Here is a 54,264-nt window from a genome sequence, read left to right as displayed (position 1 = left end):
GGCAGGATGGCCTGCGTCTCCTTGTCGCGGCCCATCTTGGCGCTGCCGCCGGCCGAGTCGCCTTCGACGAGGAAGATCTCGTTGAGCGCGAGGTCGCGGCTCTCGCAATCGGTCAGCTTGCCCGGCAGCACCGCGACGCCGGAGCCCTTGCGCTTCTCGACCTTCTGGCCGGCGCGCTGGCGCGCCTGCGCCTGGCGGATCACCAGCTCGGCGAGCTTGCGGCCGTGCTCCACGTGCTGGCTAAGCCACAGCTCGAAGGCCGGGCGCACGTAGGCCGAGACAAGCCGCAGCGCGTCGCGCGAATTGAGCCGCTCCTTGATCTGCCCCTGGAACTGTGGGTCGAGCACCTTCGCGCTCAGCACGAAGCTCGCGCGCGAGAACACGTCGTCGGGCATCAGCTTCACGCCCTTCGGCATGAGCGCGTGCAGCTCGATGAAGCCCTTGACCGCCTGGAACAGGCCGTCCTTCAGGCCCGACTCGTGGGTGCCGCCGGCCACCGTCGGGATCAGGTTCACGTAGCTCTCGCGCACGGCGTGGCCGTCTTCGGTGAAGGCGACGCACCAGGCGGCGCCCTCGCCTTCGGCGAAGTTTTCGGTCTCGGCGGCTTCGGCGTAGTGCGCACCCTCGAACAGCGGGATCACCGGATCGGCGGCGAGCGTCTGCAGCAGGTAGTCGCGCAGGCCGCCCTGGTACTGCCAGGTCTGGGTCTCCTGCGTCTTCTCGACCGCCAGCGTGACCGTCACGCCGGGCATCAGCACCGCCTTGCTGCGCAGCAGGTGGACGAGTTCGGCACGCGGCAGCTCGGCGCTTTCGAAGTACTTCGCATCGGGCCACACGCGCACCGTCGTGCCCTGCCGGCGATCCGCGCCCGCGGCCTTGCGCACGGCCAGCGGCTCGACCACCTCGCCGCCGTGGCCGAACGCGAGCGTCGCGACCTTGCCGTCGCGATGCACCGTGACCGCGAGCCGCGTCGCGAGCGCGTTCGTCACGCTGACGCCGACGCCGTGCAGCCCGCCGCTGAAGCTGTAGGCCCCGCCCGCGCCCTTGTCGAACTTGCCGCCGGCGTGCAACCGCGTGAACACGATCTCGACGACCGGCACCTGTTCCTCGGGATGCAGGCCGAACGGGATGCCGCGGCCGTCGTCCTCGACGCTCACCGAGCCGTCGGCGTGCAGCGTCACCGCGATGCGCCGGCCCTGGCCGGCGAGTGCCTCGTCGGCGGCGTTGTCGATCACCTCCTGCACGATGTGCAGCGGGTTGTCGGTGCGGGTGTACATGCCCGGGCGTTGCTTGACGGGCTCCAGGCCCTTCAGCACCCGGATCGAGGCCTCGCCGTAGCGGGCGGCTGCAGCGCGCTTGGCTGCGGCGGAAGGAATGTCCATGGATGCGATCCTCAGCGGCGGCGGATTCTAGGGAGCCGTTGAGGGGTCTCCCGGGGGCCGCGCGCGGCGCGGGGCGGCCCACGGCCCGCCTCAAGCGGACGAGGCCGCCTCCTGCGCGCCGGCCGCGACGACGGCGCGGCGCCATGCCACGGACTGCAGCTGCCACCTCTGCAGCGAGCGCGCCTCGTACGCCTCGCGAGAGACGGGATCGCTCGCTGCGTTGGCCTTGACCGCCGCACGCTCGCCGAGATGCCACTGGCTGTCGGTCGCGAGCGGCGGAAGCTCGTGCAGCAGCAGGCGCAGCGCCAGCGCCGGCGGCGGCTTCACCGCCCGGTCGAAAGGCGCCAGGACACGCTCGGCGGCCTCGGCGATGGAGGCGAGCCAGCTCATGGGAAGGTCGAGGCCGAGGGCGGCGCGCGCCCGTTCGGGCTCCGCGCGGAGCATGCGCAGCGCGACCGTGGCATAGGCCACCTCGGCGGCCATGCCCGCGAGCCGCGACTCCAGCTTCGCCGGCTCGCTCAAGATCTGCAGCGGCACGTGCAGCTGCCAGCTGGCGGCTTCGAAGACCGCCTTGCGCCTTTGTCCCGGCGCGACGTTCAGCCCCGGCACATGCCACAGCTGCATCGAAGGCGCGCGGTACAGGTTGACCTCGGGCGCGAGGATTTCGGGCACGGTCTCGAGAGGCACGCCGAGCAAGGACGCCGACAGGCGCATCACCGCGTCGCCCACCTCGGCGGGCGTCGGCACGACGCCCTGCGCGTGCTTCGACACGATCTGCCGGACGGCGGTCGTGAAGCCGCTGTCCCTCTTGGAGGCGGCCAGCGCGTCCGGGAGGGTTTCGATCCCCCGGAGCTCGCGCCGCAGCACGCGCCGCGCCTCGGCGCCGACGAGCGAGACCAGGGTCGCCCCCGGCGCGCGCGACGCCTCGGCGAAACGCTGCGGCGCGGCGTCGACGCCGGCGGGCGAGTGGATCGCGTCGCCCGCCGCGTAGGCGACGCGGTCCGCGAAGTCCACCAGCTGCGATGCGATGGCCGCGAGCCGGACCGTGCCGCTTGCCGCGGGGTCGTTCGCCTGCGCCCGTGCAAGCCCGTCCATCACGCGGAACAAGTCGGTGTCGTGCCCGGCCGACCATGCCTTCGACGCGCGCGCGTCGTGCAGCCTCGCCGTGGCATGCAGGATGCGTTCGGCATGGCCGGCGGCTTCCGGATGCACGCTGGCGTCGAACAGGAACGCACCGTCGGCGACGGGCGCCTGCAGCGTCGAGGCGGCCTCGGTGAGCAATGCCGCGAGCCGGCTCCAGGCAGGCAATGGAAAGAGCGAGGGCGGGAAAGCGCCGGCGGCGTCGCGATCACCGAGCCGGTGGACCGCCGCGCCCTCCATGAAAGCCTGGATCTCGCGCGGATTGTTCACGTAGCTCAGCGCCGCGACGAACTCCTGGACATCGCTGCTCGCACCTGTCGGCGTTGGCGGGGCGGCGTCTCCCGGGCGCAGCGAAACGCTGGTTTCCAAATGGCCGACGCGGCTCGGTGGCAGCGGGTCGTCCGGGCGGCGGGGGCCGACCGAGCCGCCCCACTGCGGCATGCGCCTCGCGTTGTTCTGTGCCATGTGCACCGACTCGTGAGCCATCACCGCCATGTTCGGAACGTGAAGCGCCGCGCCTCCGACGCGCAGATGAGAACTACCACCCATCGCGCCCATGAACACCGTAGCGAAGCTGCTGGTTTCCTGCTCGTCGTACACGATCGGAAGCAGCTGCGCCGCAGGCTTGCCGAGATGGGCGGTCCACCGCTGGTGCGCGTGCGCGGCCATCAGGAGCGACATCAGCAGATGCCGGCCGCGGGAGTCAGTCGCAGCCACCGACACGAACCGCGGATCGGCATGCTCCAGCAGGAGCGCGGAAGCCCGCAGCAGGCGGCTCGACGCCAGGTTCGCCGGCGCAGGCGGCAGCAAGTCCCGATGCGCGATGGCGGACATCGTGCGCGCGATCTCCAGGCGAGCGCCCTCCAGTGCAAGCCTCCAAGCAGCCACGTCGTCCCGCGTCGTGGCGTTCGCCGGCGGGTTGAAGCGCAGCGTGTTCAGCGCGTCGGCCGCCGCGCGCAGCCGGCCGACCTCTTGCGCCGTGAGGGACCTGGGATGCGTCGCGGCGGCGAGCAGTTGCCGCGCATGAACGCTGTTGAGCTTGTCGCGCACAGGCTCGAGCAGGCTCGCGATGTGCGCCATCTGTGTCGATCCTGTAAGGGCGGAGGCGGCACGCTCGCGCAGGCGTACGTTGGCGGCACCGACCCACTCGGCGGCCCGCGCGCTCGTCGGCGCGTCGGGCGCCTGCCCTGCGTCGACCGACGCCTTGAGCAGCTGCGCCGCGTTCTCCAGCTCGCGGGCCGCCGATCGCGAAATCGGCCGCACGGCGCGCATCAGGCGTGCGAGGTCGTCAACCACCTCCCGGGCTTGGCGAACGCTCTCCGAGAACGCCGGCCCGAGCTGGAAATAGGTGCCGCTGCGCCGCAACTGGAGGCGCTCGACCAGATCCGCGAATGGCTTGGCGGCCTGAAAGGCTTCGGCCCGGGCGACGAAGGGCTGCAAGGCAGCAAGCGCGGCGGCGGCCGGCTGCTGCGAGGCACCGGTCGCATCGTGTTGCATCAACCGGTCGATCGCCGTGCGCGCACCGCCCACGAGCGACACCGCGAGCTGCGCAGCGTGCTCGGGCGTGGCCTGCGCGAGTGGCTGTAGCCGCAGCACGTCGTAGGACTGCAGCGCCAGTTCGAGATGCATGCGTGCCCGCCTCGATACCGGACCGACCGTATCGAGCACGGCCCGGAGCTCGTCGGCCTGGGCGTCGAAGACGGCGGCGACATCCGCAGCGATGCGCCCGATGTCGTCGGATCGATCGAGCGGCGGCTGGCCCGCGACCGGCGTCGACACGCCGGGAAAAGGGTGGGACGGCCGCGCGTGATCTGCGCCTGCATTTGCTGGGCGTCGAGGCGGCAGGCCACCGGGGTCGAGCCCCGGGCGGGTTTGCGCGCGCCGCTGCGACGGTACGGACGCCTCCGTGGCCGCAGATGCGCGTGCCGGCGGCCGCAGATGGCGTGAAAGTCCAGGAAGGCGCATGGCCGGAGCACGGGTGACGCGAGGGCGACGGACGCATCCTGCGGCGTTGTCGACGGGCGTCCCGTCCCGGATGCGAACCGAGGTGCGCGTGCGCGAAGCGCCGCACGCCGGCGCATCGATGCATCGCGACGGCCCTCGAGGCACGGCGCTGCGCCGCGAAAAGCGGCCGAGGCCGTGCCCTGCTCGATATAGTGGTTCGATGACTCCAGCGGCAACTCGAGCCCACGCGCTTTCGATGACGCAGGTGCTGATCTGCAGTGCCGCGATCGTCACGCTGTCGATGGGCATCCGGCACGGCTTCGGCCTGTTCCTGCAGCCGGTGACGATGGAGCGCGGATGGACGCGCGAGACCTTCGCCTTCGCGCTCGCGGTGCAGAACCTGATGTGGGGCCTGGCGGGCCCGTTCGCCGGCATGCTGGCCGATCGCTACGGCGCGTTCCGCGTGCTGCTCGCGGGCGCGGCGCTGTACGCGGTCGGCCTCGTCGGCATGGCGCTCGCGACCTCTGGCCTCGCGTTCACCGGTACCGGCGGCCTGCTGCTCGGCATGGCGCAGGCGGGCACCACCTACGCGATCGTCTACGGCGTGATCGGGCGCAACGTGGCGCCGGAGAAACGCAGCTGGGCGATGGGCATCACCGCGGCGGCCGGCTCCTTCGGCCAGTTCCTGATGGTGCCGGTGGAAAGCAGCCTGATCGGCTTCTTCGGCTGGCAGCAGGCGCTGATCCTGCTCGGATGCGCATCGCTCGCGATCGTGCCGCTGGCCTTCGGGCTGCGCGAGCCGAAGCTCGCCGCGACGCCGGGCGTCGTGCACCAGAGCATCGGCGAGGCGGTGCGCGAGGCCTTCGGCTACCGCAGCTTCCAGCTGCTCATGGCCGGCTACTTCGTCTGCGGCTTCCAGGTGGTGTTCATCGGCGTGCACATGCCCAGCTACCTGAAGGACCACGGCATGTCGCCGCAGGTCGCGACGGTGGCGCTCGCGCTGATCGGCCTCTTCAACGTGTTCGGCACCTACCTGGCCGGCGTGCTGGGCCAGCGGCTCGCGAAGCGGCACATCCTCGCCGCGATCTACCTCCTGCGCTCTGTGGTGATCGTGGCCTTCCTCGCCTTGCCGCTGTCGCCGGCGAGCGTTTACGTCTTCGCGTCGGCGATGGGCTTCCTCTGGCTGTCGACGGTGCCGCCGACCAACGCGCTGGTCGCGCAGATCTTCGGCGTGCGGCACTTCTCGATGCTGGGCGGCTTCGTGTTCCTCTCGCACCAGGTCGGCAGCTTCCTCGGCGCCTGGCTCGGCGGACGGCTCTACGACCTGAGCGGCAACTACGACGTGGTCTGGGGCATCTGCATCGCGCTCGGCGTGTTCGCGGCCTTGATCAACCTGCCGGTGCGGGAAACCGCGATCGTGCGCGCCCGGCCGGTGGCCGCATGATCGTCGCGCGATGAACCGCCCTGCCCTGCGACGTTCGCTGCTGTGGTCCGCCGCCGCGCTGGTGCTGGCGCTGGTGTTCGCGAGCTACCTGCGGCCCGACGTGATCGTCGATCTGGCCAACCGCGTGTGGGCCTGCTTCTGATCGCGCGATGACCTCGAAGGTCGTGGTCGTGACCGGCGCGTCCGACGGCATCGGCGCCGAGCTGGCGCGCCAGCTCGCGGCGCGCGATGGCGCTGCGCTCGCGCTGGTGCTGGCGGCGCGCGGCGAAGACAAGCTCGCGCAGGTCGGCGCGCAGTGCGAGGCGCACGGCACGCCGGTGCTGGTGCAGCGCTGCGACGTGGCGCAGCAGGCGGATTGCACCGGGCTGATCGCCGCGGCCGTCGCGCGCTTCGGCCGCATCGACGCCGCGGCGCGCGCGGCGCTGCAGCGCGAGACGCCTCGATGAGCGCGCATGCCGGCCTCGCGCCTTCGCCATGGGTGCTGCGCTGGGCGCGCGGCTTCGGCGCCCCGCACACCGCGCTCGATCTGGCATGCGGGCACGGCCGGCACCTGCGCTGGCTCGCCGCGCGCGGCGTGCGAGTCACCGGCATCGACCGCGATGCCGACGCGATGGCCGCGTTGCGCGGCAGCGGCGCCGAGCTGCTGGTGGCCGATCTCGAAGCCGGCCCGTGGCCGCTGGCCGGCCGCCGCTTCGACCTGGTGGTGGTTACCAACTACCTGTGGCGGCCGCTGCTGCCGGCGATCGTCGAAGCGCTCGCCGACGGTGGCCTGCTCGTCTACGAGACTTTCGCGCTCGGCAACGCCAGCGTCGGCAAGCCTTCGAACCCCGACTTCCTGCTGCGCCCCGGCGAGCTGCTAGACGCGCTGCGGCCGGCGCTGCGCGTCATCGGCTACGAAGACGGCTTCCTCGGCGCGCCCGAGCGCTTCGTGCAGCGCATCGCGGCGGCACGCGAGCCCGGGTCATCCCCAGCGTCCGGGGCTGTGCCACCGCGTTATCCCCTGTAGCGCAGCGTCGAGTCGGCCAGGGTGGCTGGCTAGAATTCCGCGCTTCCCGAGGAATCCGTCATGAAGCCCATCACTGGCAGCATCGTCGCGCTCGTCACGCCGATGCACGACGACGGCAGCGTCGATGTCGAGGCGCTGCGCCGCCTGGTCGACTGGCACGTCGCCGAGGGCACCGCGTGCATCGTGTCGGTCGGCACCACCGGCGAGTCGGCGACGCTCGCGCCGGCCGAGCACATCGAGGTGATCCGCGCGACCGTCGAGCAGGCCGCCGGCCGCATCCCCGTGATGGCCGGCACGGGCGGCAATTCGACCGCCGAGGCGATCGAACTCACGCGCCACGCCAAGGCCGCCGGCGCCGACTGCACGCTGCAGGTGGTGCCCTACTACAACAAGCCGACGCCCGAAGGCCAGTACCGGCACTTCCGCGCCATCGCCGAGGCCGTGGACCTGCCGGTGATCCTCTACAACGTGCCGGGCCGCACCGTTGCCGATCTGCAGCACGACACGGTGCTGCGGCTCGCGCAGGTGCCGGGCATCGTCGGCATCAAGGAAGCCACGGCGAACATCGAGCGCGCGCTGTGGCTCGCGAAGGAAAAGCCACCCGGCTTCGCGCTGTATTCGGGCGACGACGGCACGGCGGTCGCGCTGATGCTGCTCGGCGGCCAGGGCAACATCAGCGTGACCGCGAACGTCGCGCCGCGCGCGATGGCCGAGCTGTGCCGGGCCGCGCTGGCCGGTGACGCGAAGCGCGCCACCGAGCTCCAGCTCGAGCTGCTGCCGCTGCACCGCGCGCTGTTCGCCGAATCGAACCCGATTCCCGTCAAGTGGGTGTTGAACGAGCTGGGCCGCTGCGGCCCGGCGTTGCGGCTGCCGATGACGCCGATGTCCGAAGCCCTGCAGCCCGCGCTGCGTGCCGCGATGCAAGCGGCCGGGCTGATCTGAGAGTCCTCCATCCGATGAAGCTTTCTCCCGTCTCGCGCGCCGCCGGCGCGTTCTTTGCGTGCGCGCTCGGCCTGGCCGGCTGCTCGTCGATCAACGAAAAGCTGCAGGGCGACAAGGTCGACTACAAGACCAGCGCGGCGAAATCCGTTTCGCTCGAGGTCCCGCCCGATCTCACGCAGCTCAACCGCGACAGCCGCTACCAGCCCACCGGCGGCAGCATCAGCGCCGCGGCGCTGCAGACGCCGGCCGCGCCGGGCGTCACGACGCCGGGGGCACCGGGTGCCGCCGCCAGTGCGCCGAACGCCGTCGCGCCGGCGGCCTACGGCGACGTGCAGCTCGAGCGCGCCGGCGCGCAGCGCTGGATCGCGACCAAGCAGACGCCGGAGCAGCTCTGGCCGCAACTGCAGGCCTTCTGGGCCGAGCGCGGCTTCGCGCTCGACGTTGAGCAGAAGGACGTCGGCGTGATGGAGACCAACTGGAACGAGAACCGCGCGAAGCTGCCGCAGGACTTCATCCGCAGCACCATCGGCCGCGTCTTCGACGGCCTCTACGACACCGGCGAGCGCGACCGCTTCCGCACCCGCATCGAACGCGGCGCCGACGGCGGCAGCGAGATCTACATCAGCCATCGCGGCATGGTCGAGGTCTACACCGACGAGCGCAAAGGCAGCACGATGTGGCAGCCGCGGCCTTCGGATCCCGAGCTCGAGGCGATCATGCTGTCGCGCCTGATGCTCAAGCTGGGCGCGAAGGAAGAGCAGGCCAGGGCCGCCGAGGCTGCGGCCACGGTGGCGGCCGCAGCGCCTGCGGCCGTCGCTCCGCCCGCAGCGCGTGCGCGAATGGTCGGCGGCGAGCAAGGCAGCAGCCTGCAGGTGGACGACGGCTTTGATCGCGCCTGGCGCCGCGTCGGCCTCGCGCTCGACCGCGGCGGCTTCACCGTCGAGGACCGCGACCGCGCTCAGGGTCTGTACTTCGTGCGCTACGTGGAGCCGGGCTCGGAAGACGCGAAGGAGCCGGGCTTCTTCAGCCGGATCTTCGGCGGCGGCAACGACAAGGACAAGGCCAACGCGCTCGCGCGCTACCGCATCGCGGTGAAGGGCCAGACCGACACGAGCACGGTCACGGTGCTGAACAACCAGGGCGCGACCGAGACCGGCCCCGCCGCCAAGCGCATCCTCGAGCGCCTCGTCACCGACCTGCGCTAAGGCTGCGTCGGAAGTAGCCGCCGATGCGCTTTTGCAGCCTCGGCAGCGGAAGCACCGGCAACGCGGCGGTCGTCGAGGCCGGCGGCGGCGACGGCACGCGCGTGCTGATCGACTGCGGCTTCACGCTGAAGGAACTGGCGCTGCGGCTCGCGCGCGCGGACGTCGCGCCGGAGGCGATCGACGCGATCTTCGTCACGCACGAGCACGGCGATCACATCGGCTGCGCCTTCGCGCTCGCGCGCCGGCATCGCATCGCGCTGTGGACCAGCCGCGGCACCTGGCGGGCCGCCGGCGAGCCGGCGCTCGACGCCGGGCTGCTGCACTTCGCGCGCGACGGCGAGCCGATCGCCGTCGGCGCGCTCGAGCTGCGGCCCTACACCGTGCCACACGACGCGGCCGAGCCGCTGCAGCTGGTCTGCGGCGACGGCGCGCGGCGTCTCGGCGTGCTGACCGACGCCGGCTCGGTCACGCCGCATGCGACGGCGGCGCTCGCCGGCTGCGAGGCGCTCCTGCTCGAATGCAACCACGATCGCGCGATGCTGGCGGCGTCGGCCTACCCGGCGTCCTTGAAGGCACGCGTCAGCGGGCGCTTCGGCCATCTGGCGAACGACGCGGCGGCCGAGGTGCTCGCGGCGTGCCGCCACGAGCGGCTGCGGCACGTCGTCGCTGCGCACCTGAGCCTGCAGAACAACCGGCGCGAGCTGGCCAGCGGCGCGCTCGCCGCGGTGCTGGGTACGCGGCCGGACGACATCGTCGTCGCCACGCACGACGAGGGCTTCGGCTGGCTCGACCTGCGCTGAAAAGCGGTGAACGAGCCCGGCACGCCCCCTCACCCCGAGGCACGCCTTCGGCGTTGCCGGTGCTTCGCGCTAGCCCGAGCTGCGGCTGTGCTTCGCGCCTTGATGGCGCGCCTCGGGCGCGGTCTGCCCAGACGCGCTGGACTCCTTCGAAGCATCTGAGCCGCCCAACAAAAAGCCGCCCCGTGGGGCGGCTTGCTCGATGCGCGCGGCCGGTGGCCGCGAGGCATCACTTCTTGGCGGCGTCGACGGCAGCCGAAGCAGCGTCGGCAGCGGCACCGGCGGCCGAAGCGGCACCGGCGGCAGCGCCTGCGGCGGCCGAGGCGGCGGTGTCGGTCGCGCTGCCGACGGCGGCCGAGGCGGCGGCGCCCGCGGCGGCTGCCGCATCGCCGGCGGCCGAGGCCGCGGCACCCGTTGCCGAAGCGGCGGGAGCGGCCGGCGCAGCGGCAGCGGCGTCTTCCGGCTTCTTGCCGCAGGCGGCAAGGGCAACGGCGGCGACCAGGGAAGCCAACAGGAGCGAATTCTTCATGTGGGGGTCCTCAATTCAAGGAAGGGCTGAACACACCGGTGGTTGTCGGAACGCGAAAGCTCGATGAAGCAGCACCGCATTCTCCAAGACCCAGGCCGCTCGGGCAGCCTTTGCCTAGCCAGCGATTGTGCCATCGGGGCATGCCGCGACCCCCGGGGCCGGCACGGCCGCGGGCTCAAAGCCCGAGGGTCGTCACCGGGAAGCTGTCCTCGCTGCGCTGCGACAGCGCCTCGATCAGCTTGCGGCAGCGTGCTAGCTCCGCCGCCTCGTGCACCAACTGCCCGCGCAGGCGCAGCGGATCGGTGGCGCGCACCGCGAGATCGGCGCTCAACAGCAGCGTCGGCACCTGAGTCGCCAGTTCCTCGTGCACTGCGAGGCATTGCACGCTGTGCGACCAGACGCGCCGCCAGGCGACCCAGCGCGGGTGGCGGGCGGCGAAATCCCGGTAGCCGGCGGCGAGCAAGGTCAGCCGGCGGCCGGTCCTCACCCAGGCGCCGAGCGCGTCGAGCAGTTCGGCGCGGCCGAGCGGCCAGTGCGCGAAATCGGCGTCGGCCCACCAGATCTGTGCGGCGCCGCGCTCGGCGCTGTGCTGCATCGCGTGGATCAGCGCGCGGGCGAAAGCTTCACGGCCTTCGAAGGCGGCCGGTGCGGCGTCGATGGTCATGCCGGGTCTCCTGCGGCGCGCTCCTGCAGCCAGCCGGCCGCAAGCCAATCGTCAAGCAGCGCGCGGGCTTCGCGGCTCGCGCCGGCGACCCCCGCGGCGTCGAGTGCGAAACGGTCGGCCAGCCGGCGCAGCAGCTTCGCGTCACGCCCGCCTGCCCGCCAGGACTCGCCGTTGATGAACACGTGCGTGTCGTCGTAGAGCATGCGCGTGCCCCGTGCGAGTTCGACCCCTCCGCAGGCGCTGCGCCCCTCGGCCGCGTCGAAGCCGACGCGCGCGCCGGGTTCGCTCAGCGCTTCGCCGAGCACGAGTTCGATCGCACCGGGGCGCCGCAGCGCCCGCTCGACCGCATCGCGCGCGAAGGCTTGCAGCGCCGGCGGCATGCGGCCCGGCTCGGCGCTCGCGGCTTGCGCCGGGTCGCGGTACAGCGCGCCGTCGCCTGCGGCCGGCGCCGCATCGGCCAGCCGCCCGAGCAGCTCGGCGGCGAGCCCGGCGCGCGTCGGCGCACGGAAACCGATCGAGGCGGTCATGCATTCGCCCGCGGCGACGCCTTCGTGCGCCCAGCCGGGCGGCAGGTAGAGCAGGTCGCCCGGCTCGAGCAGTGCCTCCTCGGTGGGCTCGAAGTGCTCGAGGATCTTCAGCGGCAGCCCGGGCTTGAAGCGGGTGTCGCGCGCACGCCCCCAGCGCCAGCGCCTGCGCCCCTGGACTTGCAGCAGGAAGACGTCGTAAGAATCGAGATGAGGCCCGACGCCGCCGCCATCGCTGGCCCAGGACAGCATCAGGTCGTCGAGCCGCGCCGCCGGCACGAAACGGAACGGCCTCAGCAAGGCCTGCGCGGCCGGTTCGTGCAGATCGAGTCCCTGCACCAGCAAGGTCCAGCCGGGCCGGCGCGCCGCCGGCAGCGCGCGCCGCGCGAACGGCCCGCGTCGCAGGCGCCAGCCGCGTTCGTCCTGCATCACGAGCCGCGACTCGACGTCGTCGTTCGCCGCGAGTTCGAACAGCGCCGCGCGCGTCGTCGGCGGCTGCACGCCAGGCATCGCGCCGCGCACCAGCAGCGGCTTCTTCTGCCAATGGCGCTGCATGAATCGACGCGCGCTCGCGCCGCCCAGCAGCGCGAGCGGCGCGTCGAGGTCCGCTCCGTTTCCCATGAAATTCATTGTGCGATCATGACCCGGCCATGCAGATCACTCCCCCGTGCGTCGTCAGCCTGACCTGGCGGCTCGAAGACACCCAGGGCCAGCTCATCGACGAATTGACCGAGCCGGTCGAGTTCTTCGTCGGCGGCGACGATCTGCTGAGCAAGGTCGAGGAGTCCCTGGTCGGCCAGGAGGAAGGCTTCGCCGCGACGCTGCATCTCGAGCCCGAGCACGCGTTCGGCGACTACGACGCCGACCTCGTTTTCTTCGAGGAGCGCAGCGTCTTCCCCGAGCACATCGAAGCCGGCATGCAGTTCGACGGCCTGCCCGAAGGCGCGACCACCCGCGACATGCCGGCCGAGGCGATCTACACGATCACCGAGGTCTACGACAGCCACGTGGTCCTCGACGGCAACCACCCGCTGGCCGGCATGGCGCTGGTGCTGGCTCTGACGGTGCGCGACGTGCGGGAAGCGACGGCCGAGGAAGTCGAAGCCGGCTCGGTCAGCACCTCCGCGCTCAGCGTGCTGAGCGCGATGCCGCCGTCGCCGCACCTGCACTGAGCCCGCCGCCGCTCGAGGCGGCCCAACCCTCCGGCGCGGTGCGCGCCGCCCGAACTTGCGAGAGCAGCGCTCAGTTGCTGCCGGTCGACCCGAAGCCGCCAGCGCCGCGCTCGGAAACCTCGAAGCTCTCGACCACGCGGAAGTCCGCCTGCACCACCGGCACGATCACCAGCTGCGCGATCCGCTCGAAGGGATCGATCGTGAACGGCGCGTGGCTTCGATTCCAGCAACTGACCATCAACGGGCCCTGGTAGTCGCTGTCGATCAGGCCGACCAGGTTGCCGAGCACGATGCCGTGCTTGTGGCCGAGCCCCGAGCGCGGAAGGATCAGCGCGGCAAGGCCCGGGTCGGCGATGTGCATCGCAAGGCCGGTCGGGATCAATGCGGTGCGGCCGGGCTCGAGCACCAGCGGCGCGTCGAGGCAGGCGCGCAGGTCGAGGCCGGCACTGCCCTCCGTCGCGTAGCCCGGCATGCGCTCGGCAAGGCGCGGGTCGAGCACGCGAACGTCGATCCGGGGCCTGCTCGTCACCATTGCGCGCTCGCTGCGGCTCAGGTGCGGATCGAAGCGCGGCGCCGCGCGATCTCGGCGACCAGCAGCCGCGCGAGCATCAGCTTGTCCGCACTCCCGCCATCGGCCGGCAGGGGCTGCTCGCCGTTCGCGTCGACGAGCAGCAGCGCGTTCTCGTCGCGCCCGAAGGTCTGCGGACCGAGGTTGCCCACGACCAGCGGCAGCCGTTTCGCTTCGAGCTTCCTGCGTGCATGCGCGGCGAGGTTCTCGCTCTCGGCGGCGAAGCCGACGCAGAACGGCGCACGGGGCAGCGCGGCGACGGCCGCGAGGATGTCGGTGTTCTCGGTCAGCTCGAAGCTGGGGGCTTCCTTCTTCCCGCTGTTGCCCGCTTCCTTCTTGATCTTGTGCGGAGCCAGCGTTTTCGGCCGCCAGTCGGCGACCGCCGCGGTCGCGATGAAGATGCCGTGATCGGCCGCGAGCGGCAGCACGGTCTTCAGCATCTGCTCGGCGCTCTGCACGTCGAGCCGCGTCACGCCGCGCGGCGTCGGCAGATGCACCGGACCGGCCACCAGCGTGACCTGAGCGCCGGCCTCGCGCGCGGCGCGGGCGAGCGCGAAGCCCATCTTGCCGCTCGACCGGTTCGTCAAGCCGCGCACCGGATCGATGGCCTCGAAGGTCGGCCCGGCGGTGATCAGCACCCGATCGCCGGCGAGCGGCTTCGGCGACAGGAAGGCAGTGACGTCGTCGAGCAGCTCGGCGGCTTCGAGCATCCGGCCGTCGCCGTACTCGCCGCAGGCCTGCGCACCGGAGCCAACGCCGAGCAGCACCGCGCCGTCGGCCGTGATCTGCGCCAGGTTGCGCTGCGTCGCCGGATGGCTCCACATCTCGCGATTCATCGCGGGCGCGACGAGCAGCGCGCAACGCTCGATCGGCCGGGCAAGGCACATGAGGCCGAGCAGTTCGTCGGCCCGGCCCTGCGCGAGCCGGGCGATGAAGTCGGCGCTCGCCGGCGCCACGACGATCGCGTCGGCCGCGCGGGTCGCGTGGATGTGCGGCATGCGGTCGGGCGTCGAGCTTTCGTCCCAGGTGTCGGTCAACACCGGCCGGCCCGACAGCGCCTGCATCGTCGCCACCGTGATGAACTGCTGCGCCGCAGCCGTCATCACCACCTGCACCTCGGCGCCAGCCTTGACGAAGAGCCGCAGCAGCTCGGCCGCCTTGTAGCAGGCGATGCCGCCCGACAAGCCCAGCACCAGCCGCTTGCCGGCGAGATCCTTGAGCGAGGCGGCGGCCGGGTCTTGCATCGCCGGATTATCGACACGCGCCGCCTTCGCTAGAGTCTTGCGGTCGCGCCGGCATCCCCTGGCGCGACGCGACGACACGGAGCTTCGATCCCATGGACGCTCTCACGCTGGCGCGTGCGCAGTTCGGCGCCAACATCAGCTTCCACATCCTCTTTCCCACGATCACGATCGCGCTCGGCTGGCTGCTGCTGTTCTTCCGCTGGCGCTGGCTGCGCACGCGCGACACCGCCTGGCTCGGCGCCTTCCGCTTCTGGACCAAGGTGTTCGCGCTGTCCTTCGCGCTCGGCGTGGTCAGCGGCATCACGATGAGCTTCCAGTTCGGCACCAACTGGCCGGGCTTCATGGAGAAGGTCGGCAACGTCGCCGGGCCGCTGCTGGGCTACGAGGTGCTGACCGCCTTCTTCCTCGAGGCAGGCTTCCTCGGGATCATGTTGTTCGGCCACGGTCGCGTCAGCGAGCGGGTGCACATGATGGCGGCGTTCTTCGTCGCCTTCGGCACGACGCTCAGCGCGTTCTGGATCCTCGCGCTGAACTCCTGGATGCAGACGCCCGCCGGCCACGAGGTGATCGACGGCGTCTTCCACGTGAAGAGCTGGTTCGAGGTGATCTTCAACCCCTCGTTCCCCTACCGCTTCACTCACATGCTGCTCGCCTCGGCGCTGACCTGTGCCTTCCTGCTCACCGGCCTTTCGGCGTGGCAGCTGCTGCGCGGCAAGTCGGCGAATTCGGCGCCGCGCGTGATGCGCGTCGGCCTCACGCTCGCCGCGATCGCGATCCCGGTGCAGATGTTCGTCGGCGACCTGCATGGCCTGAACACGCTCGAGCACCAGCCGCAGAAGATCGCCGCGATGGAAGGCGTGTGGAAGACGGAGAAGGGCGTGCCGCTGCTGCTGTTCGCCTGGCCCGACGGCGAGGCGCGCGAGAACGTCGTGAGCTTCCCGGTGCCGATCCCCGGGCTCGCCAGCCTGATCCTCACGCACGACGTCGAAGGCGAGATCCGCGGGCTCAACGAGTTTCCCGACGCGCATCCGCCGGTCGCGCCGGTGTTCTGGGCCTTTCGCGTGATGGTCGGCATGGGCGTGCTGATGCTGCTGGTGAGCTGGGTCGGCTGGTTCGTCGCGCGCCGCGCGAAGTGGCAGGCCGATCGCTTCCCGCGCCCGCTGCTTTGGGTGCTGGCCGGCATGACGTTTTCCGGCTGGGTCGCGACGCTCGCCGGCTGGTACGTCACCGAGATCGGCCGCCAGCCCTTCATCGTCCACGGCCTCGTGCGCACCGCCGACGTGGTGGCGCCGAGCGTCACCGCCGGCATGGTGAGCACGAGCCTGGGGCTCTACCTCACGCTGTACGCGGTGCTGATCCTGGCCTACGTGCGCGTGCTGGCCTACATGGCTTCGAAGCCGGAGGAAGTGCTGCAACCCAGCGTCGCCGAGGTGTCCGAAGGGCGCAAGGCCGAGGCGCTGGCCGGCGGCAGCGCCTCGTGAACCCGATGAGCTTCGACCAGGCCCTGCCGGTGATCTTCATGGCGTTGATGGGCCTCGCGATGCTGATCTACGTCGCGAGCGACGGCTACGACCTCGGCGTCGGCCTGCTGATGCACCGCGCCACGCCGGACGAGAAGGACATGCTGATCGCCTCGATCGGCCCGTTCTGGGACGCCAACGAGACCTGGCTGGTGCTGGGCATCGGCATCCTGCTGATCGCCTTCCCGCGCGCGCATGGCCTGGTGCTGCAGGAGCTCTACCTGCCGGTCACCTTGATGCTGGTGGGCCTGACGCTGCGCGGCGTCGCCTTCGACTTCCGCGTCAAAGCGCGCACCGCGCGCAAGCCACTGTGGGATCGCGCGTTCTTCGCCGGCTCGCTGCTCGCCTCCACCGCGCAGGGCTGGATGCTCGGGCGCTACGTCAGCGGCTTTCGCAACGACGGCTGGAACTACTCGGTGTTCGCCGCGGCGATCGCGCTCGCGCTGCCCGCGGCCTATGCGCTGCTCGGCGCGGCCTGGCTCATCATGAAGACCGAAGGCGAGCTGCAGGCCAAGGCCGTGCACTGGGCCCGGCTCGCGTGGCTGCCGGTGGTGGTCGGCATGCTGCTCATCTCGCTGGCGACGCCGTGGATCAGCGAGACGGTCCGCGAGCGCTGGTTCTCGCTGCCGGAAGTCATCGCGCTGATGGTGATCCCGCTCGCTACCGCGACGCTGCTGCTGACGGTGCGCGTGGTGCTCGGCAAGCCCATCGTGCGGGGCGAGCTGTGCTGGCTGCCGTTCGCCGCGCTGATCGCGGTGTTCGTGCTGGGCTTCCTCGGTCTGGCCTACAGCATCTATCCCTTCGTCGTGATCGACCGGCTCACCATCTGGCAGGCCGCCAGCAGCCCGGCCGCGCTGAAGGTCATCCTGGTCGGCGTGTGCATCTCGGTGCCGGCGATCGCGGCCTACACGGTGTTCTCGTACAAGGTGTTCTGGGGCAAGGCGACGGCGCTGAAGTACGGGCTGTAGTCACCCGCCCCCGCGCTGCATCTGCAGATCGAAGCGGCGCATGAAGCGCTCGCGGCCGGCTGCGTCGACGCCATCGAAGCGGAAGGCCACCGCCATGCGCGGCATGCTCAGCAAGGCGATGCGCCGCGGCGGCAGCACGCGCCAGTGAAGCCGCAGCCAACCGGCATCGACCCCGACCCGCGCCGACGACGGCCCGAGCTCGAGCGCATGACCATGGCAGGCGCCCGGCAGCCGGGCGAGCCATTCGGCTTCGGTGCCGGCCGTGTCGCGCTCGAACTCGGCGGGAACCGGCTGCATCAGCCGCCGGCGATCGGCGGCCAGATCGCCAGCACGTCGCCCTCCTGCAGCGTGCGAGTGGCCCGCTGCGCCGGCTCGACGTAGACGCCGTTGACCAGCACCAGGTGCACCAGCTTCATCGGCAGGCCGAACGGCGCGATCACGTCGGCGATCGTCGCCTGGGGCGGCACCTCGAGCTCGACGCGGTTGCTCGTGCGCGCCTCGGGCGGCAGGTGGTCGGTGAGGGTCGCGTAGAGCTTGAAGGTGATCTTCATCGTGCGCGGCCCGTCGCGCGCGGCGTTCGCTTCAGCGCGCGCGCGGCGCCGTCTGGGCCCAGTGGGATTGCGCCTGTCCCTGGGCGATGTAGGCCTCGGTCAGGCGCGTCGGGTCGGCCTTCAGCCGATCGCGCCATTCGCCCAGGCGCACCCGGCCTTCGACCAGACCGCGCATCACGCCGACGTGCTCGGTCCAGCCGATGCTGTTGCAGCCGACCAGCCGGTCGGCATCGAACTGCAGGCTGAGGTGCCGGAACGCCGTGTCGTCGGTCAGCTCCACCTGCTCGCCGCCGGGCACGCCCTGCCAGTCGCCGAAGCTGGTGCTGATGAGGCCGAGCGTGTCGAGCACGTTGATCTGCGGCACGCGCTTGAGCACCACGCCGCGGCCGAGCATGTTGAGCGCCGCGATGCCGGCCTGGTCCGCCGCGTTCGGCTGGATCGCGCTGATCACGCGCTGCTTCGTCGCGAGGTCGAAGGCCTCGGCGCAATCGCCGGCGGCGAAGACGCCGGGCACGTTGGTCTCGAGCCGCTCGCTGGCGAGCACGCCGCGTTCACAGGCGATGCCGCTGTTGTCGAGGAAGGCGATGTTCGGCCGCACGCCGGTGGCGCTGATCACCAGGTCCGCATCGAGCGCCTGGCCGTTCGACAGCACGACGCTCATCGGCCGGCCCGCGGCGCGCTCGATCGCCTCGACCCTGGTGCCGGTGAAGACGCGCACGCCCTTGCGCTCGCACCACCGCTTGATCATCTGCCCCGCGGTCGCGCCCATCATCCGCGGCACCATCCGGTCGCCCATCTCGACGACGGTGAGCTCGACGCCGCGCGCCGCGAGCGCCTCCATGATGATGCAGCCGATGAAGCCGGCACCCATCTGCAGCACCTTGGCGCCGGGCTTGGCGAGCTGCTCGATGTGGCGCGCGTCCTCCAGCGTCCAGCAGGGGTGCACGCCGGGGCCGTCGATGCCGGGGATCGGCGGGCGCATCGGCTGCGAGCCGGTAGCGATCAGCAGCCGGTCGTAGCCGAGCGCGCGGCCGTCGGCGAGCGTGACGACACGCGCGCCGGCATCGACCGACTTCGCGCGCCCGTGAACCAAGGCGATGCGCAGCTGCGCGAAATGCGCCGCGCTCTTGCGCAGGTAGGTGCCCGGCTCCTTCACCTGCCCGACCAGTAGGTAGGGGATCGCCATGCGCGAGTACGGGGGCTCCGGCTCGTCGCCGACGACGGTGATCTCGTCGCTCGGCGCATGCTTGCGCAGCGTCTCGGCCGCGATCACGCCGGCCGGGCCGGCGCCGAGGATCAGATGCCGCATCACAAGCCCAGCCGTGCGCGCGTCTCCGGCTTCACCGTGCCGTCGGCATTCCAGCCGCGCACCTCGTAGTACTTCGGCAGCATCTCCGGCAGCTTGTTGACCAGGCCCTTCGCCGGGCCGGTCTTCGCCGGCTCGGTCAGCAGGCGCTTGGGCAGCGTGTCGTCCTTCGCCGTGAAGCCGGCGGCGTTGTTGAAGTCGCGCTCCATGTTCCAGATGCGCTCGCCGATCTCGTTGAGCCGCTCGACGCTGAACTCCTCGCCGCAGGCCGCCTGGATCTGCGGAGCCACGTCGGCCAGCGTCCAGGCGAAGCTGGTGAAGATGCAGATGCCGGCGGAGTCGAAGGCCGCGGTCGCGTCCTGGAAGGCCTTGACCAATTCCGGCTTGCCTTCGGCCGCGAGCGGATCGGTCTTCACCGGGATGCCGAGCACTTCGGAGGCCACCGTGTAGCCGCGCAGGTGGCAAGCGCCGCGGTTGCTCGTCGCGTACGCGAGGCCCATGCCCTGGATGCCGCGCGAATCGTAGGCCGGGAACTCCTGGCCCTTGACGCTCATCGACAGATCCGGGTGGCCGTACTTCGCGGTGAGGCGTTTCGAGCCGAGGCCGATCTCCTTGCCAAAGCCTTCGCCGTTGGCCGTCATTTCCGCGAACTGCACCAGCGCCCGTGCGGAGCCGAAGGGCGCCTCGATGCCGAGCTGCTCCTTCGTGAGCACGCCCATCTCGTAGAGCTCCATCACCGCGCCGATGGTCGCGCCGAACGAGATCGGGTCCATGCCCTGCTCGTTGCACATCAGGTTCGCGTACTGCAGCGCGTCGAGGTCGTTGACGCCGTTCGCGTTGCCCAGCGCCCAGGCCGCTTCGTATTCGAGCCCGCCCGAGGCACCCCAGTACTGCGGTTTGTTCTGCACCGAGAAGTGCGCCGGGTCGATCTTCTGGATGCGCCCGCAGGCGATCGTGCAGCCGAAGCAGGCCTGGTTGGTCACCAGCGGCTTCTTGCCGTCGCTGCCCGGCGCGCTGCGCGGCGTGGCCATGGCTTCGGCGGAGATGTCCTTGGCGCCTTCGAACTGGACGTCGCGGTGGTTGCGCGTCGGCGAGGCCCCGATCTCGTTGATGACGTTCATCAGCACCTGCGTGCCGAAGGTCGGCAGGCCCTGGCCGGTGACGGCGTTGTCGGCCAGCACCTTCTTCGCGGCGAAGCTGGCCTTCATGAAAGCCTTCGGGTCGCGCACGTTGCCCACGCCCTTGGTGCCGCGCACCGCGATCGCCTTCAGGTTCTTCGAGCCCATCACCGCGCCGACGCCCGAACGCCCGGCCGCGCGGTGCAGGTCGTTGACGACCGCGGCGTAGAGCACGCCGTTCTCGCCGGCCTTGCCGATCGACGACACCCGCGTCAGCGGATCCTGGTGCTGCTTCTTGATGATCTCCTCGGTCGCCCACACGCTCTGGCCCCACAGGTGGGCGGCGTCGCGCAGCTCGGCCTTGTCGTTCTCGATCGCCAGGTACACCGGCTTCGGCGACCGGCCTTCGAAGATGACCATGTCCCAGCCGGCGAACTTGAGCTCGGCGCCCCAGTAGCCACCGGAGTTGGAGCAGGCGATCGCGCCGGTCAGCGGGCCCTTGGTCACGACGGTGTAGCGCCCGCCGGTGGAGGCCATCGTGCCGGTCAGCGGGCCGGTCGCCCAGATGATCTTGTTCTCCGGCGCGAGCGGGTCGACCTTCGGGTCGATCTCCTCGATCAAGTACTTCGACGCGAGCCCGCGCGAGCCGATGTAGGCACGCGCCCAATCCATGTTGAGCGGCTCGGACGCGACCGTGCCGGTGGTGAGGTTGACGCGAAGCAGCTTGCCAGCCCAGGACATCTCGTTCTCCTCGCAGCTCAGGACGCGGACGGCTGGTTGCCCAGCTTGTCGGCCCACGCGGCCATCTTGCCGAGGCCGGTCCAGTTGGCGTCGATGAAGGTGATCGCGCCGGTGGGGCAGGCTTCGGCGCAGGCCGGCTCGCCGCCGCAGAGGTCGCACTTCTGCACCTTGCCGGTTTCCTGCACGTAGTTCACCGTGCCGAAGGGGCAGGCGATCGTGCAGACCTTGCAGCCGACGCAGGTGGATTCGCTCACCACCTTCGCGCCGGTGAGCGCGTCGATCGTGATCGCCTCGACCGGGCAGGCGTGCAGGCACCAGGCCTCGTCGCACTGCGTGCAGGTGTAGGGCACCTTGCGGCCGGTGTGGTGGAAGTCGAAGACCTTGATGCGCGACAGGCTCGGCGTGTAGGTCCCGTAGTTCTCGAAGGAGCAGGCCATCTCGCACTGGAGGCAGCCGGTGCATTTCTCAGGGTTCAGGTGCAGGGTCTTCTGCATGGAAGTCATTCCTTCTCGCCGGCAACACGGCGCAGCCTCAGGTGTACCGGACTCGGCACGGGCGTTCATATCCCTGGCTAACCCCGAGTTGCTCCGCCCCGCGGGAGCAGCCGGGAGCAACGGCAGCCGGCGAAACGGCGCGCTACGGGTTTGTCACAACCCGCCCGAGGCTGCGTCGAAATCGAACAAGCCCCCGCGCTTGGCCTAGCATCCGGCCCGCCCTAGGCTGCGTAGTGATGCTCCATCGGTGAGCGCCCGCCGCGCCCGCATCCCTGGAGTCCACGATGCCGCCTTCTTCCAGCCTGCCCGGCGCCACCGCGCCCGCCGCTCCCGTCCACATCGGCCGCCGCCGCCGCGACGACGTGCACGAGCGCGCCGCCGAACGCCCGATCGCCAGCGCGCTGCCGCTCGACCGCGAGCACGTGCTGTCGATCAACGAATCGCACGAGCGCTGCGCGGCGCTGGGGCTCTCGCGCATCGGCACGCCCGACTATTCGCCGGTCGGCCGCGCCGACTTCACCATCACCCGCGAGCGCAACCGCCGCCTGTTCACCCACGCGGCGCCGGTGATGGAGCTGCTGTTCGAGCAGGTCGCCAAGACCGACAGCATGGTGGTGCTGACCGATTCGCAGGGAACCATCCTGCATTCGATCGGCGACGAGGAGTTCGCCGAGCGCGCCGGCAAGGTGGCGCTGGCGCCCGGCGTGAACTGGGCCGAATGCACGCGCGGGACCAACGGCATCGGCACCGCGCTCGTCAACGAGCGCTCGATGCTCGTGCATGCCGACGAGCACTTCATGCACGCCAACCACTTCCTCACCTGCCAGGCGAGCCCGATCCTCGACCCGCGCGGCAACATCCTCGGCGTGCTCGACATCACCGGCGACCGCCGCGGCTACCACCAGCACACGATGGGGCTGGTGAAGATGTCGGCGCGCATGATCGAGAACCATTGGCTGAACGACGACTTCAGCGACGCGCTGCGCCTGCACTTCCATGCGCGGCTCGAGTTCATCGGCACGCTGATGGAAGGCATCCTGGCGATCGACGCCGACGGGCGCATCCTCGGCGCGAACCGCAGCGCGCTCGACGTGCTCGGGCTCTCCGGCGCCGCGCTGCGCATGCACACGGTCGACAGCCTGCTCGGCACGCCGATGGGCGCGATCGCCGGGCGCGGCCGCGCGCTCGCCACCGCTCCGATGCGCATGAGCCTGCCCAACGGCAACCCGGTCTACGTGCAGGTGCGCTGCAACTGGCCGCTTTGGCAGGGACAGTGGGTCAAGAGCGGCGTGCTGGAGGCCGACGCCGAGCCGGCCGCCGAGACGCCCGCGGCCGAGGGCATCGACGAGCCGGAGACCGAGGCACCGGCGGCAGCGGCCGCATCGGCGCTGGCCGCCGCGGCCGGCGACGAGCCGACGCCGCACCAGCCGGGCTTCGCGCGGCTGATGACCGGCGACGCGCAGATCGCCGCGGTTGTCGCCAAGCTCAAGCGGGTGCTCAACCGCGACATCGCGGTGCTGGTGCTCGGCGAAGCCGGCAGCGGCAAGGAGATGCTCGCCCGCGCGATCCATGCCGAGTCGCGCCGCGCGAGCGAGCCCTTCGTCGCGGTGCAGTGCGCGTCCACCTCCGAGGCGGTGCTCGAAGCCGAGCTGTTCGGCTACGCCGAGGGCATGTTCTCCGGCACGCGGCGCAAGGGCGCGCCGGGCAAGCTGGTGCAGGCCACGGGCGGCACGCTCTTCCTTGACGAGGTCGGCGGCCTGCCGGCCGGCCTGCAGGCGCGGCTGCTGCGTGCGCTGCAGGAGCGCCGCGTGACGCCGCTGGGCGCGCAGCAGTCGTTGCCGATCGACGTCGCGCTGGTCAGCGCGACCGACCGCAACCCCCGCGAGCTGATCGACACCCACGCGATCCGCGAGGACCTGTACTACCGGCTCAACGGCCTTGCGGTGCGCTTGCCGCCGCTGCGCGAACGCACCGACCTGATGGCGCTGGTGCGCCGCATGCTGGGCGACGAAAGCCCGAGCCGTGCACCGGTGCTGGCGCCCGACGTCGAGCAGCTGCTGCTGCAGTACGACTGGCCCGGCAACCTGCGCCAGCTCGCCAGCGTCCTCCACACCGCGGCGGTCATGGCGCATGGCGAGCCGCGCATCACCCGCGAGCACCTGGCCGACGACTTCCTTGAGGAGGCACGCCAGCGCCACGCCGCGCTCGCCGCGGCCGCACCCGTGGCGGCGCCTGAGCCCAGCCTCGAGGGCCGCACGCTCGACGAACTCGGCCGCGACGCCATCCGCCGCGCGGTCGATGCGGCGGGCGGGAACATCTCGGTCGCGTCGAAGCGGCTGGGGATCAGCCGCAACACGATCTACCGCAAGCTGCGCTGGTAGGGGCAGCGCATCGGCGCCGCGAGGCGATCCATCGCGAGCTGCGCCTGTTCGAGGAGCGCAAGCTTGCAGTAGCGATTCGCAAAGCCGACTTGCACTTCGGATAAGGAGAAAGGCTTCCCGGCTGGGCGAGCATGCTTGAGCTTGATCAGCATCCTTGCGCCGACATGTCGCCGATCCGTCCCACGCTCGGACATCCACCCCGTTCGGAAGGCCCGCCCTCGCTGCCCGCCTCCTCGGCGTCGACGAGGGGCAAGCCACAGCATCAATCCGACTTGCCGAAAGGCAGGCCGGCATCGCCCCAAGCGGCCTCACCCCGACGCAGCGTCACGCTGTCAAGCGGCCTGCCGTCGCCCTCGCATTCCGACGTCGAACCGCACTCCACGCCTCGTGAAACGCATCCCGTGCCGTTTGATCTGCTCGAGGCGTCCGCAAGCTCACCCACTTTTGCGCTCGTATCGTCAGCCGATCAAGAAGTCGGCTTTGCGTCCGACTCGTCATCCGATAGCGAAACCTACTCTCCGCCTCGCCCGCCCCCGCGAATCAGTCAGTACCCCGGCGCGGTTTGGAAGAGGCCGCCCGCTGTCGATGTGACCGAGGCCTCGGCACGTTCGCCCAGCGTTTCCCCCATACCGTCACCTGACAACGAAGGCGGCTTTGCATCCAACTCGTCCTCAGACAGCGAAATCCATTCCCCGCTTCGAGAGCCGCCGCGAATCAGCAATTACCCTGGGGCGCCCGCTCGGAACAGACCGCCCGCGCTCGATGTGGCCGAGGCCTCCCCGGCACGCTCACCCAGCGTTTCCCCCATATCGTCACCGGATAACAAGGGCGGCTTTGCATCCAACTCGTCTTCCGATAGCGAACTCTATCGTCCGCCGCGAATCAGCAATTACCCCGGGGCGCCCGCTCGGAACAGACTGCCCGCGCTCGATGTGGCCGAGGCCTTAGCACGTTCACCTAGCGGTTCATCCGTATCGGCTCCCGGTCACGAAGGCTTGCTTCCATCTGGGTCAAGACCACCAACTCTTTCACCTGCATCTTCACTGGATCACGAAGGCCTCGTTGTATTCAAAGCGTCACCTGATAGCGAAACCTACTTTCCACTTCGACCGCGAATCAGCGACTACCCTCGGACGGCCTCTCGAAAAGGGCCGGCGGCGCTCGAGCTGCCCAAGGTCGCGGCAAGTTCGCCGCCTTTTTCGTCCATATTGTTATCCGATGATGAAGACCTCGCGCCGGCCCGGAAACCGTCGCCGAAGGGAGTGACAGGGCGCGACGTGCCGCTCGATGTAGAACTTGCCGAGCAGCATTATCCCGCGCTAACCCGGTACCTCGGCCGACTGGAGGCCGCCTATCAAGCCAACTCAGCGTGTACGAATCTGGACGCGAATTTTTTGCCTACGCTGGTCGAAGGCTTGAACGCCGCCGATCCCGCGCTGAAACTTGAAATCCTCACGTTTCCGTTGTGGATACCCTCTAAGCCAAGCCGGTTAGCGCAGCGTTTGGAGGAGAGCTTGCGGCAGCCGAGCAATTGGCACGCCGTACTGGATGACGGCGGCCATCGCACCGCGCTCAGCGTACGATATGCTCCACAGACCCACGACGTATCGGTGCTTTTGGTTGAAAGCATGCGAAGTCAATTCCGTCACGGGCGACTTATGTCGAAAGCCCTGAAGCGAATTGCCTCCGATCTTCAAGACAAACTAGACCCCAAAGCCCCGCCTTTGCGTCTGCACCTGAAATTTTTGCCCAGCCGCGCCCAGATCGGGGACGGATGTACTATTTTTGCTTTGTCGGCGGTCAAGAAGATGGCTTCTGACCCAGCGATCGCTGCGCTACACCAGCAAGCTTTCACCGAGCTGCAAACTGCGACCTCGACGACCACATCGAAACCTCTGAAAGCGCGCGAAACTCCTCTCTCCTTGCTCAAGCACGCCACCTCTCTAAGGGTAGTGAAGAAAGTGCTCAACGCGATGGACGACCCGAGCGTCGCGGAGCGAGCAGTGAACAAGCGGGGGGAGACGCTGGTCCAGCGCGTGAAATCACATATCGTCAAACGCGTTACCGACAAGAAAATCTCTTTCAGCAATTCCCACGAAGCCAAGCGCATTCAAATAATTCGATCTGCGCTGGCCCAATTGACGGCGGACAAAAGCCGAGCGGGTTCAGACGCCCCGACGCAAGGCCTCTAACGCCGCCAGCCGCCGGGCCCAGCGCTGCGCCTGCTCGCGCAAGACGGGGGCCAGGTGCGGGTCGCTCATGCGATGCCCTGCCCCCGCAGCAGGGCAAGCCACGGCAGTCGGCCACCGCGTAGCGAGGGCACGCGCGACTTGCGGATCGCAGGTGGCATCGGCCTCGCCCCAGACCAGCGCAAGCGGACCGAGATCCGCCAAGCTCCGTGGGGCCACGCTTTCGATCGACCAAGGCTGCGCGGCCGCCTGCGTCCCGCGCCACCGCGTCGCTGCGTAGTGCGCATGCACCTCCCAGCTCGCGAGCAGTGCGCCGGTGAGCGTCGGCAGCCGCTCCGGCGAGAACCGCGCGCCCGATCCCTTCACACCGCCGGCCACGCCCTGGGCATCGTCGTAGGCGCTCCAGGCGCGGCACAAGGCAGCGTCCGCACCGATCGGCACGTCCTGCCTTGCTCCAGCGTGAAACAGGGCTTGGAACGCGGACACACGCGCCGCCCCGAGCCAGTGGCGACCAGGATCGCCCAACCAGTCGTCCCAATCCGCCACATAGCGCGCTGCTTCGGCCGGGCTGCCAAGGAAGGGACTGCGCAGGAACAGGCCGGCCGTGTGCGCGGTGTGGGCCGAGGCGTAGGCCAAGGCGACCCGCGCGCCCCAAGAGCCGCCCACCAGCGCCCAGCGCTCGATGCCGAGCTGCTCGCGCAGCCGCTCGGCGTCGGCCACAAGGGCTGCGAGATCGTTGGCGACGGTCGAGCCGAGCGGTGTGCTGCGACCGCAGCCGCGCTGGTCGAAGACGATCCAGCGCACCGGCAGCCCGTCGAACCAGCGCGTGGTCTCGGTTCGGCTTGCGCCGCCCGGGCCGCCGTGCACGATGAGCACCGGCCAGCCCGCTGCGTCACCGCCCTCGCACCACCAGATGCGATGGCCGTCGCCGGCCTCGAGCCAGGCTCCGGCAGGCCAGCTTGGCGATGGCGTCGAGGCGAGGTTCATGGATTTCTCGACAGGGCTTATGCGGGGTTGCGGCACTCGGGGCTGTGGGCGACGCTCATAGCTGACCGATCGTGCGAGCGGCCCCTGCGGCCCGACCGATTCTCGGCACGCACGGATCGCCTGCCACCCTAAAGCCCGCGATGCGCTCCTTTTCGTCCTGTCTTGCGACACCGCTCGATCGTCCTGGCCTCGCGGGAAGAGTCCGGCCATGAAGGCCCTGGTGCTCGGCTCGGGCGCCGGTGGCGGCTGCCCGCAATGGAACTGCCACTGCGCGATGTGCGCCGCAGCGCGGCAGGGGACGAAGCTGATCCGCCCACGCACGCAAAGCTCGATCGCCGTCTCGGCCGACGGCATCGATTGGGTGCTGCTCAACGCCTCGCCCGACATCGGCCAGCAGCTGCGCGTGCAGCCCGCGCTGCATCCGCGCGCCGGCCGCGGTCTGCGCGACACCCCCATCCGCGCGGTGGTGCTGATGGACGCGCAGATCGACCACGCCACCGGCCTGCTGAGCCTGCGCGAAGGCCCGCCGTTGGAGCTGTACTGCACGCCCTGCGTGTTCGAGGACCTGACCACCGGCTTGCCGATCCTCACGGTGCTCGAGCACTACTGCGGCGTGCGCTGGCACATGCTGCCGGTCGCGGGCGAGCAGCGTGCGGCCGAGTTTTCGATCGACGGCTTCGAGCACCTGGGTTTTCGCGCGATCGCGATCCCCGGCAAGGCGCCGCCCTATTCGCCGCACCGGCACGACCCGAAGGTGGGCGACAACATCGCGCTCGAAGTGACCGACCGCCGCAGCGGCAAGCGGCTGTTCTACGCGCCGGGGCTCGGCGAAGTCGGCGCCGACGAGCTGGAGTGGATGCGCGACGCCGACTGCGTGCTCGTCGATGGCACCTTCTGGACCGAGGACGAAATGATCACCGCCGGCCTCGGCACCAAGCCGGCCGCGTCGATGGGCCACCTGCCGCAGACGGCGACCTCGACGCCGCAGGGCACGCGCGCCGGGATGATGGACGCGCTCGATCAGACCCGCGCCCGCCGCAAGCTGCTGATCCACATCAACAACAGCAACCCGATCCTCGACGACTACGGCCCCGAACGTGCCGAGCTGGCGCTGCGCGGCATCGAGGTCGCGCACGACGGCATGGAGATCTCGCTGTGAGCGATCAAGCGCCGTGGTCGCCCGCCGAATTCGAAGCGCGCTTGCGCGCGAAGGAAGCGGGCTATCACATCCACCATCCATTCAACAAGCGGCTGAACAGCGGCGCGCTCGCGCCCTTCCAGGTTCGTGGCTGGGTCGCGAACCGCTTCTACTACCAGCAGGCGATCCCGATGAAGGACGCTGCGGTGATGAGCAACTGCGACGACCGCGCGACGCGCCGCCGCTGGATCGAACGCATGCTCGACCACGACGGCCACGGTGATCACGAAGGCAAGAACGCCGGCGGCATCGAAACCTGGACGCGCCTGGGCATGGCCTGCGGCCTGAGCCGCGACGACCTCTGGAGCAACCGGCACGTCCAGCCGGGCACGCGCTTCGCCGTGGACGCCTACGTGAATTTCGCGCGCCGCTCGCCGTGGCAGGAAGCGGTGATCTCTTCGCTGACCGAAATGTTCGCGCCCAAGATCCATGCCGATCGCCTCGCCGGCTGGCCCAGCCATTACCCGTGGATCGAGGCCGAGGGGCTCGGCTACTTCCGCAGCCGCATCCCGCTGGCGCAGCGCGACGTGGAACACGGCCTCGAAGTCGCGATCGCCTACGGCAGCACCCGCGCGAAGCAGGAACGCGCCCTTGACATCCTGCAGTTCAAGCTCGACGTGCTGTGGTCGCTGCTCGATGCCTGCGAGCGCGCCTACCCCGACAACCTCCACGAAGACAGGCGGCCATGACGATCACTGCCACGCCGCGCCTCGCGCCGATGTTCCGCCTGCAGTTCGAGCCGGCGCAGGACGCGTGGGTGCTGCTGTATCCGGAGGGCATGGTCAAGCTGAACGGGCCGGCGAGCGAGATTCTCAAGCGCTGCGACGGCAAGACCAGCGTCGCCGAGATCACCGCCGACCTCGAACGCGCGTTCTCGACGAACGGCCTGCAGGGCGACGTCGAAGACTTCCTGAGGCACGCCGATGAACAGCACTGGATCGCCTGAGCGCAAGGCGCCCGGCGCGCCGATGTGGCTCCTCGCGGAGCTCAGCTACCGCTGCCCGCTGCACTGCGTGTTCTGCTCGAACCCGACCGACTACGCCGCGCACATGAGCGAGATCGGCACCGAGGACTGGAAGCGCGTCTTCCGCGAAGCGCGGCAGATGGGCGCGGTGCAGCTCGGCTTTTCCGGCGGCGAGCCGCTGCTGCGCGACGACCTCGAAGAGCTGGTCGCCGAAGCGCGCGGGCTCGGCTACTACACGAACCTCATCACCTCCGGCATCGGCCTCACCGAGAAGCGCGCGCACGCGCTGAAGGACGCCGGCCTCGACCACATCCAGCTCAGTTTCCAGGATTCGACGAAGGAGCTGAACGACTTCCTCTCGTCCACCCGCACCTTCGATCTCAAGAACAAGGTCGCCGCGATCATCAAGGGCCTCGGCTACCCGATGGTGCTGAACTGCGTGATGCACCGCTACAACCTGCCGCACGTGGGCCGCATCATCGACATGGCCGAGCGCATGGGCGCCGACTACCTCGAGCTCGCGAACACGCAGTACTACGGCTGGGCGTGGCTCAACCGCGCGGCGCTGATGCCCACGCCCGACGAACTGCACGACGCCGAGGCCATCGTCGACAGCCACCGCGAACGGCTCGCCGGGAAGATGAAGCTGCTGTGGGTCTCGCCCGACTACGTCGACGCAAAACCCAAGCCCTGCATGGCCGGCTGGGGTGCGGTGTTCATGGTGGTGGCACCCGACGGCACTGCCCTGCCCTGCCACAGCGCGCGCATGCTGCCCGGCTTCGACTTCCCCAAGGTCACCGGGCACAGCATCGAAAGCATCTGGCGCGACAGCGACGCCTTCAACCGCTTTCGCGGCACCGGCTGGATGAGCGAGACCTGCAAGTCCTGCGACCAGCACGAGAAAGACTTCGGCGGCTGCCGCTGCCAGGCCTTCCTCGTCACCGGCGACGCGGCAGCGACCGACCCGGTCTGCCCCAAGAGCCCGGACCGGCACCTGATCGACGACGCATTGGCCCAGACTCAGCCGATGGCCGAGACAAGCGCGCCCGGGCAGCCGATGCGCTTCGTGCCGAATGCGGCGAAGAGCGGGGAGCTTTGGTACCGGACCGATGCCAACTCGCGGGAGCTCGTCGGCAGCGGGCCTCGCTGAGCGCCAGGCCTTGTCGCGCATGGGTTCCGTTCCGCGAGGTGCTTCCCGCGCCGTCGTCGCGACGCTGATCGCCGCCTGGAGCGCGGCCGCCGCCGTCGCCGCCCCCTTCGCCTGGATCACCAACCAGGGCGACCACACCGTCAGCGTGATCGACGTCGCCGCGCGCGCCGTCGTGGCCACCGTGCCGGTCGATCGCTCGCCGGCGGGGGTGGTGGCGGTCGATCGCGCGGGCAAGGTGTTCGTCACCGCGCCCGACAGCAACGCGGTCACCGTGCTCGACGCCGCGACGCGCGGCAAGCTCGCGAGCCTTTCGGCCGGCAAGGGCGCGGTGGGCATCGACGCGGCGCCCGACGGCCAGCGCGTGTACGTGGCCGACTGGTTCGGCCAGCAGCTGCTCGGCTTCGATGCCCGCACGCACCGCGAGGTGCTGCGCGTGCCGCTGGGCCGCGCGCCGGCCGGCGTCGCGGTTTCGGCCGACGGGCGCGAGGTGTTCGTCGCCGAGCGCGACGAGGACCGCATCGCGATCGTCGATGCAAGCGACCCGGCCAAGGCCTTCGTGCGTGCGCGCGTCGCGGTGCAGGAGCATCCGTTCGCGCTGCTGTTCGACGCGAAGCGCCAGCGGCTCTACGCGCTCAACGTCTACAGCGACAGCGTCAGCGTGATCGACCTGCGCGATCGTGCCGCGCCGAAGGTCGTCGCCACGGTGAAGGTCGGCAAGGCGCCTTACGGCGCGACGCTCGCGCACGGTGGCGCGCTGCTGTACGTGACCAACCAGCGCGACGACAGCGTCTCGGTGATCGATGCCGACAAGCTCGAGGTCGTGCGCACGCTCACCGGCTTCGGCTATCCCGAAGGGATTGCGACCGCGGGCGACGAGGTGCTGGTCGTCAACTGGATGGACGAGCGGCTCGACGTGCTCGACGCCGGCTCGGGCCGCAAGCTCGCGAGCGTTGCGACCGGCGCGAACCCGCGCGGCTTCGGTGCCTTCGTCGGCACGGTCGCACCGGCAGCGGGGAGCCGTTAAGCGTCTGCCTGCGCAGGCAGACTGCGACGTCGATCCATCACCCCTCGATCAGGAGACCCACGATGCTTCCCAGGCGCTACGCCCTCGCGGCCTCGGCCCTCGTCACCTTGCTCGCAGCGCTGCCGGCGTCGGCCCATGGCCCGACGCGGCAGAAGGTCGTCGAGAAGATCGCGATCGATGCGCCGGCCGATGCGGTGTGGGCGATCGTCAAGGACTTCGACGCGCTCGCGAAGTGGCATCCGGCCGTCGAAGCGAGCCCGGCCGACAAGGGCAACACCGAGGGCTCCGTGCGCAACCTGAAGCTCAAGGGCGGCGGCGCGCTGGTCGAGACGCTGGAGAAGTACAACGCCGCCGGCAAGAGCTACGGCTACCGCGCCAAGGACGGCGGCGCCCTGCCGGTGACCAACTACACCTCGACGATCACGGTCAGCGGCGAAGGCGCCAAGTCCAGCGTCGAATGGCGTGGCGCGTTCTACCGCGGCTTCCCGAACAACGACCCGCCGCCGGATCAGAACGACGAGGCCGCGGTGAAGGCGGTCACCGGCGTCTACAAGGCGGGCTTGGAAAACTTGAAGAAGTTGGCGGAGACGAAGTAGCCGCCGGGCCGGCTCAGAAGACCCGCCGGCTCAGCCCGTAGAACACCGCCGCGATCAGCGCGGAAGCGGGGATCGTCAAGATCCAAGCCCACACGATCGTGCCGGCCACGCCCCAGCGCACCGCGCTCATGCGCTGCGTCGAGCCGACGCCGACGATCGCGCCGGTGATCGTGTGGGTGGTCGAGACCGGGATGCCGAGCAAGGTCGCGCCGAAGAGCGTGAGCGCGCCGCCGGTCTCGGCGCAGAAGCCGCCGACGGGTTTGAGCTTGGTGATCTTCTGGCCCATCGTCTTCACGATGCGCCAGCCGCCGAACATCGTGCCGGCGGCGATCGCGAGGTAGCAGCTCCAGATCACCCACCACGGCGGCGTGCTGTCGCCGGCCTGCGCGTAGCCGGTGGCGACCAGCAGCATCCAGATGATGCCGATGGTCTTCTGCGCGTCGTTGCCGCCGTGGCCGAGGCTGTAGGCCGCCGCCGAGATCAACTGGCCGCGGCGGAACACGCGGTCCACCCGCAGCGGCGAGCGCGAGCGGAACAGGTGGGCGACGACGACCATCATCACCGAGCCGAGCAGGAAGCCGAGCAGCGGCGAGACGACGATGAAGGCCACCGTCTTGCCCAGGCCTGCGCCGATCAGCGCCGAAGGCCCGGCCTTCGCGAGCGTCGCGCCGACGAGGCCGCCGATCAGCGCGTGCGAGCTCGACGACGGGATGCCGAACCACCACGTGGCGACGTTCCAGGCGATCGCGCCGACCAGCGCGCCGAACACCACGTTCGGATCGACCACGCCGGGCTCGACGATGCCTTTGCCGATGGTCGCCGCGACCGAGAGATGGAAGACGAAGATCGCGACGAAGTTGAAGAAGGCCGCGAAGACCACCGCCTGTTGCGGCTTGAGCACGCCGGTGGAGACGACGGTGGCGATCGAGTTCGCGGCGTCGTGGAAGCCGTTCATAAAGTCGAAGGCGATCGCCAGCGCGACCAGCATCGCGACGACCCAGAAGCCGAGCTGGACCGAGCTCACGCGAGGCGGCCGCCGCCGGCCCGCCCCAAGGCGGCCGAGCGCCCCCTCGGAGGGCAGGAGCGAAGCGACGTGGGGGCCGACATTTCGCTCAAGAGTTCTCGAGGACGATGCCCTCGATCAGGTTCGCCACGTCCTCGCAGCGGTCGGTGATCGACTCGAGCATCTCGTAGACGGCCTTCAGCTTGATCAGCTCGCGCACGTCGGGCTCCTCGCGGAACAGCCGGCTCATCGCGGCGCGCATCACGCGGTCGGCGTCGCTTTCGAGGTGGTCGATCTCCTCGCAGGTCTTGAGCGCGGCGTCGACCGTGCTCGCGTCCTTCAGCTTGGGCAGCAGCGAGACGGCGTGCTGCACGCGCTCGCAGCAGCGTGCGCTGAGCTGGCCGAGCTGCCGCGTCTCCTCGGTCATGCGGCGCACGTCGTAGAGGCTCATCGTCTCGGTGGTGTCCTGCAGCAGGTCGAGCACGTCGTCCATCGCGTTGATCAGCGAATGGATCTGCTCGCGGTCGAGCGGCGTGATGAAGGTCTTGTGCAGCAGCCGGTTGACCTCGTGGGTGATCTTGTCGGCGCGCTGCTCGGCGGCGATCACCGCGGCGGCGTGGCGTTCGCGCTCGGCGGGGTCGTCGTAGCCGTCGATCAGCGCGAGGAAGGCGCGCGCGCCTTCGACGATGTACCGCGCATGCTGGTCGAACAGTTCGAAGAAATTGCCGTCGCGCGGCAAGAGCTTGCCAAGCAGCATGGGCGCTCCGGTGAGGTCGAGACCCGGGGTGGTTCCGGGCGGCTGGCATTGTCACACCGCTGCCATGAACGGCCCGCGGCGCGGCCCTTCAAGCGGATCGATGCGGATAGGTGAAGCCGATGAAGTGCACCGCGTTGACCGCGAAGTGCGCCAGGACCGCCGCTTCGACCCGGCGGGTGGCGGCGTAGGCGACGGCGTAGCCGAGGCCGGCGACGGCTGCGATCGCCGCAGCGGTGGGGCCGCCGCCCAGGTGAGCCAGGCCGAACAGCGCCGCGCAGGCGACCACCGACGCGCCGGCCCAAGCACGGCGCCGCGCTGCGATCGCCATCAGCCGCTCCTGCACCAGGCCGCGAAAGAACGCCTCCTCGGGCACGCAGGTGAACAGCAGGTTGATCAGCAGGAACGACAGCGCGTACGACGGCCACTTCACGTCGACGCGCACGTGCGCGAGCGCGACGGCGAGACCCAGGGTCACGACCACGGTCACCCCCGCGATCAGCAGCGTGCGCACCGGCGGGAAGCCACCGCGGCGCCCATGGAAAGCCAGGAGCACCAGTCCTGCGGCGCCCTTGTCGAAGTTGAGGTACTGGGTGAAGCCCGCGCCATCAACGCTCGCGCGCACGCCGGCCAGATGCACCGGGTTTCGAAAACCCGGCACCAGGTGGAGGGCCATCGCGAGCGCAAGACCCGCGAGGGCCGCAGTGAACAGCGCCCCGGCGGCGCCGTCCGCTCGCTTCGAGCCCCACGCGCAGGCGAGCAACAGCGCGATCGCCAGCAGGCCGGGCCAGCGCACCACGCCCTCGACCACCGCGGCCAAGAGCGCTGCGGCGAAGCAGGGCCACCAAGCCGGCACCAAGTGGGGCAAGCGCAGCGGCGGCGCCCACACCGCGAGGATCGCGATGCCAAGCAGCAGGAAGGTCATCGACACGCGGGTGCGCCGGCCAGCAACGCCGGCTTCAGCCTTCGATCAGGCCGCCCTGCTTCGGCGCCACGAGCCGGCCGTCGCTCGCGCGCCCGGGCAGGTCGGGCGGATCGAAGTATTCGAAGGGGCCCTTGAAGCGTTCGATGCGATCGAGCACGCGCCGGAAGCTCGGGCCGTCCGGCGCATCGGCCGCCGGATGAAAGGCCTCGGTGTTGATGGCGAGCACCGGTGCGCCGCGGTGCGTGGTGAAGTGACGCTGGTAGGCATCGCTCAACGCGCGCAGGTAGTCCTCGGTGATGTGCCGCTCCATCGGAAGGCCGCGGCGGGCGATGCGCGCGAGCAGCGTGTCGGGCTCGGCGTGCAGCCAGATCACGAGGTCCGGCTCCGGCACGCGCTGCGCATGGCGCTTGTGGATCTGCCGGTACAGCGCGAGGTCCTCGTCGCCGAGCGTGAGCGCCGCGAAGATCGCGTCCTTCGCGAACAGGAAGTCGCTGATCAGCCCCTGCTCGAAGATGCCCGGCTGCTTCAGCACCGCCAGCTGCTCGACGCGCTGGAACAGGAAGTTCAGCTGCGTCTGCAGCGCGAGCGCATTGCCCTTCCAGCCGGCGCCGCGCTGCGTCGCGCGGCCCATGTCCTCGTAGTAGCGCTCGAGGAAGGGGTTGTCGGCCGGCTCCTCGAGCAGCAGCTTCGCGCCGCGTTGCGCGGCGAGCGCGCGCGCGAGCGTCGTCTTGCCGACGCCGATCGGGCCTTCGATGGCGATGTGGGCGAACTTCATCCCGGTCCCGAACGGTCGCGCCGAAGGGGCGGAGAACGAAGTGGGCGCGGTGCCCGTCATGCCGATCGGAAGATGAAGTAGGCCGCGCCGACGATGCACAGCCCGGCCCACAGGTAGTCAAGCTTCAGCGGCTCGCGCAGGTAGAGCACCGCGAAGGGCACGAAGACGCTCAGCGTGATCACCTCCTGCACGATCTTCAGCTGGCCGACGCTGAATTGCGTCGCGCCGATGCGGTTGGCCGGCACCATCAGCAGGTACTCGAAGAAGGCGATGCCCCAGCTCGCGACGACCGCGATCCACCACGGCCGGTCGTGCAGCGTCTTCAAGTGGCCGTACCACGCGAAGGTCATGAAGACGTTCGACAGGATCAGCAGGCCGACGGTCTGCAGCGAAACCGACGTGATCGCTGCGCTCATGCGACGAGGCTTTCGCCGCTGCGCTCGATGCGCTGGCCGGCCACCCGCGCCAGCGCCGCTTCGATGCGGCCGTGCGCCGGCAGCTCGAGCCCGGGCGCGATCTCCGCCAGCGGCGCCAGCACGAAGGCGCGCTCGTGCAGGCGCGGATGCGGCAGCGTGAGCGCGGACTCGCCGAGCCGCGCGTCGCCGTGCAGCAGCAGGTCGAGGTCAAGCGTGCGCGGCGCGTTGCGGTACGGCCGCTCGCGGCCGTGTTCGAGCTCGATCGCCTGCAGCGCCGCGAGCAGCTCGTGCGGCGCGAGCGCCGTGTCGAGCGCCGCGACGGCGTTCAGGTAGTCCGGCCCGCTCGAATCGATCGGCGCACTGCGGTACAGCGACGACAGCGCGACGCGGCGCGTCGCCGGCAAGGCGTCGAGCGCGGCGACGGCCGCGCGCAGCGCGGCGAGCGCGTCGCCGAGGTTCGCGCCGAGGCCGACGTAGGCACGCTGCGTCGCGGCCATCGGCGCTCAGGCCTTGTCGTCCGGCGAGGCGGGCGTGACGACGGCGGCGGTCTCGCCGCCGTCGCGCTGCGACGCCGGCTTGCGGCGCCGGCGGCGGCGCTTGCGCGCCGGCGCCTCGCCGGCTTCCGCGGCTCCTGCGGCTTCGACCTCCTCGGCGTCCTCCGCGCCGTCGGCGGTCTCCGCGTCCGGCCCGTCGCCCGCGTCGTCCACCGCCTTCGGCTTGCGCACCGCCGTCACGCGGCCGGCAGCCGGCGGCGCCTTCACCCGGCGCGCGTGCTCCTGCTCGCGTGCCAGTTCGACGAGCGCGCGCCGTTCCTCGTCGCTGCCGAGCGAGTAGTCCTCCCACCACTCGGCGAATTCGGCGGGCACCTCGCCGGTGTCCGCGCGCAGCCGCAGGAAATCGAAGCCGGCTCGAAAGCGCGGCTGCTCGACGAGGCTCGCCGGCGTGTTGCCGCTGCGGCGCTCGAAGCGCGGCTGCATCGTCCAGATCTCGCGCATGTCGGTGCCCAGCTTGCCGCGGCCGGAGATGTCGCCGATGCGCGCATCGAAGGCCGCATCGACGGCGTCCTGCAGCGCCGGGAACGGCGGCGTGCCCTGCGCCTTGCGGCGCTGCCAGCCGGCCAGCACCTCGTGCCACAGCAAACAGGCGAGCAGGAAGCTCGGCGCGACCGGCTTGCCTTCGGCGACGCGCCGGTCGGTGTCGGCCAGCGCCGCCTGGATGAAAGCTTCCCGCGCGGGGTTCTTCTGCGCGTCGGCCAGCACCGCGTCCAGCAACGGGAAGATCGCGAGCAGGTTGAGCCTGCGCAGCTGCTCGATCGACTTCAGCGCGTGCCCGGTCTGCAGCAGCTTGATCATCTCGTCGAACAGGCGCGAGATCGGCACCGCCTCGAGCAGCGCGGCGCTCTCGTGCACCGGCTTGAGCGTCTTGGGCTCGATCTCGAAGCCGAGCTTCGCCGCGAAGCGCACCGCGCGCACGATGCGCACCGGGTCCTCGCGGTAGCGCGCGGCGGGGTCGCCGATCATGCGCAGCAGCCGCTTCTTCGCGTCGGCGATGCCTTGGTGGTAGTCGACCACCGTGCGGGTGGTCGGGTCGTAGTACAGCGCGTTGACGGTGAAGTCGCGCCGCGCGGCGTCCTCGATCTGCGGGCCCCAGACGTTGTCGCGCAGCACGCGGCCGCTCGCGTCGACGACGTGGCCGCCCTTGTTGGCCTGCAGCTCGGCACGCGAGGTCTTCTCGTTGCCCGCGACCTGCTCGGCCGCGCTCGCATCGAGGTTGGCGCGGAAGGTCGAGACCTCGATCACCTCGTGCTCGCGACCGCGCCCGTAGACCACATGGACGATGCGGAAGCGCCGGCCGATGATGAAGGCGCGCCGGAACAGCGCCTTGACCTGCTCCGGCGTCGCGTCGGTGGCGACGTCGAAGTCCTTCGGCCGCAGGCCCAGCATCATGTCGCGTACCGCGCCGCCGACGATGTAGGCGGTGTGGCCGGCCTGCTGCAGCGTCTCGACGACCTTGACGGCCTTGTCGTCCACCAGCGCCGGATCGATGCCGTGCACTTCCTGCGGCACCTCGACGCGCTTGCCCGTGCGTTGCACCGGCGTCGCGGCGTCGTCCTTGCCCAGCAGGCGATTGATGAAGCGCTTGATCATGCGAAGAGGTTCAGGATCGGCCAGCCGCGTTCGCCGGCGAGCGCCGCGAGCGGAGGCGAAGGGTTGGTGGCCACGGGGTGCGTCGCCAGCTCGAGCAGCGGCAGGTCGTTGATCGAGTCGCTGTAGACGCTGACGCGCTCGAAGTCTTGCACACGCCGGCCGCGGCCCGCGAGCCACTGGGCGACACGTTCGACCTTGCCTTCGCGGAACGACGGCACGCCGCGGATGCGGCCGGTGACTTGGCCGGCCGCCGAGCGTTCGAGCTCGACCGCGATCAGCGTCTCGATGCCGAAGGCCTCGGCGATCGGCCGCGTGACCCATTCGTTGGTCGCGGTCACGATGGCGACGAAGTCGTCGTCGCGCTGATGCCGGCGCACCAGCTCGAAGGCTTCGCTGCGCAGGTGCGGCGCGATCGCCTCGCGCATGAAGCGATCGCGCCCGGCCTGCTGCTCGGCGGCCGGCCGGTCGCGCCAGGCGCGCGTCGCGAACTCGACGTAGGCGGCGATGTCGAGCGTGCCGTCCTGGTACTGCGCGTAGAAGCGGTCGTTCTCGGCGCGTTGCGCTTCGGCCCGGGCCCAGCCGAGCGTGACGACGAAGTCGCCCCAGGCATGGTCGGAGTCGATCGGCAGCAGCGTCAGGTCGAGGTCGAAGAGACAGAGGTTCATCGCGACGGGTCGGTGAAGAGATCGCGCACCGGCGGCGCGCCGCCTTCGGCGAGCAGGCGCTTGACGAGCGGCACCGTGACCGCGCGCTGCTCGCGCAGCGAATAGGCGTCGAGCGCATCGAGCCAGCGCATCAGCGAGCCGAGATCGCGCTCGAAGCGGCTCAGCAGGAAGGCGACGACGTCCTCCGGCAGGCCGACGCCGCGGCGCAGCGCCTCGCTGGCGAGCGCGGCCCGCACCTCGGGCTCGGCCGGCGGCTGCAGCTGGAACACGAGGCCGCCGCCGAGGCGGGTGCGCAGGTCCTCGCGCAAGGGCAGATCGACCGGCGGCAGCCGGCCGGCGGCGATTACCGCGAGCGGCTGCACGAACAGCGCGAAGGCGGCGTGCTGGCGCTCGGCGTCGAGTGCCTCGCAGGCGTCGACCGCTACATGCGCGCAGGCTTCGTCGGCCGTCCACGGCAGCGGGCTGCGCGCATCGAACCGCGCGCCGCCCCGCGCGCGCAGCGCAGCCTGAAGCAGGTGGCTCTTGCCCACGCCCGGCGGACCCCACAGGTAGATCGGCACGCCGACGCGGGCGCCCTCGCCCAGCGCCCGCAGCGCAGCGGCGTTCGGGCCGACGACGAAGTTGTCGAAGCTGGGTTGCGGCGGCGGGCCGAGCTCGAGCACCAGCTGCTTCATCGGCACCGCAAGTCCCGCGTCCAGCGCGCTCAGCCGCGGTAGAGCGCGCTCTCGCGGTACAGCGCCGTCATGCGCCGCCACGCCACCACGCCGACCGCGCACACCGGCAGGGCCACCAGCACGCCGACGAAGCCGAACAGCTGGCCGAAAGCGAGCAGCGCGAAGATCACCGTCACCGGATGCATGCCGATGCGCTCGCCCACCAGCCGCGGCGTGAGCCAGAAGCTTTCGAGCACCTGCCCGAGCCCGTAGACCACCGCCACCGCGACCACCGCGTAGACGCTGCCGAACTGCAGGACGCCGGCCAGCAGCGCGAGGATCAGCCCGAGGCCGAAGCCGAGGTACGGGATGAACACCGCGAGCCCGGTGAACACGCCGACCGGCACCGCCATCTCGAAGCGGAACAGCGCGAGGCCCACGCTGTAGAACACCGCCAGCACGCCCATCACCAGCGCCTGGCCGCGCAGGTACTGGCCGAGCATGTGGTCGCATTCGACGACGAAGCCTTCGACCTGCGGGCGCAGGCGCGGCGGCACCAGCTGGCGCGCGCTTTCGATGAAGCGCGGCCAGTCCATCAGCAGGTAGAACAGCACCAGCGGGATCAGCACCGCGGTGCCGACGAAGCCGAGCACGTAGCTGCCGCCGATGCGCAGCGAGCTCAGGGCGCGGCGGGCGAAGGTCTCGGTGTTGTCGCTGAGGTAGCCGACGATCGATTCGCGCAGGTGGTTGAAGTCGAGGTCGAGGACGATGTCCCAGCGGGCGAGCCAGGGTTGCAGCCAGACGGCCAGCCGGTTCAGCGCGGTGGGGGCCTGCTCGAGCAGCTGCGGCAGGTTCTTCGCGAGGATGGGCAGCAGCAGCAGCACCAGCGCCACCGCGAGCAGCAACGCCACCGCCTCGACCAGCGTCACCGCCAGCCAGCGCGGCCAGCGCCGCCGCACCAGCGCGGTGACCAGCGGCTGCAAGGCGTAGCCGAGCACCAGCGCGACGACGAAGGGCGCGAGCACCGGGCCGAGCAGCCACAGCAAGAAGGCCAGGGCCGCACCGATCGCAAGCCACCCGAGCGTGCGGGTCTGCGCAGGAGTGAAGGTCATGGGGGTCGGGGCGCCGAGCGACGCCTCGAGCGAGGGGGACGGCAGTTTACGAGGCGAGGCTGCGCGCGCCGGAGGTTCAGTGCAGGCGGGGCCGGCCGACGCGGCGCAGCTCGCCGGCGCGCTCGAGCATCGCGTGGCGGTCGGCGGCCTGCGGGCTGTGCTTCGCGTAGGCCTCGAGGTCCTCGGCCGCCTCGGCGTACAGGCCGAGCTCGGCGCGCGCGAGACCGAGGTCGCGACGCTCCTCGGCGTCGCGGGGCAGCAGCAGCACCAGCCGCTGCTGCACCCCCACCAGCCGCGGCCAGTCTTCCGCGGCGCGGTGCACTTCCTTCAGATTGCGCAGCATGCGCGCGAGGATGTCGCGCGCCGACGCGGCCTGCAGGAACAGGCCGAGCGGCATGTCGAAGTCGCCCTGCAGGCCTTGCCGGCGCTTGTAGGGCTGCAGGCGCTCGTCGAGCTCCTCGCGCGAGAGCGACTGGCCCGAGAACGGATCGATCACCACCTCGCCGCGCGGCATCTTCACCTTGATGAGGAAATGCCCAGGGAAGGCGATGCCGCGCGCGGCGAGGCCGATCTGCCCGGCCAGCTCCATGTAGACCACCGCGAGCGAGATCGGGATGCCGCGCCGCGTGCGCAGCACCTCGTGCAGGTAGCTGTTGCCGCGCGCGTGGTAGTCGTTCAGGTTGCCGGCGAAACCCAGCTCCTGGAAGAAGTAGCGGCCCAGCGCACGCAGGCGCTGCAGCGGTGCGGCATCGGCCGGAAGGCGGCGCTTCAGGCGATCGGCGAGGCCATCCAGCTCGGCCAGCACGGCCTGCACGTCGGGCGCCGGCTGCTCGTCGAGCGCGATCGCGGCGCAGGCTTCGGTGAGGGGCAGGCTCGCATCGTCGGCGACGAGCGCGGCGAAGTAGTCGAGGGCCGTGGGCGTGGGGGTCCGGAACGATGACGACGGCATGAACTGAGTCTAGGCCAGCGTCCCGGCCGCTTCGCTGCGCCGCGCGATGGCGCAGGAGCCGCCTGCGGCATCGCGGCCCCGTGGCCTCGTGGCCTTACTTGCTCAGATCCTTCTTCACGTTCTCGGCGGTTTCCTTGATCTTCTCGCCGGCCTTGTCGACCTGCTCAGCGGTCTTCTCGGCAGCGTTGTCGAGCTGCTTGCCGGCGCGCTCGGCCGGGCCTTCGGCGCGCTGGCAGGCGGCGAGGCCCAGGCTCAGCGCGAGGGCGATCGTGGCCGCGAAGGTGGTCGAGGTCTTGGTCTTGTGCATGGCTTCTCCTTGTGAATCGCGAACCTGCGCTTCGGCGGCATGCCGAAGCGTCGCGGCACTCTAGGAAGGCGGCGCAGCAGGGGAAGCCGGCTCCGGCCTCGGTGTCGCGTAGGCGCCGGCCTACGCGGCCGTGCTCAGCCGCGACGGACGAAGTCGCGCGGGCGCACGCCAAAGGCGAGCAGCACGCCGAAGTACACGAGCGCCGAACCGGCGAGCACCGCCGCAAGCAGTGCCGCGCGCTGGCCTTCGTGGGCGCCGAGCGCGACCCAGTCGAAACGGCGCGCGGCCCAGGCGAGGCCGACGCCCATCGCGGTGCTGGCCACGACGACCTTGGCGATGAACCACGGCCAGCCCGCCGCCGGCCGCCAGCTCGCCGAACGATGCAGCCCGATCAGCAGCCACAGCGCGTTAACCAGCGCGCCGCAGCCGATCGACAAGGCGAGCCCCGCATGTCCGAGCCACGGCACGAAAAGCAAATTCAGCAGCTGCGTCAGCACCAGCACCGCGACGGCCACCTTCACCGGCGTACGGATGTCCTGCTTCGCGTAATAGCCCGGCGTGACGACCTTCAGCGCGACCAGCCCGAGCAGCCCGGCGCCGTAGCCCTGCAAGGCGATCACGGTCTGCGCCACGTCGGCCGCCTCGAACGCGCCGCGGTGGTAGAGCACCGCGACCAGCGCCTGCGGAAACACGATCAACGCCACCGCGCAGGGCAGCGTGAACAGCAGCACCAGCCGCAGGCCCCAGTCGAGCAGGTTCGCATAGCGGGCGCCGTCGTCGGCCGCGCGGCTGGCCGCAAGCTGCGGCAGCAGCACCACGCCGAGCGCGACGCCGAGCAGCGCCGTCGGGAACTCCATCAGCCGGTCGGCGTAACTGAGCCAGGAGACGGCGCCCGGGCCGATCTGTGTCGCGATCTGGGTGTTGATCAGCAGCGAGATCTGCGCGACGGAGACCCCCAGCAGCGCCGGCGCCATCTGCTTGAGCACCCGCTTGACGCCCGGGTGCCCGACCGCGCTTCGTACGGCGCGCCAGCCAAGCCCGAAGCGCGGCAGCATGCCGATGCGCGCCAGCGCCGGCAACTGCACCGCGAGTTGCAGCACGCCGCCGAGCATCACGCCGACGGCCAGCGCGTAGACCGGCGCGATGCCGCGTGCTTCCAGGCGCGGCGCGAGCAGCCAGGCGCAGACGATCACCGCCAGGTTCAGCAGCACCGGCGTCGCCGCCGGCACCGCGAAGCGCTTCCATGTATTGAGCACGCCGGCCGACAGGGCGACCAGCGACATGAAGCCGATGTAAGGAAACATCCAGCGCGTGAGGCCGACCGCAAGCTCGAAGCCGCCCGAGGCCTGCAGGCCCTGCGCCATCAGCCACACGAGCACCGGCGCGGCGACGACGCCGGCCACGCAGGTGGCGGCCAGCGCCCACAGCAACACGGTCGCCACCGCGTCGACGAGCGCGCGCGTCGCCGCGTCGCCTTCCTGTGCGCGACTGTGCGCGAGCAGCGGCACGAAGGCCTGCGAGAACGCGCCTTCGGCGAAGAGCCGGCGCAGCAGGTTGGGGATGCGGAACGCTACGTTGAAGGCGTCGGTGACGACGCTGGCGCCGAAGGCGGCGGCGATGGCCTGCTCGCGCACCAGGCCGGTCACCCGCGAGGCCAGCGTCAGCAGCGAAACGAGCGAGGCGGCGCGCAGCAGGTTCATCGGGGGGCGCGGACGCGCGGTGGCCCGCCATTCAGGCGGCCGGCAGTATAGGAAGGCCCTTCCGTCCGGGCTGGAGCCTGCGGCAGGCGAGCGAGGCGCTGCTACACTCGCCGGCTTTTCACCCGCCACCGCCCGACGGGGCTCGTTTTCATGGCCACCTCCTCCAAAGTCAAGAAGTCGGTTCGCATCGCCTCGGGCCGCAAGCGCGCGCGCCAGGACGTGAAGCTGAACGCCGCGAACACGGCGCTGCGTTCCAAGTTCCGCACCGCGATCAAGGGCGTGCTGAAGGCGGTGGCGGCCGGCGACAAGGCGAAGGCCGGCGAAACCTTCCGGACCGCTCAGAAGGTGATCGACTCGATCGCTGGCAAGGGCATGTTCCACAAGAACAAGGCGGCCCGCCACAAGAGCCGCCTGGCGGCGAAGATCAAGTCGCTCGCCGCCTGATCGGCGCGCCGTTCGCTGCGGCGAGCATCGAAGCAAGAAGGGGCTGCGGCCCCTTTTTTCGTGGCCTTTTCAAGGCTTGGGCGGCGGCGCGTCCGGCACCAGGCAGGCCTCGGCAATCTGAAGCCGGTTGTCGCGCGCGAAGTTCATCACGAAGTCCCAGGCCATCGGCTCGACGTCCTTAAGCGCCTCGTTGACCACCACGCACTTGACGTCGCCGATCACGTTCGGCACGCAGTACGGCGAATAGCCGATGTAGGCGGAGCGTCCCTGCTGCGCGCCGCCGGGCCGGAAGCTCGACATCGCCCCGGCCAGGCGCTCCGCCCAGTCGCTCGGACGGAAGGTCCGACCGTCAAGGGTGATGCCGAGGATGAAGACCTCGCGCGGCTGGGCGGGTGGGGGCATGAGCACCTTCGTTATCGGCAGACGCCGCGTTCGATGAAGCCGACGCGACCGCGCCGAATTGTGCGGCGCACCAACGCGGCGATCCGGCAAGGCCGTGCAAGGCCGCGCCGGCGCGCGGCGGCCTGCGAGGACCCGCTCCCTAGAATCTGCGCGGCGCGGCACAGGGCCGCGTTCCTCTTTGTCTCCAAGGACCACCGATGAACGCCCCCGCCGCCGCTTTTGCCGAGTCCCATGTGATGAACACCTACGGTCGCCTGCCGTTCGCGTTGTCGCATGGCCGCGGCTGCACGGTCTGGGACACCGAAGGCCGCGAGTACCTCGACGCGCTCGGCGGCATCGCGGTCAACACGCTCGGCCACGCGCATCCGAAGCTGGTGCCGGCGCTGCAGGACCAGGTCGCGAAACTGATCCACTGCTCCAACTACTACCAGATGCCGCTGCAGGAGGAACTGGCGCGCCTGCTGTGCGAGTTCAGCGGCCTTGCCAATGCCTTCTTCTGCAGCACCGGGCTCGAAGCGAACGAGGCGGCGCTGAAGATCGCGCGCAAGTTCGGCCATGACAAGGGCGTCGACCGTCCCGAGGTCATCGTCTACGACAAGGCCTTCCATGGCCGTTCGATCGCGACGCTGTCGGCCACCGGCAATGCCAAGGTGCAAGCCGGCTTCGGCCCGCTGGTCGAAGGCTTCGTTCGGGTGCCGTTGAACGACGTCGCGGCGATCGAGGAGGTGGCGAACACGCGGCCGAACGTGGTCGCGGTGTTCCTCGAAGTGATCCAGGGCGAGGGCGGCGTGAACCCGGCGACCGTCGACTACCTGAAGGCCGTGCGCCGCCTCTGCGACGAGCACGACTGGCTGCTGATGCTCGACGAGGTGCAGTGCGGCATCGGCCGCACCGGCAAGTGGTTCGCGCACCAGTGGGCCGGCATCCGGCCCGACGTGATGCCGCTAGCCAAGGGGCTGGGCTCGGGCGTGCCGGTCGGGGCGGTGGTGTGCGGCCCGCGCGCCGCGAAGGTGCTCGGCCCGGGCAACCACGGCAGCACCTTCGGCGGCAACCCGCTGGCAATGCGCGCCGGCGTCGAGACGCTCAAGATCATGGTCGCCGACAAGCTGCTCGAACATGCGGCTGAGATCGGCGCCGTGCTGCGCGGCGCCTTGCAGCGCGAACTGGGCACGCTCGCCGGCGTGCGCGAGATCCGCGGCCAGGGCTTGATGCTCGGCATCGAGCTCGACCGCCCGTGTGCAGAGCTGCTCGGCCGCGCCGCGCAGGCCGGCCTGCTGATCAGCGTCACCGCCGAGCGCGTGATCCGCCTCGTGCCGCCGCTGGTGATGACCGCCGCCGAGGCCGAACGCGTCGTCGCGATCCTCGCGCCGCTGGTGCGCGACTTCCTCGCCACGCCGCCCGCGAAGGCCGCGCCATGAAGCCCGGCGCCAAGCTCGTGCGCCACTACCTGCAGTTCAGGGACTTCCGCGCCGAGGAGTACGCCTACCTGTTCGAGCGCGCCGCGATCATCAAGACGCGCTTCAAGAACTACGAGAAGTACACGCCGCTGTTCGACCGCACGCTGGCGATGATCTTCGAGAAGGCCAGCACCCGCACCCGCGTGAGCTTCGAGGCGGGCATGTACCAGATGGGCGGCTCGGTGGTGAACCTCACCACCGGCGACAGCCAGCTGGGCCGCGCCGAACCGGTCGAGGACACCGCGCGCGTCATCAGCCGCATGGTCGACCTGGTGATGATCCGCACCTTCGAGCAGCGCAAGCTCGAGCGCTTCGCCGCGCACTCGCGCGTGCCGGTGATCAACGGGCTGACCAACGAATACCACCCTTGCCAGATCCTCGCCGACCTGTTCACCTACATCGAGCACCGCGGCAACCCCTGGAGCCAGCCGCTCGAAGGCCTGAAGGGCAAGGTCGTGGCCTGGGTCGGCGACGGCAACAACATGGCGCATACCTGGCTGCAGGCAGCCGAGGTGCTTGGCTTCAAGGTGCGTGTCAGCACGCCCGGCGGCTACGGCATCGACCCGGCAGTCGCCGGCGTCAAGGACGCCGGTTGCTACCAGGTCTTCGCGAACCCGCTCGACGCCTGCCGCGGCGCTCACCTGGTCACCACCGACGTCTGGACCAGCATGGGCTACGAGGCCGAGAACGAGGCCCGGCTGAAGGCTTTCGCCGACTGGTGCGTGGACCGCGACATGATGGCCGTCGCCCAGCCCGACGCGCTGTTCATGCACTGCCTGCCGGCGCATCGCGGCGAAGAGGTCGAGGCCGAGGTCATCGACGGGCCGCAGTCGGTGGTGTGGGACGAGGCCGAGAACCGCATGCACGTGCAGAAGGCCCTGATGGAGTACCTGCTGCTCGGGCGCATCGGCTGAGCCGCCGCCGACCCCGAAGCCCGGGGGGCCACGGGTTGCGCCTGTGAAGCGCGGCGGCCAGGGCTGATAGAACGCTCGCAGCCCCGCCGCTCCGTTCGCGGCGGCGCTTCCACGATGCGCATCTGGGACATCTCCCCACCCGTCCACGCCGGCTCGCCGGTGTTCCCCGGCGACACCGCCTACCAGCAGCGCTGGGCTTCGAAGCTGGGCGCGCAGTCGCCGGTCAACGTCGCGTCGATCACCACCACGCCGCACGTCGGCGCGCATGCCGACGGCCCGCTGCACTACGACCCGCAGGGCGAGGCGATCGGCGCGGTGCCGCTCGAGCCCTACCTCGGCCGCTGCCGCGTCATCCACGCCTGGGGGTTCCAGGGGCCCGGCGCGCGCCACACGCAGCGGCTGCTGCGCTGGCCGCATCTGGAGCACGCGATCGACGCCGACCTGCCGCCGCGCGTGCTGCTGCGCACCTATTCGGTCGCGCCGCTGGATCGCTTCGATCCGCTGCTGCCCTCGTTCGCGCCCGAGACGATCGAGCGCCTGGCCGACCTCGGCGTGCAGCTCATCGGCATCGACAGCGCCAGCATCGACCCGGCCGACAGCAAGACGCTCGACAGCCACCACGCCGTGCGCCGCCGCCGCATGCGCATCCTCGAAAACCTCGTGCTCGACGAAGTGCCCGAAGGCGACTACGAGCTGATCGCACTGCCCTTGAAGCTCGTGCAGGCCGACGCCTCGCCGGTGCGGGCGGTGCTGCGCGAGCTGCCGCCGTCGCGGCCACGCCAGCCGGCGGCGGCCTGAGCGCCCGATCCGCGCCGGGCGCGGCGGGCTTGCACCGCCCCAAGCCGTCGCTGATACTTTAGTTATGAAGCTTTTCGACTGCGAGGCGCTCGACGCGGCCGACGTGCTGGCGCCGCTGCGCGAGCTGTTCGACCTCGCCCCCGGCACGGTCTACCTCGACGGCAACTCCCTCGGCGCCTTGCCCCACGCGACCGCCGCGCGCGTGCAGGCCGCGGTGCAGCACGAATGGGGCCGCGGGCTGATCGGCAGCTGGAACGGCGCCGACTGGATCGGGCTGCCCCGGCGCGTGGGCGACAAGATCGCGCGGCTCGTCGGCGCCGCGCCGGGCCAGCTGATTGCCGCGGACTCGACCTCGGTGAACCTCTACAAGGCCTTGTCGGCAGCGCTGCAGATCGCCGCAGCGCAGGGCGGCGTGAAACGCCGCGTCGTCGTCTCCGAGCGCAGCAACTTCCCGACCGACCTCTACATCGCCGAAAGCCTCGCGCGCGAACGCGGGCTCGCGCTGAAGCTGGTCGAGCCCGACGGCATCGACGCCGCGCTCGCGCAGGGCGACGTCGCGGTGCTGATGCTCACGCAGGTGAACTACCGCAGCGGCCGGCTGCACGACATGGCCGCCGTCACCGCCGCGGCGCACGCGGCCGGCGCGCTGACGGTGTGGGACCTCGCGCATTCGGCCGGCGCGCTGCCGGTGGATCTGCTGGGCAGCGACGCCGACTTCGCGGTCGGCTGCGGCTACAAGTACCTGAACGGCGGCCCCGGCGCGCCGGCGTTCGTCTGGCTGCATCCGCGCCACGCCGAGCGCATGGCGCGCGGCGACCTGTGGCAGCCGCTGTCGGGCTGGATGGGCCATGCGCGACCGTTCGACTTCACGCCGGCCTACGCGCCGGCCGAGGGCATCGCCGGCTGGCTGTGCGGCACGCCCGCGGTGCTCTCGCTGACCGCGCTCGAATGCGGCGTGGACACGCTGCTCGCGGCGGAGCCGCTCGGCGGCCTGGGCGCGCTGCGCCGCAAGTCGATCGCGCTCGGCGAGCTGTTCATCGAGCTCGTCGAATCGCGCTGCGCGGGCCACGGGCTCGAACTGGCCTCGCCGCGCGATGCCGCAGCGCGCGGCAGCCAGGTCAGCTTCGCGCTCGCGGGCCACGGCTACGCGGCGATGCAGGCGCTGATCGCGCGCGGCGTCGTCGGCGACTTCCGGGCCGGCGATGCGCGCGACCCGGCGACGACGCCCGACATCCTGCGCTTCGGCTTCACGCCGCTCTACACACGCTTCGCGGACGTGTGGAACGCGGTCGAGCAGTTGCGTCAGGTGCTCGAAGTGCGCGAGTGGAACCAGCCGCGCTTCCGCGCGCGCCACGCGGTGACATGACCTGCCCGCATCGCCCCGGTGCAGACGCCGACGCCGACCGGAAGGCCGGCGCCGTGCCGAGCACCGAAGACATCGTGCGCGACGAAGGCGCCCGCCTCGACTTCGCCCGCGAGATGAGCTACGGCGACTACCTGCACCTCGATGCGCTGCTCGACGCGCAGCACCCGCTGTCGCCGGCGCACGACGAGATGCTGTTCATCGTGCAGCACCAGACCAGCGAGCTGTGGATGAAGCTGCTGCTGCACGAGCTGCGCGCGGCGATCGCCAACCTCGCGCGCGACGAGCTGGCCGCGTCGTTCAAGCAGCTCGCGCGCGTCAGCAAGATCCTCGAGCAGCTGGTGCACGCCTGGGACGTGCTCGCGACGATGACGCCGCCCGAGTACTCGGCGCTGCGCCCCCACCTCGCGCAGAGCAGCGGCTTCCAGAGCTTCCAGTACAGGCGCATCGAGTTCGCGCTCGGCAACAAGAATGCGGCGATGCTCAAGCCGCACGTGCACGCACCGCAGCGGCTGGCCGAGGTCGATGCCGCGTGGCGCGCGCCGTCGCTGTACGACGAGGCGCTGCGGCTGCTCGCGCGGCGCGGCTTCGCGATCCCGGCCGATCGACTCGAGCGCGACTGGACCCTGCGCCACGAGGCAAGCGCCGAGGTCGAAGCCGCCTGGCTCGCCGTCTACCGCGACCCGAAGGCGCACTGGGACCTGTACCAGCTCGCCGAGGAACTGACCGACCTCGAAGACGCGTTCCGACTCTGGCGTTTCCGCCACGTCACCACCGTCGAGCGCGTGATCGGCTTCAAGCGCGGCACCGGCGGCACCGGCGGCGTCAGCTACCTGCGCAAGATGCTCGACGTGGTGCTGTTCCCGGAGATCTGGAGCGTGCGGACCAGCCTCTGACCGGCGTGTTCGCCGTCAGGGCTTCGGCTCCGGCGCGCCGACCAGCTTCGCCAGCTGTGCGGTCGCGACGCCCCAGCCGTCGTGGAAACCCATCTGCTCGTGGGCATCGCGATCCTCGGCGCTCCAGTGGCGCACCCGCGCGGTGTAGCGGGTGCCGCCGGCCTCGTCGGCGAAGGTGAGGATCACCGTCATGAAGGGCTTGGCCGAAGGCGTCCAGGCGTCGGTGTAGGCGTCGGTGAAGACCAGCCGCTCGTTCGGCACGACTTCGAGGTAGACGCCGCGGTTGGGCATCTCCTCGCCGTCCGGGCCCTGCATCACGACGAGGCTCGAACCGCCGGGCCGCACGTCCGTCTCGGCGTGCGAGGTCTTCCACGGTGGCGGCGTGAACCACTGGGTCATCAGAGCCGGCGTGGTCCAGGCGGCATAGAGCTTGTCGCGCGGCGCGCCGATCCAGCGGGTCAGCACGAGGTCGAGGTCGGTCGGGTTCGGGGCAGTCATGGTCGGTCCTTCGAGAAAGCGAGGTGGCGGTCTTCACACGACGATCGACGCGGCCCGGGATCGACAAGGCGATCGCCCAAGAAGCTCGATCAGCTCCACAGCCCCTGGCGCCGCGCCTCGTCGGCCTTGGCCTGGCCGCTCTCGTGCATCAGGCCCGCGGCCTCCAGCGCCTCGACGCGCCGGCGCACCGGCCCCGACCACGCGCTCTTCGGCTTGCGCGGCGCGAACCACAGCAGCGAGCGGCGATCGTCGAGCCGGCCTTCCTTGCTGTGGATCCAGCCGTAGCACAGCGCCTCGTCGATCGCTTCGTCGAGCGTCGGCGCCGCATGGTCGCTGCCCTTCTTCGCCATCACGAGCCACACGCCTTGGGTGTCGGTGTGATGCCGGTGCAGCCAGCGGCGCCAGGCCTTGCGGTCGTCGCAGACGACGGCATGGGGCGGCAGGCTGTCTCCGGGCATGCGGGCGAGAATACCGGCCCCTTGCAGCGCCCTTCTCGTCACCTCATGGCCACGATCCTCCAGCAGCTCCCCGCCGGCCAGAAGGTCGGCATCGCCTTCTCGGGCGGCCTCGACACCAGCGCCGCGCTGCTGTGGATGAAGACCAAGGGCGCGCTGCCCTACGCCTACACCGCGAACCTCGGCCAGCCGGACGAGCCCGACTACGACGCCATCCCGCAGAAGGCGCTGGCCTACGGTGCCGAGCGCGCCCGCCTCGTCGATTGCCGCGCGCAGCTCGTCGCCGAAGGCCTTGCCGCGTTGCAGGCCGGCGCCTTCCACATCAGCACCGCGGGCGTCACCTACTTCAACACGACGCCGATCGGCCGCGCGGTCACCGGCACGATGCTGGTCGCGGCGATGAAGGAGGACGAGGTCCACATCTGGGGCGACGGCAGCACCTTCAAGGGCAACGACATCGAGCGCTTCTACCGCTACGGCCTGCTCGCGAATCCGAAGCTCTCGATCTACAAGCCCTGGCTCGACCAGACCTTCATCGACGAGCTCGGCGGCCGCGCCGAGATGAGCGCCTTCATGGCGGCCGCCGGCCACGGCTACAAGATGAGCGCCGAGAAGGCCTACTCCACCGACTCGAACCTGCTCGGCGCGACCCACGAGGCGAAGAACCTGGAGCGGCTGGACAGCGGCATCCGCATCGTCAACCCGATCATGGGCGTCGCCTTCTGGCGCGACGAGGTTGCCGTGAAGCGCGAAGAGGTCCGCGTGCGCTTCGCCGAAGGCCGGCCGGTCGCGCTGAACGGCCGCGAGTTCGCGGATCCGGTCGAGCTGATGCTGGAAGCGAACCGGGTGGGCGGCCGCCACGGCCTGGGCATGAGCGACCAGATCGAGAACCGCATCATCGAAGCCAAGAGCCGCGGCATCTACGAGGCACCGGGGCTCGCGCTGCTGTTCATCGCCTACGAGCGCCTGATCACCGGCATCCACAACGAAGACACGATCGAGCAGTACCGCGACAACGGCCGCAAGCTCGGCCGCCTGCTCTACCAGGGCCGCTGGTTCGACCCGCAGGCCATCATGCTGCGGGAAGCCGCCGAGCGCTGGGTGGCGCGGGCGGTGACCGGCGAGGTCACGCTCGAGCTGCGCCGCGGCAACGACTACTCGATCCTCGACACGCAGTCGCCCAACCTCAGCTATGCGCCCGAGCGCTTGAGCATGGAGAAGGTGGAGGACGCGCCCTTCTCGCCGGCCGACCGCATCGGCCAGCTGACGATGCGCAACCTGGACATCGCCGACACGCGCGCGAAGCTCGGCCTCTACGCCGAAGCCGGCCTGCTGCGGCTCGGCAGCGCGGCGATGCCGCGGCTGGGGACCGACAAGGCGGAAGACTGATCGCGGCGCGGCGCTCAGTCGCCGCCACCGCCGCAGCCGCCGTCGCCCGAACCGTCGCTGCCGCCCGCTTCGCCACCGAAGCTGTCGCCCGAGCCCGCGCTGCTCCCGTCGCCGAAGCTGGTGCCGCAGTGCGTGCCGCCGTCGGCCTGGCGGTCGATGGCACGGCAGTCGGGCACGTAGACGAAGCCGCCGGCAATCGCGAGGCTGGCGTCGAGCGCGAACAGCAGCGGCAGCGCGGCCGGCGTGCGCGGGTCGATGCCTTCGAGCCGGCAGGCGTGGTACCAGGTGCGGCGCAGGCCGTCGTTGCGCTGGGCGTCGCGGCCCAGCGTTTCGGCCGGGCTGTGATGCAGGAAGTGGCCGAAGGCGTTGCGGCAGAAGCGCTCGTAGGCGCGCGTGTCGAGGATGAAGGCGTGCCACATCGCATCGACCGCCTGCGAAGGCATCGAGACGAAGGCCTTCGCGCGCCGGTGGCAGTGGAAAAACTGGCGCAGGCCGCGTTCGATGTCGGCGAGCTGCCGGTCGCTCAGTGCCGGGTAGCTCTTGCGCACCGCGGCGCGCAGGTAACGGGGAAACGGGGTCGCGTCGATCGCGCGGATCCGCGCGCTACGGCGCCAGTGCGCGAGGCAACCCCACAGCAGCAGGCCGGCCAAGGCCAGCACGAACCACTTCATGCCCTCTCTCCCTGCTTCTTCTTGTTGTCATGCTTGTTCTTCTTCGCCGCCCGATCCTCGCGGCGCCGCATGACGCCTCGGTGACGAGCCGGCTCAGCGCTTGGCGCTGCGCACGCCTATGAACTCCACCTCGGTGCGGCGGTTCTTCGCGCGGCCGGCGGCGCTGTCGTTGGGGGCGACGGGCCGCAGTTCGGACTGGCCTTCGGTGCGGATCGTCTCCGGCAGCAGCCCCTTGCCGACCAGGTAGCTCTTGACCGCTTCGGCGCGGCGCTCGGAGAGCCGCTCGTTGTAGTCGGCCGCGCCGACGCTGTCGGTGTGGCCGGTGGCGCGCACGGTCTGCCAGGTCACGTCCTTGAGCTTGCCGACTTCGGCGAGCAGCTTGTCGCGGTCTTCGCCGCGCACGGTGGCGTCGTCGAAGTCGAAGTTGGCGACCGCGCGCACGCTCACCGGCTCGACCGGGGCGTTCGCGCCGCCCTGTGCCGAAACGCCGAGCGCCGCAAGGGCCAGCGAGAGCGCCGCGCCGCCACGCGCGGCCGAAGCGTCGAGCCGCATCACGAGGCCTCCGGGGCTTGCGCCGCGCCCGCGGCGGTTTGCTGCGGGCGGCGCGGCGCCGGGGACGCGGCCGGGGGCGGCGCCGCCGCGGGCCCGGCCGCCTGGCTGGCGCAGTTGCGCAGCGCGCCCTGCGCTTCGGCCGCATAAGGCCAGCCCGCGTCGAGCTGCAAGTCGGGCCGCACCTCGCGCCACTTCGGATGGCCGTCGCGCTGCAGCGTCGGCAACTGCCGGCACAGCGCGGCGGCGACGCGCCCGACATCGACGCTCGGCGCCGCGCCCGCGGCGCCGGCCTCGGCGCGGCCGCCGCCGGCGACCAGGAAGGACATCACCGCGAGCGTCGGCGTCGTCGGGGCATCGGGCCCGGCGTCGGCGCCGGCGTCCAGCTGCGCGGTCAGCATGCTGCGCATCGCACGCTGCGTCGAAGCGTGGTTCCGATCGAGCGCAAGCAGCCGCAGGCCGCCGGCCATCTCGGGGTAGGCGCTGGCCCACGGCGCCGGGGCGTTGCCGACCAGCACCACCACGTCGACGCTGCGGCCGAGCAGCTCGTCGAGCGCCGCGGCCTCGCCGGCCAAGCTGCTGCGCTCGCTCGCCAGCGGCTTGTTGAACAGCCGCGCGTAGGCGGTGCGCACCGTCAGGGCGCGCGCGCCGGCCGGCGGCCCGATGTTGATCCGCTTGCCTTCGACCTGATGGATCCAGCGCAGCGGCGAATCGGCCCGCACGACGAAGGCCAGCTCCTCGGTGAACAGCGGCATCACGATGCGCAGCGGCCCAGCGCCGCCGTCGCCACGCGCGGCCTGCAGCGCGTCGTAGCGGGCGATCGCGAGCCGCGAGCCGTCGCGCAGGCTGCTCAGGTCCTCGAACCAGCCGCGCGAGTCCTGCACGGCGACGCCGGGGCCGCCGGCGCGGGCAAGCGCGCGGGTCAGGTCGTCGCCGATGCGCGACGCGAGCGCGTCGCCGGCACTCAGCGCGATGCGCCCGCGCGGCGCGGCGGCCAGCGGCGCGACCGCCGGCTCGATGTTCGCGAAGCCGCCCTGCGGCTGGGGCCGCATCGCCAGTTCGCCCTCGCGCTCCGGCGAGGCCCACCGTGCAGCGGCCAGCGCGCCGACCAGCGCCACCGCGGCGACGACGCCCAGCAGCCCCGCAGCCCCGCGCAGGCCCTTGCCGCCGCGCGGCCGTGCGGATGAAGCAGCCGACGCAGCCCGTGCAGCCGGCACGCGGTCACGCCGGCCACCGCTTGCCCGGCCGCCGGCCGAGCGCGGGTCGAAGCCGAG

The 54,264-nt window shown here is 70.7% G+C and carries 58 protein-coding genes (1 of these 58 only partly in view); 25 read left to right on the top strand and 33 right to left on the bottom strand.

The annotated features are described in order from the left end of the window. On the bottom strand, positions 1-1,382 hold the 5' portion of the coding sequence (locus VFR90_RS09780; protein WP_326405937.1) for a DNA topoisomerase IV subunit B. 616 nt of this gene lie to the left of the window's left edge; 1,382 of the gene's 1,998 nt are visible here — the first part of the coding sequence; the start codon lies at positions 1,380-1,382; its stop codon lies beyond the left edge, outside the window. Positions 1,383-1,472: 90 nt separating this feature from the next. Beyond that, positions 1,473-4,301: a hypothetical protein gene (locus tag VFR90_RS09775; RefSeq protein WP_326405936.1), complete on the bottom strand. Its 2,829-nt coding sequence runs from the start codon at positions 4,299-4,301 to the stop codon at positions 1,473-1,475. A gap of 385 nt (positions 4,302-4,686) precedes the next feature. Here VFR90_RS09775 and VFR90_RS09770 point away from each other — a divergent pair, with 385 nt between their 5' ends. Genes VFR90_RS09770 through VFR90_RS09740 form a run of 7 tightly spaced genes read left to right on the top strand, consistent with a single transcriptional unit; the run spans position 4,687 to position 9,863 of the window. Beyond that, positions 4,687-5,910, top strand: a complete 1,224-nt coding sequence (locus tag VFR90_RS09770) for an MFS transporter (protein WP_326405935.1) — start codon at positions 4,687-4,689, stop codon at positions 5,908-5,910. Positions 5,911-5,920: 10 nt separating this feature from the next. Further along, a complete protein-coding gene (locus VFR90_RS09765; protein ID WP_326405934.1) occupies positions 5,921-6,052 on the top strand; it encodes a hypothetical protein in 132 nt (43 codons plus the stop codon). 7 nt (positions 6,053-6,059) lie between these two features. Continuing rightward, the gene (locus tag VFR90_RS09760) at positions 6,060-6,356 is read left to right on the top strand and encodes an SDR family NAD(P)-dependent oxidoreductase (protein ID WP_326405933.1); all 297 of its coding nucleotides are present in this window, start codon (positions 6,060-6,062) and stop codon (positions 6,354-6,356) included. Continuing rightward, positions 6,353-6,916: a class I SAM-dependent methyltransferase gene (locus tag VFR90_RS09755; protein ID WP_326405932.1), complete on the top strand. Its 564-nt coding sequence runs from the start codon at positions 6,353-6,355 to the stop codon at positions 6,914-6,916. The genes VFR90_RS09760 and VFR90_RS09755 overlap by 4 nt, the downstream gene beginning before the upstream one ends. A gap of 60 nt (positions 6,917-6,976) precedes the next feature. Further along, on the top strand, positions 6,977-7,858 hold the full coding sequence (gene dapA, locus VFR90_RS09750) for a 4-hydroxy-tetrahydrodipicolinate synthase (protein WP_326405931.1): 882 nt from the start codon (positions 6,977-6,979) through the stop codon (positions 7,856-7,858). Positions 7,859-7,872: 14 nt separating this feature from the next. Next, positions 7,873-9,063 carry an NlpB/DapX family lipoprotein gene (gene bamC, locus VFR90_RS09745; protein WP_326405930.1) on the top strand — a complete coding sequence of 397 codons (1,191 nt, stop codon included), beginning with the start codon at positions 7,873-7,875 and terminating at the stop codon, positions 9,061-9,063. 23 nt (positions 9,064-9,086) lie between these two features. Then, positions 9,087-9,863, top strand: a complete 777-nt coding sequence (locus VFR90_RS09740; RefSeq protein WP_326405929.1) for an MBL fold metallo-hydrolase — start codon at positions 9,087-9,089, stop codon at positions 9,861-9,863. Between the two features lie 226 nt (positions 9,864-10,089). On the opposite strand, the gene VFR90_RS09735 is transcribed toward VFR90_RS09740, so the two are convergent. The 3 genes from VFR90_RS09735 to VFR90_RS09725 all read right to left on the bottom strand — a co-directional run bounded on the left by VFR90_RS09735 (position 10,090) and on the right by VFR90_RS09725 (position 12,198). Beyond that, the gene (locus tag VFR90_RS09735) at positions 10,090-10,389 is read right to left on the bottom strand and encodes a hypothetical protein (RefSeq protein ID WP_326405928.1); all 300 of its coding nucleotides are present in this window, start codon (positions 10,387-10,389) and stop codon (positions 10,090-10,092) included. A gap of 175 nt (positions 10,390-10,564) precedes the next feature. Beyond that, entirely contained in the window at positions 10,565-11,053 is a 489-nt protein-coding gene (locus tag VFR90_RS09730; RefSeq protein ID WP_326405927.1) for a hypothetical protein, read from the bottom strand. Beyond that, a complete protein-coding gene (locus VFR90_RS09725; RefSeq protein WP_326405926.1) occupies positions 11,050-12,198 on the bottom strand; it encodes a JmjC domain-containing protein in 1,149 nt (382 codons plus the stop codon). Before VFR90_RS09725 ends, VFR90_RS09730 begins: the two co-directional genes overlap by 4 nt. Before the next feature lie 29 nt (positions 12,199-12,227). Between VFR90_RS09725 and VFR90_RS09720 the strand changes: the two genes are divergently transcribed. Beyond that, on the top strand, positions 12,228-12,749 hold the full coding sequence (locus VFR90_RS09720) for an FKBP-type peptidyl-prolyl cis-trans isomerase (RefSeq protein ID WP_326405925.1): 522 nt from the start codon (positions 12,228-12,230) through the stop codon (positions 12,747-12,749). A 70-nt stretch (positions 12,750-12,819) separates the two neighbouring features. On the opposite strand, the gene dut is transcribed toward VFR90_RS09720, so the two are convergent. Both dut and coaBC read right to left on the bottom strand, forming a co-directional pair. Then, positions 12,820-13,281, bottom strand: coding sequence for a dUTP diphosphatase (gene dut / locus VFR90_RS09715; RefSeq protein ID WP_326405924.1), 462 nt, complete (start codon positions 13,279-13,281; stop codon positions 12,820-12,822). Between the two features lie 17 nt (positions 13,282-13,298). Next, positions 13,299-14,561 carry a bifunctional phosphopantothenoylcysteine decarboxylase/phosphopantothenate--cysteine ligase CoaBC gene (coaBC, locus tag VFR90_RS09710; RefSeq protein WP_326405923.1) on the bottom strand — a complete coding sequence of 421 codons (1,263 nt, stop codon included), beginning with the start codon at positions 14,559-14,561 and terminating at the stop codon, positions 13,299-13,301. A gap of 92 nt (positions 14,562-14,653) precedes the next feature. Here coaBC and VFR90_RS09705 point away from each other — a divergent pair, with 92 nt between their 5' ends. Next, a complete protein-coding gene (locus tag VFR90_RS09705) occupies positions 14,654-16,042 on the top strand; it encodes a cytochrome ubiquinol oxidase subunit I (protein ID WP_326405922.1) in 1,389 nt (462 codons plus the stop codon). Positions 16,043-16,047: 5 nt separating this feature from the next. Beyond that, positions 16,048-17,049: a cytochrome d ubiquinol oxidase subunit II gene (locus tag VFR90_RS09700; RefSeq protein ID WP_326405921.1), complete on the top strand. Its 1,002-nt coding sequence runs from the start codon at positions 16,048-16,050 to the stop codon at positions 17,047-17,049. Here the strand turns inward: VFR90_RS09700 and VFR90_RS09695 are convergent, their stop codons facing one another. The 5 genes from VFR90_RS09695 to VFR90_RS09675 are packed head-to-tail and all read right to left on the bottom strand — an operon-like array spanning position 17,050 to position 21,259. Continuing rightward, positions 17,050-17,346: a hypothetical protein gene (locus VFR90_RS09695; RefSeq protein ID WP_326405920.1), complete on the bottom strand. Its 297-nt coding sequence runs from the start codon at positions 17,344-17,346 to the stop codon at positions 17,050-17,052. Further along, on the bottom strand, positions 17,346-17,600 hold the full coding sequence (locus tag VFR90_RS09690; RefSeq protein WP_326405919.1) for a sulfur carrier protein ThiS: 255 nt from the start codon (positions 17,598-17,600) through the stop codon (positions 17,346-17,348). The genes VFR90_RS09695 and VFR90_RS09690 overlap by 1 nt, the downstream gene beginning before the upstream one ends. A 31-nt stretch (positions 17,601-17,631) precedes the next feature. After that, complete coding sequence (locus VFR90_RS09685) at positions 17,632-18,909, bottom strand: NAD(P)/FAD-dependent oxidoreductase (RefSeq protein ID WP_326405918.1); 1,278 nt, start codon at positions 18,907-18,909, stop codon at positions 17,632-17,634. Further along, positions 18,909-20,765 carry an aldehyde ferredoxin oxidoreductase family protein gene (locus tag VFR90_RS09680; protein ID WP_326405917.1) on the bottom strand — a complete coding sequence of 619 codons (1,857 nt, stop codon included), beginning with the start codon at positions 20,763-20,765 and terminating at the stop codon, positions 18,909-18,911. Before VFR90_RS09680 ends, VFR90_RS09685 begins: the two co-directional genes overlap by 1 nt. A gap of 17 nt (positions 20,766-20,782) precedes the next feature. Then, a complete protein-coding gene (locus VFR90_RS09675) occupies positions 20,783-21,259 on the bottom strand; it encodes a 4Fe-4S dicluster domain-containing protein (RefSeq protein WP_326405916.1) in 477 nt (158 codons plus the stop codon). A 284-nt stretch (positions 21,260-21,543) separates the two neighbouring features. Between VFR90_RS09675 and VFR90_RS09670 the strand changes: the two genes are divergently transcribed. After that, positions 21,544-23,640, top strand: coding sequence for a sigma-54-dependent Fis family transcriptional regulator (locus VFR90_RS09670; RefSeq protein WP_326405915.1), 2,097 nt, complete (start codon positions 21,544-21,546; stop codon positions 23,638-23,640). On the opposite strand, the gene VFR90_RS09665 is transcribed toward VFR90_RS09670, so the two are convergent. Continuing rightward, on the bottom strand, positions 23,619-23,792 hold the full coding sequence (locus VFR90_RS09665) for a hypothetical protein (RefSeq protein ID WP_326405914.1): 174 nt from the start codon (positions 23,790-23,792) through the stop codon (positions 23,619-23,621). The genes VFR90_RS09670 and VFR90_RS09665 overlap by 22 nt on opposite strands. A gap of 1,056 nt (positions 23,793-24,848) precedes the next feature. On the opposite strand from VFR90_RS09665, the gene VFR90_RS09660 reads away from it, so the two are divergent. After that, positions 24,849-25,832, top strand: a complete 984-nt coding sequence (locus tag VFR90_RS09660) for a YopJ family acetyltransferase (protein WP_326405913.1) — start codon at positions 24,849-24,851, stop codon at positions 25,830-25,832. Here the strand turns inward: VFR90_RS09660 and VFR90_RS09655 are convergent. Continuing rightward, positions 25,806-27,026, bottom strand: coding sequence for an alpha/beta fold hydrolase (locus tag VFR90_RS09655; protein ID WP_326405912.1), 1,221 nt, complete (start codon positions 27,024-27,026; stop codon positions 25,806-25,808). The two genes, VFR90_RS09660 and VFR90_RS09655, sit on opposite strands and share 27 nt — an antisense overlap. On the opposite strand from VFR90_RS09655, the gene pqqB reads away from it, so the two are divergent. From pqqB to VFR90_RS09625, 6 genes are all read left to right on the top strand, one after another. Beyond that, positions 27,025-27,975, top strand: a complete 951-nt coding sequence (gene pqqB, locus VFR90_RS09650) for a pyrroloquinoline quinone biosynthesis protein PqqB (protein WP_326405911.1) — start codon at positions 27,025-27,027, stop codon at positions 27,973-27,975. The two genes, VFR90_RS09655 and pqqB, sit on opposite strands and share 2 nt — an antisense overlap. Further along, positions 27,972-28,703, top strand: coding sequence for a pyrroloquinoline-quinone synthase PqqC (gene pqqC, locus VFR90_RS09645; protein WP_326405910.1), 732 nt, complete (start codon positions 27,972-27,974; stop codon positions 28,701-28,703). The genes pqqB and pqqC overlap by 4 nt, the downstream gene beginning before the upstream one ends. Next, positions 28,700-28,960: a pyrroloquinoline quinone biosynthesis peptide chaperone PqqD gene (gene pqqD / locus VFR90_RS09640; RefSeq protein ID WP_326405909.1), complete on the top strand. Its 261-nt coding sequence runs from the start codon at positions 28,700-28,702 to the stop codon at positions 28,958-28,960. The genes pqqC and pqqD overlap by 4 nt, the downstream gene beginning before the upstream one ends. Continuing rightward, complete coding sequence (gene pqqE / locus VFR90_RS09635; RefSeq protein WP_326405908.1) at positions 28,938-30,128, top strand: pyrroloquinoline quinone biosynthesis protein PqqE; 1,191 nt, start codon at positions 28,938-28,940, stop codon at positions 30,126-30,128. The genes pqqD and pqqE overlap by 23 nt, the downstream gene beginning before the upstream one ends. A 19-nt stretch (positions 30,129-30,147) precedes the next feature. Beyond that, positions 30,148-31,152 carry a YncE family protein gene (locus VFR90_RS09630; RefSeq protein ID WP_326405907.1) on the top strand — a complete coding sequence of 335 codons (1,005 nt, stop codon included), beginning with the start codon at positions 30,148-30,150 and terminating at the stop codon, positions 31,150-31,152. Positions 31,153-31,214: 62 nt separating this feature from the next. Continuing rightward, positions 31,215-31,748 (top strand): SRPBCC family protein, encoded by a 534-nt coding sequence (locus VFR90_RS09625; protein ID WP_326405906.1) that lies wholly within the window; start codon positions 31,215-31,217, stop codon positions 31,746-31,748. Positions 31,749-31,761: 13 nt separating this feature from the next. Here VFR90_RS09625 and VFR90_RS09620 read toward each other — a convergent pair whose 3' ends face one another. The 13 genes from VFR90_RS09620 to murJ form a co-directional block, all read right to left on the bottom strand. Further along, positions 31,762-32,772 carry an inorganic phosphate transporter gene (locus VFR90_RS09620; protein ID WP_326405905.1) on the bottom strand — a complete coding sequence of 337 codons (1,011 nt, stop codon included), beginning with the start codon at positions 32,770-32,772 and terminating at the stop codon, positions 31,762-31,764. A gap of 88 nt (positions 32,773-32,860) precedes the next feature. Next, entirely contained in the window at positions 32,861-33,508 is a 648-nt protein-coding gene (locus tag VFR90_RS09615) for a DUF47 domain-containing protein (RefSeq protein WP_326405904.1), read from the bottom strand. Between the two features lie 88 nt (positions 33,509-33,596). After that, positions 33,597-34,430, bottom strand: coding sequence for a CPBP family intramembrane glutamic endopeptidase (locus VFR90_RS09610; protein ID WP_326405963.1), 834 nt, complete (start codon positions 34,428-34,430; stop codon positions 33,597-33,599). Between the two features lie 34 nt (positions 34,431-34,464). Beyond that, positions 34,465-35,205, bottom strand: a complete 741-nt coding sequence (locus VFR90_RS09605) for a deoxynucleoside kinase (RefSeq protein ID WP_326405903.1) — start codon at positions 35,203-35,205, stop codon at positions 34,465-34,467. Positions 35,206-35,261: 56 nt separating this feature from the next. Continuing rightward, positions 35,262-35,621 carry a DMT family protein gene (locus tag VFR90_RS09600; RefSeq protein WP_326405902.1) on the bottom strand — a complete coding sequence of 120 codons (360 nt, stop codon included), beginning with the start codon at positions 35,619-35,621 and terminating at the stop codon, positions 35,262-35,264. Next, positions 35,618-36,118, bottom strand: a complete 501-nt coding sequence (gene folK, locus VFR90_RS09595; RefSeq protein WP_326405901.1) for a 2-amino-4-hydroxy-6-hydroxymethyldihydropteridine diphosphokinase — start codon at positions 36,116-36,118, stop codon at positions 35,618-35,620. The genes VFR90_RS09600 and folK overlap by 4 nt, the downstream gene beginning before the upstream one ends. 6 nt (positions 36,119-36,124) lie before the next feature. Beyond that, positions 36,125-37,768, bottom strand: a complete 1,644-nt coding sequence (gene pcnB, locus VFR90_RS09590) for a polynucleotide adenylyltransferase PcnB (protein WP_326405900.1) — start codon at positions 37,766-37,768, stop codon at positions 36,125-36,127. Further along, positions 37,765-38,433 (bottom strand): HAD family hydrolase, encoded by a 669-nt coding sequence (locus VFR90_RS09585; RefSeq protein ID WP_326405899.1) that lies wholly within the window; start codon positions 38,431-38,433, stop codon positions 37,765-37,767. Before VFR90_RS09585 ends, pcnB begins: the two co-directional genes overlap by 4 nt. Next, positions 38,430-39,107: an HdaA/DnaA family protein gene (locus VFR90_RS09580; RefSeq protein WP_326405898.1), complete on the bottom strand. Its 678-nt coding sequence runs from the start codon at positions 39,105-39,107 to the stop codon at positions 38,430-38,432. The genes VFR90_RS09585 and VFR90_RS09580 overlap by 4 nt, the downstream gene beginning before the upstream one ends. Before the next feature lie 29 nt (positions 39,108-39,136). Then, positions 39,137-40,198: an AI-2E family transporter gene (locus VFR90_RS09575; protein ID WP_326405897.1), complete on the bottom strand. Its 1,062-nt coding sequence runs from the start codon at positions 40,196-40,198 to the stop codon at positions 39,137-39,139. 76 nt (positions 40,199-40,274) lie between these two features. Then, positions 40,275-41,147, bottom strand: coding sequence for a SirB1 family protein (locus tag VFR90_RS09570; RefSeq protein ID WP_326405896.1), 873 nt, complete (start codon positions 41,145-41,147; stop codon positions 40,275-40,277). A 94-nt stretch (positions 41,148-41,241) separates the two neighbouring features. Beyond that, the gene (locus tag VFR90_RS09565) at positions 41,242-41,454 is read right to left on the bottom strand and encodes a hypothetical protein (protein WP_326405895.1); all 213 of its coding nucleotides are present in this window, start codon (positions 41,452-41,454) and stop codon (positions 41,242-41,244) included. 134 nt (positions 41,455-41,588) lie between these two features. Then, the gene (gene murJ, locus VFR90_RS09560) at positions 41,589-43,154 is read right to left on the bottom strand and encodes a murein biosynthesis integral membrane protein MurJ (RefSeq protein ID WP_326405894.1); all 1,566 of its coding nucleotides are present in this window, start codon (positions 43,152-43,154) and stop codon (positions 41,589-41,591) included. Between the two features lie 150 nt (positions 43,155-43,304). On the opposite strand from murJ, the gene rpsT reads away from it, so the two are divergent. Then, entirely contained in the window at positions 43,305-43,598 is a 294-nt protein-coding gene (rpsT, locus tag VFR90_RS09555) for a 30S ribosomal protein S20 (protein WP_326405893.1), read from the top strand. A gap of 69 nt (positions 43,599-43,667) precedes the next feature. On the opposite strand, the gene VFR90_RS09550 is transcribed toward rpsT, so the two are convergent. Beyond that, positions 43,668-44,000 carry a DUF3579 domain-containing protein gene (locus VFR90_RS09550; protein WP_326405892.1) on the bottom strand — a complete coding sequence of 111 codons (333 nt, stop codon included), beginning with the start codon at positions 43,998-44,000 and terminating at the stop codon, positions 43,668-43,670. A gap of 197 nt (positions 44,001-44,197) precedes the next feature. Between VFR90_RS09550 and VFR90_RS09545 the strand changes: the two genes are divergently transcribed. The 5 genes from VFR90_RS09545 (at position 44,198) to kynA (ending at position 49,428) form a co-directional block, all read left to right on the top strand. Continuing rightward, positions 44,198-45,418: an aspartate aminotransferase family protein gene (locus VFR90_RS09545; protein ID WP_326405891.1), complete on the top strand. Its 1,221-nt coding sequence runs from the start codon at positions 44,198-44,200 to the stop codon at positions 45,416-45,418. Then, the gene (argF, locus tag VFR90_RS09540; protein WP_326405890.1) at positions 45,415-46,371 is read left to right on the top strand and encodes an ornithine carbamoyltransferase; all 957 of its coding nucleotides are present in this window, start codon (positions 45,415-45,417) and stop codon (positions 46,369-46,371) included. The genes VFR90_RS09545 and argF overlap by 4 nt, the downstream gene beginning before the upstream one ends. A gap of 114 nt (positions 46,372-46,485) precedes the next feature. Then, a complete protein-coding gene (gene kynB / locus VFR90_RS09535) occupies positions 46,486-47,169 on the top strand; it encodes an arylformamidase (protein WP_326405889.1) in 684 nt (227 codons plus the stop codon). A gap of 64 nt (positions 47,170-47,233) precedes the next feature. Next, on the top strand, positions 47,234-48,535 hold the full coding sequence (gene kynU, locus VFR90_RS09530; RefSeq protein ID WP_326405888.1) for a kynureninase: 1,302 nt from the start codon (positions 47,234-47,236) through the stop codon (positions 48,533-48,535). Next, positions 48,532-49,428: a tryptophan 2,3-dioxygenase gene (gene kynA, locus VFR90_RS09525; RefSeq protein WP_326405887.1), complete on the top strand. Its 897-nt coding sequence runs from the start codon at positions 48,532-48,534 to the stop codon at positions 49,426-49,428. Before kynU ends, kynA begins: the two co-directional genes overlap by 4 nt. A gap of 15 nt (positions 49,429-49,443) precedes the next feature. Here the strand turns inward: kynA and VFR90_RS09520 are convergent, their stop codons facing one another. Both VFR90_RS09520 and VFR90_RS09515 read right to left on the bottom strand, forming a co-directional pair. Then, positions 49,444-49,926 (bottom strand): SRPBCC family protein, encoded by a 483-nt coding sequence (locus VFR90_RS09520; protein WP_326405886.1) that lies wholly within the window; start codon positions 49,924-49,926, stop codon positions 49,444-49,446. 89 nt (positions 49,927-50,015) lie between these two features. Next, positions 50,016-50,384, bottom strand: coding sequence for a YdeI/OmpD-associated family protein (locus VFR90_RS09515; protein ID WP_326405885.1), 369 nt, complete (start codon positions 50,382-50,384; stop codon positions 50,016-50,018). Between the two features lie 45 nt (positions 50,385-50,429). On the opposite strand from VFR90_RS09515, the gene argG reads away from it, so the two are divergent. Continuing rightward, positions 50,430-51,770, top strand: coding sequence for an argininosuccinate synthase (gene argG / locus VFR90_RS09510; RefSeq protein WP_326405884.1), 1,341 nt, complete (start codon positions 50,430-50,432; stop codon positions 51,768-51,770). A 14-nt stretch (positions 51,771-51,784) separates the two neighbouring features. Here the strand turns inward: argG and VFR90_RS09505 are convergent, their stop codons facing one another. From VFR90_RS09505 to VFR90_RS09495, 3 genes are all read right to left on the bottom strand, one after another. After that, a complete protein-coding gene (locus VFR90_RS09505) occupies positions 51,785-52,441 on the bottom strand; it encodes a glycine-rich domain-containing protein (protein WP_326405883.1) in 657 nt (218 codons plus the stop codon). Positions 52,442-52,534: 93 nt separating this feature from the next. Continuing rightward, the gene (locus tag VFR90_RS09500; protein ID WP_326405882.1) at positions 52,535-52,993 is read right to left on the bottom strand and encodes an OmpA family protein; all 459 of its coding nucleotides are present in this window, start codon (positions 52,991-52,993) and stop codon (positions 52,535-52,537) included. After that, positions 52,993-54,264 (bottom strand): TAXI family TRAP transporter solute-binding subunit (locus VFR90_RS09495; RefSeq protein ID WP_326405881.1); only part of this gene is annotated, 1,272 nt, incomplete at its 5' end. The genes VFR90_RS09495 and VFR90_RS09500, both read right to left, overlap by 1 nt.

This window comes from Methylibium sp., from assembly GCF_035762065.1.
Lineage (GTDB): Bacteria > Pseudomonadota > Gammaproteobacteria > Burkholderiales > Burkholderiaceae_C > Methylibium.
Note: the sequence above shows the minus strand (reverse complement) of the source record. Positions and strands in the feature narration are given on the sequence as shown.

Coding starts and splice junctions, on each gene's coding strand:
- VFR90_RS09770 (WP_326405935.1), top strand. CDS start 4,687: ATGACTCCAGCGGCAACTCGAGCCCACGCGCTTTCGATGACGCAGGTG.
- folK (WP_326405901.1), bottom strand. CDS start 36,118: ATGGCCGCGACGCAGCGTGCCTACGTCGGCCTCGGCGCGAACCTCGGC.
- pqqE (WP_326405908.1), top strand. CDS start 28,938: ATGAACAGCACTGGATCGCCTGAGCGCAAGGCGCCCGGCGCGCCGATG.
- VFR90_RS09545 (WP_326405891.1), top strand. CDS start 44,198: ATGAACGCCCCCGCCGCCGCTTTTGCCGAGTCCCATGTGATGAACACC.
- VFR90_RS09515 (WP_326405885.1), bottom strand. CDS start 50,384: ATGCCCGGAGACAGCCTGCCGCCCCATGCCGTCGTCTGCGACGACCGC.
- VFR90_RS09550 (WP_326405892.1), bottom strand. CDS start 44,000: ATGCCCCCACCCGCCCAGCCGCGCGAGGTCTTCATCCTCGGCATCACC.
- kynU (WP_326405888.1), top strand. CDS start 47,234: ATGAAGCTTTTCGACTGCGAGGCGCTCGACGCGGCCGACGTGCTGGCG.
- VFR90_RS09570 (WP_326405896.1), bottom strand. CDS start 41,147: ATGCCGTCGTCATCGTTCCGGACCCCCACGCCCACGGCCCTCGACTAC.
- coaBC (WP_326405923.1), bottom strand. CDS start 14,561: ATGCAAGACCCGGCCGCCGCCTCGCTCAAGGATCTCGCCGGCAAGCGG.
- dapA (WP_326405931.1), top strand. CDS start 6,977: ATGAAGCCCATCACTGGCAGCATCGTCGCGCTCGTCACGCCGATGCAC.
- VFR90_RS09755 (WP_326405932.1), top strand. CDS start 6,353: ATGAGCGCGCATGCCGGCCTCGCGCCTTCGCCATGGGTGCTGCGCTGG.
- VFR90_RS09765 (WP_326405934.1), top strand. CDS start 5,921: ATGAACCGCCCTGCCCTGCGACGTTCGCTGCTGTGGTCCGCCGCCGCG.
- VFR90_RS09700 (WP_326405921.1), top strand. CDS start 16,048: ATGAGCTTCGACCAGGCCCTGCCGGTGATCTTCATGGCGTTGATGGGC.
- VFR90_RS09505 (WP_326405883.1), bottom strand. CDS start 52,441: ATGAAGTGGTTCGTGCTGGCCTTGGCCGGCCTGCTGCTGTGGGGTTGC.
- VFR90_RS09685 (WP_326405918.1), bottom strand. CDS start 18,909: ATGCGGCATCTGATCCTCGGCGCCGGCCCGGCCGGCGTGATCGCGGCC.
- VFR90_RS09675 (WP_326405916.1), bottom strand. CDS start 21,259: ATGCAGAAGACCCTGCACCTGAACCCTGAGAAATGCACCGGCTGCCTC.
- VFR90_RS09520 (WP_326405886.1), bottom strand. CDS start 49,926: ATGACTGCCCCGAACCCGACCGACCTCGACCTCGTGCTGACCCGCTGG.
- murJ (WP_326405894.1), bottom strand. CDS start 43,154: ATGAACCTGCTGCGCGCCGCCTCGCTCGTTTCGCTGCTGACGCTGGCC.
- VFR90_RS09625 (WP_326405906.1), top strand. CDS start 31,215: ATGCTTCCCAGGCGCTACGCCCTCGCGGCCTCGGCCCTCGTCACCTTG.
- pqqB (WP_326405911.1), top strand. CDS start 27,025: ATGAAGGCCCTGGTGCTCGGCTCGGGCGCCGGTGGCGGCTGCCCGCAA.
- VFR90_RS09605 (WP_326405903.1), bottom strand. CDS start 35,205: ATGAAGTTCGCCCACATCGCCATCGAAGGCCCGATCGGCGTCGGCAAG.
- VFR90_RS09600 (WP_326405902.1), bottom strand. CDS start 35,621: ATGAGCGCAGCGATCACGTCGGTTTCGCTGCAGACCGTCGGCCTGCTG.
- pcnB (WP_326405900.1), bottom strand. CDS start 37,768: ATGATCAAGCGCTTCATCAATCGCCTGCTGGGCAAGGACGACGCCGCG.
- VFR90_RS09500 (WP_326405882.1), bottom strand. CDS start 52,993: ATGCGGCTCGACGCTTCGGCCGCGCGTGGCGGCGCGGCGCTCTCGCTG.
- VFR90_RS09665 (WP_326405914.1), bottom strand. CDS start 23,792: ATGCTGATCAAGCTCAAGCATGCTCGCCCAGCCGGGAAGCCTTTCTCC.
- VFR90_RS09630 (WP_326405907.1), top strand. CDS start 30,148: ATGGGTTCCGTTCCGCGAGGTGCTTCCCGCGCCGTCGTCGCGACGCTG.
- VFR90_RS09690 (WP_326405919.1), bottom strand. CDS start 17,600: ATGAAGATCACCTTCAAGCTCTACGCGACCCTCACCGACCACCTGCCG.
- VFR90_RS09735 (WP_326405928.1), bottom strand. CDS start 10,389: ATGAAGAATTCGCTCCTGTTGGCTTCCCTGGTCGCCGCCGTTGCCCTT.
- VFR90_RS09730 (WP_326405927.1), bottom strand. CDS start 11,053: ATGACCATCGACGCCGCACCGGCCGCCTTCGAAGGCCGTGAAGCTTTC.
- rpsT (WP_326405893.1), top strand. CDS start 43,305: ATGGCCACCTCCTCCAAAGTCAAGAAGTCGGTTCGCATCGCCTCGGGC.
- kynA (WP_326405887.1), top strand. CDS start 48,532: ATGACCTGCCCGCATCGCCCCGGTGCAGACGCCGACGCCGACCGGAAG.
- VFR90_RS09610 (WP_326405963.1), bottom strand. CDS start 34,430: ATGACCTTCCTGCTGCTTGGCATCGCGATCCTCGCGGTGTGGGCGCCG.
- VFR90_RS09670 (WP_326405915.1), top strand. CDS start 21,544: ATGCCGCCTTCTTCCAGCCTGCCCGGCGCCACCGCGCCCGCCGCTCCC.
- VFR90_RS09705 (WP_326405922.1), top strand. CDS start 14,654: ATGGACGCTCTCACGCTGGCGCGTGCGCAGTTCGGCGCCAACATCAGC.
- bamC (WP_326405930.1), top strand. CDS start 7,873: ATGAAGCTTTCTCCCGTCTCGCGCGCCGCCGGCGCGTTCTTTGCGTGC.
- argF (WP_326405890.1), top strand. CDS start 45,415: ATGAAGCCCGGCGCCAAGCTCGTGCGCCACTACCTGCAGTTCAGGGAC.
- VFR90_RS09655 (WP_326405912.1), bottom strand. CDS start 27,026: ATGGCCGGACTCTTCCCGCGAGGCCAGGACGATCGAGCGGTGTCGCAA.
- VFR90_RS09585 (WP_326405899.1), bottom strand. CDS start 38,433: ATGAACCTCTGTCTCTTCGACCTCGACCTGACGCTGCTGCCGATCGAC.
- VFR90_RS09740 (WP_326405929.1), top strand. CDS start 9,087: ATGCGCTTTTGCAGCCTCGGCAGCGGAAGCACCGGCAACGCGGCGGTC.
- kynB (WP_326405889.1), top strand. CDS start 46,486: ATGCGCATCTGGGACATCTCCCCACCCGTCCACGCCGGCTCGCCGGTG.
- VFR90_RS09725 (WP_326405926.1), bottom strand. CDS start 12,198: ATGGGAAACGGAGCGGACCTCGACGCGCCGCTCGCGCTGCTGGGCGGC.
- VFR90_RS09720 (WP_326405925.1), top strand. CDS start 12,228: ATGCAGATCACTCCCCCGTGCGTCGTCAGCCTGACCTGGCGGCTCGAA.
- VFR90_RS09580 (WP_326405898.1), bottom strand. CDS start 39,107: ATGAAGCAGCTGGTGCTCGAGCTCGGCCCGCCGCCGCAACCCAGCTTC.
- VFR90_RS09695 (WP_326405920.1), bottom strand. CDS start 17,346: ATGCAGCCGGTTCCCGCCGAGTTCGAGCGCGACACGGCCGGCACCGAA.
- VFR90_RS09615 (WP_326405904.1), bottom strand. CDS start 33,508: ATGCTGCTTGGCAAGCTCTTGCCGCGCGACGGCAATTTCTTCGAACTG.
- VFR90_RS09565 (WP_326405895.1), bottom strand. CDS start 41,454: ATGCACAAGACCAAGACCTCGACCACCTTCGCGGCCACGATCGCCCTC.
- argG (WP_326405884.1), top strand. CDS start 50,430: ATGGCCACGATCCTCCAGCAGCTCCCCGCCGGCCAGAAGGTCGGCATC.
- VFR90_RS09680 (WP_326405917.1), bottom strand. CDS start 20,765: ATGTCCTGGGCTGGCAAGCTGCTTCGCGTCAACCTCACCACCGGCACG.
- dut (WP_326405924.1), bottom strand. CDS start 13,281: ATGGTGACGAGCAGGCCCCGGATCGACGTTCGCGTGCTCGACCCGCGC.
- VFR90_RS09575 (WP_326405897.1), bottom strand. CDS start 40,198: ATGACCTTCACTCCTGCGCAGACCCGCACGCTCGGGTGGCTTGCGATC.
- pqqD (WP_326405909.1), top strand. CDS start 28,700: ATGACGATCACTGCCACGCCGCGCCTCGCGCCGATGTTCCGCCTGCAG.
- VFR90_RS09760 (WP_326405933.1), top strand. CDS start 6,060: ATGACCTCGAAGGTCGTGGTCGTGACCGGCGCGTCCGACGGCATCGGC.